The 41,117-nt window shown below is 36.1% G+C and carries 37 protein-coding genes; 31 read left to right on the top strand and 6 right to left on the bottom strand.

Annotation, left to right across the window (positions count from 1 at the left end):
• Positions 1–182: 182 nt before the first annotated feature.
• Positions 183–1,094 (bottom strand): NAD(P)-dependent oxidoreductase, encoded by a 912-nt coding sequence (locus IV36_RS08280; RefSeq protein ID WP_235810285.1) that lies wholly within the window; start codon positions 1,092–1,094, stop codon positions 183–185.
• A 1-nt stretch (position 1,095) separates the two neighbouring features.
• A complete protein-coding gene (locus tag IV36_RS08275) occupies positions 1,096–2,274 on the bottom strand; it encodes a pyridoxal phosphate-dependent aminotransferase (RefSeq protein ID WP_056991669.1) in 1,179 nt (392 codons plus the stop codon).
• Between the two features lie 225 nt (positions 2,275–2,499).
• Here IV36_RS08275 and pxpB point away from each other — a divergent pair, with 225 nt between their 5' ends.
• The 4 genes from pxpB to IV36_RS08255 all read left to right on the top strand — a co-directional run bounded on the left by pxpB (position 2,500) and on the right by IV36_RS08255 (position 5,167).
• A complete protein-coding gene (pxpB, locus tag IV36_RS08270; RefSeq protein WP_056991668.1) occupies positions 2,500–3,225 on the top strand; it encodes a 5-oxoprolinase subunit PxpB in 726 nt (241 codons plus the stop codon).
• Between the two features lie 159 nt (positions 3,226–3,384).
• Positions 3,385–3,912, top strand: coding sequence for a preQ(1) synthase (gene queF, locus IV36_RS08265; protein WP_003691497.1), 528 nt, complete (start codon positions 3,385–3,387; stop codon positions 3,910–3,912).
• Positions 3,913–3,923: 11 nt separating this feature from the next.
• Positions 3,924–4,625, top strand: a complete 702-nt coding sequence (gene queC, locus IV36_RS08260) for a 7-cyano-7-deazaguanine synthase QueC (RefSeq protein ID WP_056991667.1) — start codon at positions 3,924–3,926, stop codon at positions 4,623–4,625.
• 44 nt (positions 4,626–4,669) lie between these two features.
• Entirely contained in the window at positions 4,670–5,167 is a 498-nt protein-coding gene (locus IV36_RS08255; protein WP_056991666.1) for a QueT transporter family protein, read from the top strand.
• Positions 5,168–5,355: 188 nt separating this feature from the next.
• Here IV36_RS08255 and IV36_RS08250 read toward each other — a convergent pair whose 3' ends face one another.
• Positions 5,356–6,408 carry a tRNA dihydrouridine synthase gene (locus tag IV36_RS08250; protein WP_056991665.1) on the bottom strand — a complete coding sequence of 351 codons (1,053 nt, stop codon included), beginning with the start codon at positions 6,406–6,408 and terminating at the stop codon, positions 5,356–5,358.
• Positions 6,409–6,683: 275 nt separating this feature from the next.
• Between IV36_RS08250 and IV36_RS08245 the strand changes: the two genes are divergently transcribed.
• The 25 genes from IV36_RS08245 to hisC all read left to right on the top strand — a co-directional run bounded on the left by IV36_RS08245 (position 6,684) and on the right by hisC (position 36,414).
• A complete protein-coding gene (locus IV36_RS08245) occupies positions 6,684–8,066 on the top strand; it encodes a glycoside hydrolase family 1 protein (RefSeq protein ID WP_056991664.1) in 1,383 nt (460 codons plus the stop codon).
• Positions 8,066–9,499, top strand: a complete 1,434-nt coding sequence (locus tag IV36_RS08240) for a PTS sugar transporter subunit IIC (RefSeq protein WP_056991663.1) — start codon at positions 8,066–8,068, stop codon at positions 9,497–9,499. The genes IV36_RS08245 and IV36_RS08240 overlap by 1 nt, the downstream gene beginning before the upstream one ends.
• Before the next feature lie 20 nt (positions 9,500–9,519).
• Positions 9,520–9,840, top strand: coding sequence for a PTS sugar transporter subunit IIB (locus tag IV36_RS08235; RefSeq protein ID WP_056991662.1), 321 nt, complete (start codon positions 9,520–9,522; stop codon positions 9,838–9,840).
• A 5-nt stretch (positions 9,841–9,845) separates the two neighbouring features.
• Positions 9,846–10,169: a PTS lactose/cellobiose transporter subunit IIA gene (locus tag IV36_RS08230; protein WP_056991661.1), complete on the top strand. Its 324-nt coding sequence runs from the start codon at positions 9,846–9,848 to the stop codon at positions 10,167–10,169.
• A 78-nt stretch (positions 10,170–10,247) separates the two neighbouring features.
• Entirely contained in the window at positions 10,248–11,678 is a 1,431-nt protein-coding gene (locus IV36_RS08225; RefSeq protein WP_056991660.1) for a 6-phospho-beta-glucosidase, read from the top strand.
• Between the two features lie 117 nt (positions 11,679–11,795).
• The gene (locus tag IV36_RS08220) at positions 11,796–12,521 is read left to right on the top strand and encodes a GntR family transcriptional regulator (RefSeq protein WP_056991659.1); all 726 of its coding nucleotides are present in this window, start codon (positions 11,796–11,798) and stop codon (positions 12,519–12,521) included.
• Between the two features lie 312 nt (positions 12,522–12,833).
• A complete protein-coding gene (locus tag IV36_RS08215) occupies positions 12,834–14,585 on the top strand; it encodes an ABC transporter ATP-binding protein (protein WP_056991658.1) in 1,752 nt (583 codons plus the stop codon).
• Positions 14,585–16,375 (top strand): ABC transporter ATP-binding protein, encoded by a 1,791-nt coding sequence (locus IV36_RS08210; protein ID WP_056991657.1) that lies wholly within the window; start codon positions 14,585–14,587, stop codon positions 16,373–16,375. Before IV36_RS08215 ends, IV36_RS08210 begins: the two co-directional genes overlap by 1 nt.
• Before the next feature lie 379 nt (positions 16,376–16,754).
• The gene (locus IV36_RS08205; protein WP_056991656.1) at positions 16,755–18,503 is read left to right on the top strand and encodes a thiamine pyrophosphate-dependent enzyme; all 1,749 of its coding nucleotides are present in this window, start codon (positions 16,755–16,757) and stop codon (positions 18,501–18,503) included.
• 25 nt (positions 18,504–18,528) lie between these two features.
• Positions 18,529–18,741 carry a hypothetical protein gene (locus IV36_RS08200; RefSeq protein ID WP_420864923.1) on the top strand — a complete coding sequence of 71 codons (213 nt, stop codon included), beginning with the start codon at positions 18,529–18,531 and terminating at the stop codon, positions 18,739–18,741.
• 300 nt (positions 18,742–19,041) lie between these two features.
• Positions 19,042–19,785 (top strand): gamma-glutamyl-gamma-aminobutyrate hydrolase family protein, encoded by a 744-nt coding sequence (locus IV36_RS08195; RefSeq protein ID WP_056991654.1) that lies wholly within the window; start codon positions 19,042–19,044, stop codon positions 19,783–19,785.
• Between the two features lie 10 nt (positions 19,786–19,795).
• The gene (locus IV36_RS08190) at positions 19,796–21,151 is read left to right on the top strand and encodes a glutamine synthetase family protein (RefSeq protein WP_056991653.1); all 1,356 of its coding nucleotides are present in this window, start codon (positions 19,796–19,798) and stop codon (positions 21,149–21,151) included.
• A gap of 8 nt (positions 21,152–21,159) precedes the next feature.
• Positions 21,160–22,296 (top strand): amidohydrolase family protein, encoded by a 1,137-nt coding sequence (locus IV36_RS08185; RefSeq protein ID WP_056991652.1) that lies wholly within the window; start codon positions 21,160–21,162, stop codon positions 22,294–22,296.
• Positions 22,286–23,608 (top strand): APC family permease, encoded by a 1,323-nt coding sequence (locus tag IV36_RS08180; RefSeq protein ID WP_056991651.1) that lies wholly within the window; start codon positions 22,286–22,288, stop codon positions 23,606–23,608. The genes IV36_RS08185 and IV36_RS08180 overlap by 11 nt, the downstream gene beginning before the upstream one ends.
• A gap of 218 nt (positions 23,609–23,826) precedes the next feature.
• Entirely contained in the window at positions 23,827–24,732 is a 906-nt protein-coding gene (locus IV36_RS08175; protein ID WP_056991650.1) for a Gfo/Idh/MocA family protein, read from the top strand.
• 52 nt (positions 24,733–24,784) lie between these two features.
• Entirely contained in the window at positions 24,785–26,578 is a 1,794-nt protein-coding gene (locus IV36_RS08170; protein WP_235810283.1) for a DUF2207 domain-containing protein, read from the top strand.
• Between the two features lie 83 nt (positions 26,579–26,661).
• Entirely contained in the window at positions 26,662–27,078 is a 417-nt protein-coding gene (locus IV36_RS08165) for a GtrA family protein (RefSeq protein WP_056991649.1), read from the top strand.
• Positions 27,079–27,633: 555 nt separating this feature from the next.
• Complete coding sequence (locus IV36_RS08160; protein ID WP_056991648.1) at positions 27,634–29,277, top strand: peptidase M20; 1,644 nt, start codon at positions 27,634–27,636, stop codon at positions 29,275–29,277.
• A gap of 13 nt (positions 29,278–29,290) precedes the next feature.
• Positions 29,291–30,130 (top strand): dimethylarginine dimethylaminohydrolase family protein, encoded by an 840-nt coding sequence (locus tag IV36_RS08155; RefSeq protein WP_056991647.1) that lies wholly within the window; start codon positions 29,291–29,293, stop codon positions 30,128–30,130.
• Between the two features lie 17 nt (positions 30,131–30,147).
• Positions 30,148–30,978, top strand: coding sequence for a transporter substrate-binding domain-containing protein (locus IV36_RS08150; RefSeq protein WP_056991646.1), 831 nt, complete (start codon positions 30,148–30,150; stop codon positions 30,976–30,978).
• A gap of 26 nt (positions 30,979–31,004) precedes the next feature.
• The gene (locus IV36_RS08145; RefSeq protein ID WP_056991645.1) at positions 31,005–31,691 is read left to right on the top strand and encodes an amino acid ABC transporter permease; all 687 of its coding nucleotides are present in this window, start codon (positions 31,005–31,007) and stop codon (positions 31,689–31,691) included.
• A 12-nt stretch (positions 31,692–31,703) separates the two neighbouring features.
• The gene (locus tag IV36_RS08140; RefSeq protein WP_003691474.1) at positions 31,704–32,444 is read left to right on the top strand and encodes an amino acid ABC transporter ATP-binding protein; all 741 of its coding nucleotides are present in this window, start codon (positions 31,704–31,706) and stop codon (positions 32,442–32,444) included.
• 21 nt (positions 32,445–32,465) lie between these two features.
• On the top strand, positions 32,466–33,746 hold the full coding sequence (locus IV36_RS08135; protein WP_056991644.1) for an aspartate aminotransferase family protein: 1,281 nt from the start codon (positions 32,466–32,468) through the stop codon (positions 33,744–33,746).
• Positions 33,747–33,762: 16 nt separating this feature from the next.
• On the top strand, positions 33,763–35,130 hold the full coding sequence (locus IV36_RS08130; RefSeq protein ID WP_056991643.1) for an NAD-dependent succinate-semialdehyde dehydrogenase: 1,368 nt from the start codon (positions 33,763–33,765) through the stop codon (positions 35,128–35,130).
• 174 nt (positions 35,131–35,304) lie between these two features.
• Complete coding sequence (gene hisC / locus IV36_RS08125; RefSeq protein WP_056991642.1) at positions 35,305–36,414, top strand: histidinol-phosphate transaminase; 1,110 nt, start codon at positions 35,305–35,307, stop codon at positions 36,412–36,414.
• A 202-nt stretch (positions 36,415–36,616) separates the two neighbouring features.
• On the opposite strand, the gene IV36_RS08120 is transcribed toward hisC, so the two are convergent.
• The 3 genes from IV36_RS08120 to IV36_RS08110 form a co-directional block, all read right to left on the bottom strand.
• Positions 36,617–37,456, bottom strand: a complete 840-nt coding sequence (locus tag IV36_RS08120) for a YitT family protein (protein WP_056991641.1) — start codon at positions 37,454–37,456, stop codon at positions 36,617–36,619.
• A 94-nt stretch (positions 37,457–37,550) separates the two neighbouring features.
• Positions 37,551–38,696 carry a glycerate kinase family protein gene (locus IV36_RS08115; protein WP_056991640.1) on the bottom strand — a complete coding sequence of 382 codons (1,146 nt, stop codon included), beginning with the start codon at positions 38,694–38,696 and terminating at the stop codon, positions 37,551–37,553.
• A gap of 15 nt (positions 38,697–38,711) precedes the next feature.
• Positions 38,712–40,019 carry a GntP family permease gene (locus tag IV36_RS08110; RefSeq protein ID WP_056991639.1) on the bottom strand — a complete coding sequence of 436 codons (1,308 nt, stop codon included), beginning with the start codon at positions 40,017–40,019 and terminating at the stop codon, positions 38,712–38,714.
• Positions 40,020–40,342: 323 nt separating this feature from the next.
• Here IV36_RS08110 and IV36_RS08105 point away from each other — a divergent pair, with 323 nt between their 5' ends.
• A complete protein-coding gene (locus IV36_RS08105; protein ID WP_056991638.1) occupies positions 40,343–40,792 on the top strand; it encodes a LytTR family DNA-binding domain-containing protein in 450 nt (149 codons plus the stop codon).
• A gap of 3 nt (positions 40,793–40,795) precedes the next feature.
• Positions 40,796–41,117 (top strand): LiaF transmembrane domain-containing protein (locus IV36_RS12210; protein ID WP_420864922.1); only part of this gene is annotated, 322 nt, incomplete at its 3' end.

Genomic DNA, 41,117 nt, shown 5'->3' with positions numbered 1-41,117 from the left:
AAACCAAAGATTTTTCCAAACCGGCCTTTATTATGGAGACTTATGTCACAGCCTCTTGTTTCTTATTTCGGATAGTTCCGTAAGTTGAAAATTATTCATTTCAGATTACCATGATGCAAAAGAATGCAATTCGCAAATTAGCATTTAGCGTGCAAAATTATTGATGTTTTAGGCAGCACTATCTAAAAATAACTTTGGATAGGTGGTTCTCCATTTTCGAAAAGAAGGATCTCTTTAGCACACCTTAATGATGATTGTTGCAAGACTTCAAGTGAACTTGCACCAATATGTGGAGTAAGAATAACATTCTTAAATGCTTGAAATTCTTCAGTTGAATGAGATTCTCCAGAATCTAAAACATCTAATGCGGCGCCTGCAATTTTATGTTCAGTTAAAGCAGAATATAGAGAGTCACTATCAACTAATGCTCCGCGCGCTGTATTGATCAAAAAAGCGTTTGGTTTCATCTTGTTGAAAAAACTTTTGTCGATTATTCGACTGGTCTCAGGCGTTGCGGGAATATGCAGACTGACGATATCAGAATTTTTAGCAATTTCATCTAAATCAACTTGAGTTCCATATGTGAGTTGTTTTGGACGGTGATTGTACACTAAAAGATTGACCCCAAAAGGTCGCAAAACAAGGCTCAATTTTTGTGCAATCTTACCATAACCAATCAAACCAATTGTTTTACCTGCTAGTAGTTCACCGTCATAAAAGTTGTCCTTGCGGTTAACTGGAATTTTTTTTAATAAATCAAGCATAAGCGTTAATGCTAATTCTGCAACTGACATGGCATTAAACCCTGGTGTATAGGTTAACCTTATTTTATTTTTCTTAATATAATCAAGTGGCAAATTATCAATTCCCACTCCATGACGAGCAATTATTTTCAGATTTGGAAATAACGCTAACTCGGAAGGAGTAATTTTGGTCGCACGAATTATCATTGCTGTTACTTTGGCAGGCTCGATTGATTCTAGACTTTCTGCAAATGACTGTGATTTGGGCAAGCAAAATACATCAAAGCCTTTTTCTTTAAGTAAAATAATACCATCATCGGCGATTGGATCAACAACATAAACTAATTGCATGTCAAACATTCCTCTTTCTTAATTCAGTGACTCCCGCTGTCAAACGTTTCATTGCTTCAACAATAATCTTTTCATCGACAGCAAAGGAAAGCCGTACATAATTATCTCCATATTCTGAGAAGGAATTTCCTGGTACTACCGCCAATTTGTAATCATACAGCATCTTCTCAGCAAAGCTCCAAGAATCCATCCCAAATTCTGAGATGTCTAGGAAACAGTAAAATGCTCCTACAGGACGATTGAATTTTAAGTCGAGCCTGCTTAGATATGATACTAGTACATCACGACGATGCTCGAATAAGGCGGACATTTTTTGTGTTTCAGGAAAGTCGGTTGTTAATGCCGTAATTGCAGCCTTTTGTGCCATTGAAGCAGGGCTTGCAACTGCGTATTGATGGACTTTTAATGCCTGTTCAACGATTGCAGCCGAGGTTGCAATGTAGCCTACACGCCAGCCGGTCATTGAACTGGATTTTGAAACACCGTTAACAATAATTGTACGTTCCTTCATACCATCAATTGCAGCAATTGATGGAGCGATGTCAATTCCGTCATAGACTAGCGTTGCATACATTTCATCAGTTAAGACATACAAATCATGCTTAATAATAATTTTTGCTAGTGCTTCAAGTTCTTCAGTCGTCAAAATGGAACCAGTTGGATTATTAGGATAGTTTAGGACGACGAGTTTAGTTGCATCTGTAATAGAGTTCTCTAGTTGTTCTGGCGTTAATTTGAAACCAGAAGAACTTGTATCAACTAGGACGATCTTGCTTTGGGATAAGATGCCAGATCCAAGATAACCAGGGAAGCAAGGTGCAGGTATGATGATTTCATCTTCGGGTTCGAGAATTGTCCTAAAACTTGTGTCGATTGCTTCGGAACCACCGACTGTTACGATGATTTCGTCTTTTGCAGAATAGTTTAGATGGTAATGGGCTGCAAGATACTCAGAAATGGTGGTTCTTAATTCAAGATCACCTGCATTAGGAGTATATTTCGTAACATTTTCAGTAATTGCATTAATTCCACGAAGTTTGGTATTTGTTGGTGTAGGTAGGTCAATTTCACCAACCGTTAGTTTGATTGCTCCAGGTACTTTGGCAACAAGTTCATTGAAGCGACGAATGCCAGTTCTTTGAAGATTCTTTGTGACATTATTATTTAAGGCTTTGACCATTTGAAAGACTCCTTTGAAATTAAATTATAATTGAATTAAAACAAATTATAACATTGTTATTTATATGACTATATAATTTTTGACAAGATTATATTATATTTTGGAAAGCTTAGAATAAATGCTTATATTTAAACGATTATAAAGTAGACAATTTTAAAAGTGTGTGTTTATCATTAATTATGGAAATTCTAATTATTATATAATTTTATAAGGAGAAAAATTTATATGATTGAATACGATTGTGTTCCAGTTGGGGAGCAAACAATTCTTATCCACTTTGAAGAAAAAATTGATATCACCGAAAATTTAATAATTCATAAGCTGACAAAAATTATTAGTAATAAGATTCCTTATATCACTGCAGTAACGCCTGCTTATTGTAGTATAATGATAAATTTTGATGTTTTTAAGATTACTTTTAGAGAAATTGTTGAACAGCTTAAAACTGTGATTAATAATTTCGACTTTTCTCAGGAAGATGCAAGAGCAAAAATTATTGAGGTTCCCGTCTGTTATGATCGTGAATTTGCAATCGATATTGAAGAAATTGCATCTTTTGCACATATGAGTATTGCAAATTTAATTGAATTACATTCAAAAGTTAATTATTTTATTTATATGTTAGGCTTTATGCCCTATTATCCGTACCTTGGAACGACACCTGACAGAATCGGGATGCCAAGGCTTGAAAGTCCTCGAGCCAAGGTTCCTGCGGGCAGTGTTGCTCTAGCTGGGAAACAGGCAGGAATATATCCGGTTGAATCACCTGGTGGCTGGCGAATAATAGGCAGAACACCGATTGAATTATATAATCCACGCAATCCTCGAACGAGGTATGAAGCGGGCGACTATCTTCACTTCTATCCTATTTCAAAAACTGACTTCTATCGAATTAAGGATTTGGATATTAAGGGCGGCTTCAAAATGAACGAGCACATGGAAAGCATATGATTAAATAAAATAATTTCTTTATATTAGCATATTCAGATTCTTATATAAATATGCTACTTTTTGTTGTATATTATAATAGTTGGAATTTTTATTCACACTATAGCGGAGTATGGTACATCCTTAAAACCTCCGGAAAAAAACAAAAAGGAGATAATATAAATGAATAAAACTACAAGTCCTTCAAGAATGCCTAGTGAAATGGAGGACATAACACAACTAGGAAAGCAGCACACATCATATCCTCAAGATTACACCCCTCAAGTCCTTGAGACTTTTATAAATAAACATCCTGAAAATGATTATCTTGTTACATTTGATGGTTATGAATTCACAAGCCTTTGCCCTAAGACTGGGCAGCCTGATTTTGCCAATGTTTTTATATCATATATTCCCACTGAAAAAATGGTCGAAAGCAAGAGCCTTAAATTATACTTATTTAGTTTTAGGAATCATGGAGATTTCCATGAAGACTGCATGAATATTATTTTGGATGATTTATACAAACTAATGAACCCTAAGTATATTGAAGTTTTTGGACTATTTACTCCTCGTGGAGGAATTTCAATATATCCCTTTGTAAATCGTGTAAATCCGGATTTTTCAAATAATGAGATTGAACAATTGGCTTTTCAGAGAAAGTTACAATTTTTAGGTAACATTCAAAATTACGGTCGTTCAATCAGATAGGAGTTCAGTCTATGGGACAAGTTGTATTATTGTCAGGTGGGATGGACTCTGCTGTTTGTCTTGCGCTGGCTATTAAAAAGTATAATAAAGAAAATGTTATCGCATTAGCATTTAGTTATGGTCAAAAACATGCTAGTGAAATTCAAAATGCACGCAACGTTGCAAATTATTTTGGCGTAAAAATAGTGATCGCAAGTGTCGATACGCAAATCTTCCAGGGTTCTGATTCAACACTTTTGCAAGGTAATGGACCGATTGAGCATAAAAGTTACGGAGAAATTCTTAAAGAAAGTGGAGGAGGAACAGTTGATACATATGTTCCATTTAGAAATGGATTAATGTTGTCACAGGCTGCTGCACTTGCATACAGTCAAGAGTTAGCGGAAGTTTCCTATGGCGCCCACTCAGATGATGCTGCCGGAAGTGCATATCCAGATTGTTCACCTCTTTTTTTTGGAGCAATGGCCTCGGCTATCTCTGCTGGTACGGCTGGCAAAGTTACTTTAATCGCACCGTTAATCGAAAATAATAAGGCGGGTGTAGTTAAACTTGGGACGGATCTAAATGTTCCATTTGAGTTGACTCGGTCTTGTTATGAGACTGATAGTGTATCATGTGGCAAATGCGGAACATGCCGAGATCGTATCAGAGCATTTAAAGAAAACGGTTTGAAAGATCCAATTGAATATGCTACTCAGATTGACTGGGAATAAAGTTAGCAAATTATAGACAAAAAATAAATGGATGGGTTAAATAAATGAGTGGAAATAAAATAAGATCTATGGCTATAAATGCTGTGTTAGCAGCAATTTACGTGGTTGTTACTATAATGTTTTCAAGGTTTTCGTTTGGAGTTATTCAAGTAAGGATTGCTACAGCATTATATCAACTAGTAGCATTTAATAAAAAATATTATTGGGGAATGGTTTTAGGTGTGGTTGTCGCCAATTTACTTATGAGCCCGTTCGGTTTGATTGATATTCCAGTCGGATTAGGAGTAACTGGTTTGGGACTAGCAATTGCAATTTTTATAAATAGGAAAATCAAAAATATCAATATTCGCTTGCTGGTTGTGGGAATGTGTGTATCTTTAGGAATGATTTTTGTGGCACTTGAACTCTTTTACATTAGTAAAGCACCATTATTAATTACCTATGTTTATTTGATTTGTGGTCAACTAGTGGCGCAGGTTATTGGTGCAGTGATTTTCAAATTTATCAACAAGGCAATAAATTTGCGGGAAATAATGAATTGACAAGTAGTGAGTAGTACATCAATGATTGGATTTTGAGTAATTTGAAGTTAGATGAATATATGCTAACTTGCAAAATAGAACACTTTTGTATGTAATTAAATAAAGAGATTGGGTCAAACATAACTTTTGCGGCACACCCACAAAAGCTAAAAAGATCCAGTCTCTTTTAATGTTTATTTAAGAGGTAACTAATTATTTAATGTTTGAAAACGTGGATCTAACACATCTGTTCCTTGACGAGCCTCTAAGTCATCAAGAAGTGCACGAACCTCATCTGTACTTTTGGCACTCATTAATTGTTCACGAAGCTGATGCGCATTTCGTAAGCCACGAACATAAATTTTAAAGAAGCGGCGTAAAGCAACGAACTTACGTGACTCGAAACGTGCATAGAAGTCATCAAAGAGATCAAGTTGAGTACGCAACAAGTTGAATGTTTCCGCAAGGGTATGTTGTTGCGGTGTAATTTCAAAACAAAATGGATTTGCGAACACTCCGCGACCAATCATGATTCCATCAATACCTGGGTGCTGTTTCGCAAGTTCTAGTCCCTCAACCGCATTGCTGATATCACCATTAATCTGAATCAACGTTTGAGGTGCTATCTCATCACGCATTGCAATAATTTTATCAATAAATTCATAATGTGCTGGTACTTTACTCATCTCTTGCCGAGTTCTAAGATGAACCGTTAAGACACGGATATCTTGTTTCAATAAAAATGGAATCCATTCTTCAAATTCTTTAGTATCACTAAAACCTAATCTAGTTTTTACGCTGATTGGCAAACCGCAAGTCTTTGCAGATGCAATGATTTCTTTTGCTTTATCAAAGTGGCGAATCAAGTCACTGCCGCCATTGTTTTTAACAACCGTTCCATCTGGGCAGCCCATATTCAAATCAATTGCACGATACCCAAGTTTTGTTACTTCTTGCACGGCTTTGGCAAAATCCTCCCCTTTATCTCCCCATAATTGAGCAACAGGAATTTGTTTTTCTGATGGGTCAATATATAAACGTCCCTGTACAGAAAATTTTGCTTGTGGATGGGTTACTGATCTGGCATGAGTAAATTCTGTATAAAATACGTCCGGTGCGCAAGCCTGAGCTACAACTCGTCGAAAAACAGTATCTGTTACGGCTTCCATGGGTGCAAGGCTTATGAATGGCCGCTTATTCCCCTCATTATCAGTAGTATTAGCCACGATGTCTTTCCAAAAATCGGTGTTTTCTGTTGGCACTAAAAATACACTCCTCTATCTCTAATTTGACTAAAAAATTGCACTAACAAGCATATGATAATCGCTCACTAATTATGGAGATTATTAGACGATTTTGCAAGCATTTTGTTTAAAGTATTAAATGATGCGGTCTATAGGACGCAGTAAGTTAAGTTATGTTGCTTTTTATAAAAGACTATACTTTTATAGAAAAAGTATTGACATTTGCAAAGTAAACAACTAAACTTTAGATATTCCTAGGATGTGAAAGCGCTTGAAAAAGGAGATGATTAGAGTTGTCGAATGTACGGAAGTTACCAATGAATTTTTTCTGGGGTAATTCAGTTTCAAGTATGCAAACTGAAGGAGCATGGAATATCGGTGGTAAAGGAAAATCAGTGTATGATGTGCGAAAAGCAACCAACAATGCTAGTGACTGGAAAGTTGCGATTGATGAATACCATAGATATGAAGAAGATCTCGATTTAATGAAAGAGATGCACTTCAATATGTATCGTATTCAGATATCTTGGTCTAGATGTAATCCAACAGGTGATGGGGAATTTAGTGAAGAGGGGTTTACCTTTTATGACAAATTAATTGATGCCATGTTAGCGAGAAAAATCACACCGATGATATGCTTGTATCACTTTGATATGCCATTAAATTTGGCCAAAAAGGAAAATGGTTTTTTATCACGTAACACTCAGCATGCATTTGTGAGGTTTGCCAAGAAAGTTATTGACCGTTTTGCTGATAGAGTGAAATATTGGATAACCTTTAATGAACACAACCTCTACTTTCAGGAGGAGGTTTTTAATATTTCAGGATATTTAAAAGGTGAAAAGACTGTCCCCGAAATGTATCAAATTTTTCATCATACAATGGTGGCACATGCTGAGATTGATGAATACTTGCATAATAATTATCCCAAATTACTTTTGGGGGGCATGTTAGCATATGAAGAGGTTTATCCTGCTACATCAAAACCAAATGATGTTTTTGCTGCTAGAAAAATTCAAGAGTTTATGAACAATAATCTATGTGATGCATTCACAAATGGCCATTATTCTAATGAGGTTATGCATTTTATTGAAACACACAAAATTGACAGTGATTTTTTACCTGAGGATATGGAAGTTATTTCAAAAATGCATGCGGATTTTTTGGCATTTAGTTACTATCGTACGGATGTTATAAATGCTGATAAGATCCCTAAAGGGACACCACCCAATAATTATCTGAAGTTTGGTGGAGAACTTAATCGTTTTCTGGAAACCAACGAATGGAACTGGACTATTGATCCGCTTGGATTCAGAAATGTCATAACAAAGATATACAATCGCTATCGTTTACCAGTTTTTCCGATAGAAAATGGAATTGGTCTGCGTGAGCATTGGGATGGAATCAATCAAATAGAAGATAATGTGAGGATCAAGTATCATCAAGATCATATTAAAGCACTGAAAGATTCGATTTTCATTGATGGTGCAAAAGTTTTAGGATATCTAGGCTGGGGTTTGATAGATATTCCAAGCTCGCATGGCGATATGGAAAAACGTTACGGGGCAGTGTATGTTGATCGGACAAATTATGATTTAAAGAAACTGAAGAGAGTGCCTAAAAAGTCGTTTTATTGGTTTAAGACAATTCTTGAAAAAAATGGAGATGAATTATAATGGCAAAGAAAAAGTTTGGAGATTTTGTAAATAATAAAGTGTTACCTCCAATAATGAAGTTCGTCAATACAAAGCCAGTTACTGCATTGAAAGATGGAATGGTTTATGCATTACCATTTATTATCATAGGATCAATTTTCTTGATTTTATCAAATATTCCGATACCCTCTGTTGCAAGCGCTTTAAAAGCTTCGGGATGGTCAGAATTCTTTAATCAGGCATACACAACTTCATTTGGGTTCATATCGATTTGGGCCTCCGTTGGAATTGCATATGTGTATGTTAGGAATGAAGGATATGAAGCACTACCAGCAGGACTTACTTCATTATCATCATTTCTATTGTTGCAATTTTTACAGGTTGATAATCCGTTAACTAGTGCAATGGGTAAATCGGGGTCCGGGATTACAGATGCAGCAGGTAATGTTATCTACTCAGGGGTTAAGTTGAGTGAAAACATTGATAAATTACCACACGTTGTCCAATCTTATTTGGAATCGCCTGTTACGGGTGTTATCAATACAACATGGCTGGGTGGTCAGGGAATGATTGCAGCAATTATTATTGGAATACTTGTGGGATGGTCATATTCAGCAATGATGCGTGCGGGTTGGAAGATTACATTGCCCGAACAAGTTCCAGCGAATGTTGCTAATCAGTTTACAGCAATGATTCCTGCCGGTGTTATTCTTATTATTTCAATGTTACTGTATGCGTTCTTCAAAGGTGTAATGAACACTGATGTTTTGCAATTAATCTATAAGTTATTGCAAACACCGTTACAAGGTTTATCAGATTCACTTGGTGGGGCATTAATAATTGCTTTGCTAGTGCCATTTTTCTGGTTTTTTGGAGTCCATGGTGGGCTAATTATGGGAGCTATTACAAGCGGCCTGTTGATACCAAATACGTTTGATAATGCAAATTTGTATCAGCATAATCAGTTATCATTGGCTAACGGTGCACACATTGTTACAAATGAATTTTATAACAACTTTATTAATTTAACAGGTTCGGGTATTACGATTGGATTGGTAGTATTTACACTGTATGCTGCTAAATCAGTGCAAATGAAATCAATTGGTAAAATTGAGTTTATTCCCGCTTTGTTTAATATCAATGAACCATTCTTATTTGGACTTCCGCTTGTTATGAACCCATTTTTGGCAATTCCATTCTTCTTAACACCTGTAATTGTTGCATTGACAACATATTTGGTAATCTATTTTGGGATTGTTCCACCGCTGAATGGTGTTGCGGCACCTTGGACAACACCTCCTATCATTTCTGGATTCTTAATTGGTGGTTGGAAGATGGCAATTTGGCAAACAATTGTACTTGTAATGTCAACTGCAATCTATTTCCCATTTGCTAAAAAATATGATAATTATTTGCTAGCACAAGAACAGGAAAATGCTGCAAAAAATAAATAAAAAAAGGATGGATGATTAGAATGGCAGAAAAAATAATTATGCTCGCATGTTCAGCCGGTATGTCGACGTCTTTGCTTGTTTCAAAGATGCAGGTTGCAGCAAAAGAAAACGGCAAGGATTACGAAATTTTCGCAAAATCAACTGCAGATATTGATCAAGAATTCAAAACAAATACACCAGATGTGCTTTTACTTGGGCCTCAAGTTGCCTATATGAGAGAGACTGTTCAAAAAAAAGCAGATGAAGCAGGAATCCCAATGGATGTAATCAACATGGCTGATTACGGAATGATGAATGGCGCAAACGTTTTGAAATTTGCAGAAGAACTAATGGAGAGGTAATTAAAATGAATTCTGACAATATGGAAGTAATTATGGGACTCATTATAGAAGGAGGCAACGCTAAAGGATTTGCTGTGCAAGCTATTAGAGCGGCCAAACAAGGTGATTTTGCTGAAGCAAATGATTTTTTAACTAAGTCAAATGAATCACTCAGTAAAGCACATAATGTACAAACTGATATGCTAACAAAAGAAGCACAGGGTCACCATAATGAAGTGAATTTATATATGGTGCATGCACAAGATCATTTAATGACTGCAATTACTTTTAAGGATCTGGCTCAGGAAATTATAGAACTATATGAGAAATTAGCCAAAGAAAATAATTAGTTGCAAAAGGGGATGAAGAATCACTGTGATTGTGACTTTCATTCCTTTTTATTACAAAAAAGAAAGGGAGAGATTTTGATGAGTGTGTTAAACGATGATTTTCTATGGGGTGGGGCTGTTGCGGCACATCAATTTGAGGGTGGTTGGAAAGTAGGGGGGAAGGGAATATCAGTAGCCGATATTATGACTGCGGGTTCAGCAAGTGAAAATCGCACCATCACTGATGGTGTATTAGACAAAAAAAATTACCCTAATCATGAAGCGATAGATTTTTATCACCATTATAAGCAAGACATTAAACTTTTTGCTGAGATGGGGTTCAGATGTTTTAGAACCTCAATTGCATGGACGCGAATTTTTCCAAAAGGTGATGAAAAGCAACCAAATGAAGAGGGATTAAAATTCTATGATGATCTATTTGATGAATGCTTGAAATATAATATCCAGCCAATTGTAACATTATCACACTTTGAATTACCATATTATTTAATTGAGAAATATGGTGGTTGGCGGAATCGAAAAATGATTGATTTTTTTGTTAATTTTGCTGATGTATGTTTTAAACGTTATCAAAATAAAGTGAAATATTGGATGACTTTTAATGAGATTAATAACCAAACTGGATACAATAATGAATTTTGTTTATTTACAAATTCTGGAATAAAGGTAAAATCCGGTGAAAATGCTGAACAAGTAATGTATCAAGCCGCACATTATGAGTTAGTAGCTAGTTCAATCGCGGTTCGTCATGCACACGTAATTAATAAAGGATTACAGGTTGGGTGCATGATTGCAATGGTGCCTTTATATCCCTTGGACTCAAAACCTGCAAATATTATGATGGCTGAAAAAGCAATGCAAAAAAGATACTGGTTTGCCGATGTCCATGTTACTGGAGAATATCCAACATTTATGAAAGCATTCTTAAAGAAAAAAGGGTATACTACTGATGTTACACATGACGACTTGATTAATCTAAAAAAAGGAACGGTCGACTATCTTGGCTTTAGTTATTATATGTCTAAGACGATTAAAGCAACTGATGACAATCCAGAATATGAGTATGATGATTATAAAAATGATGTCCAAAATCCATTTTTAAAAGTATCTGAATGGGGATGGTCAGTTGATCCAGAAGGTCTTCGCTATGGAATGAACTGGTTTAACGATCGTTTCCACCTTCCTCAATTTATTGTTGAAAATGGATTTGGTTCAAGAGATGTAGTTGAAAACGGGGAAATTCATGATAATTATAGAATTAATTATTTAAGGCAACATATAATTGAAATGAAGAAGGCTGTTCTGGAAGATGGGATTGATTTGCTAGGATATACTCCATGGTCTGCGATTGATATTGTTTCTGCTGGTACCGGTCAAATGGAGAAAAGATATGGATTTATTTATGTAGATAAGGATGATGAGGGAAAAGGAACACTTGCACGTCTACGTAAGGACTCATTTTATTGGTATAAAAAAGTAATTGAATCTAATGGGCAAGAATTGGATTAATATATTTAGACCTTTGCTTTTTGACTGCTCTTAACATATTATTATTAAGTAGGAGACTAATTAATGTTTGTTTGACAATGTAGACCCAAATCAGAGTGAACAGGAATGATCTTAACTATGGCAACAAAAGCAAAATATCTAGTGATTGCAGGGGAAATAAAGAAACGAATTCTTAGGGGTACCTATCCAGCACGTGAGTTAATGCCTGATCAAAATACACTTGCTGAAGAATTTAATGTAAGTCGTATGACTATAAAAAAGGCATTAGATAGACTTGTAAGTTCTGGGCTAATATACAAGCAATCTGGCTTGGGAACTTTTGTGTTGGGAAATATTCCTATTAAAGCAGTGGGTGATTCGCCGGCTAATGCGTTTGATGGAATGACAGAACAACAAGGTGCGGAAAAAGTTGAGAGCAAAATCATAAGTTTTAATGTTAAGTTTCCATCAGAAGATATTCAAAAAAAGTTGGATATTTCAAAAAATTGTCCTGTTTATGAGATTATCAGGTTAAGAATACTTGAAGGTGATCCCTTAATATTAGAGCACACTTTTATGCCTGTTGATTTGGTTCCTGGGCTAAATGAAGAGGTATTAAAGAATTCAATTTACGGATATTTGCACAAGAATTTGAAACTCAAATTTGGTGGCGCTTATAGGAAGATTAGAGCGGGGTTGCCTAATGAATATGATAAAAAATATTTGAATGCAAAAGAGACAGATCCAATGCTAGAGTTCGAAGAGATTGTTTGGTTGAACAATGGAAAAAATATTGAATATGCGACAAGTCGTAATCGCTACGACAAAAGAAGTTATACAGTTTTAGATGTGAATGATTTTTGAGACGTAAAAGAATCAAGTAATGAAAGTACGGTGAGGACTACTATTTTCTTATAGGGTAGTCCTTTTTGTTATTATTTGAATCGTGAAGAAATTAGAGGAATCGATGTGTAGTATTTAACCACAATCTCCCTCAAAAAATTTAAGAGTAATTTGGATGAGAAAATTTGTTGATTATAATGATCAAGGGGTATTATTGATGTTATTGCAAAAAGAGACAGTTAGTTTTGCCAAATTAATTATATAATTAATTCATTTGACAATAGTCTTTATTCTTGATTTTAGTGTGATTTTTTGAAGGGAATGGATTAAGAAATGGGGATTTTTCTGAAATTATCATGGTTTTTTAAGGAGCAAAAGAAGTCTTATTTACTAGGAGTTTTATATTTATTACTAGTTGCCGTGCTCAATATTATTCCACCAAAAATAATTGGTAGCGTGGTGGACGGTATTCAGCAACATCAACTAACAATTCAAAAATTGTTTTTTTTCTTGGCTGCTCTAACGCTGGTTGGAATTGGGCAGTACCTTTTCAGGTATTTTTGGCGAAGCTACATTTGGGGGAGTGCAGCATTGCTAGAAAAAACGATTCGAACAAGATTAGTAACTCATTTTGCGGCAATGGATGAGACTTTCTATCAAAAATATAGAATTGGTGATCTAATGGCTCATGCAACAAATGATATCACTGCCGTTCAACAGGTCGCAGGTGTGGGAATTTTAACATTTGCAGATTCAATAATTACCGGTGTTTCAACAATCATTGCAATGATGTTTTTCGTTAATTGGCGCTTAACTCTAATAGCAATTATTCCGTTGCCCTTACTAGCGGTACTATCACGAATTTTGGGTAATATAATTCACAGTGCTTATGATAGAGCACAGTCAGAGTTTTCAACTATTAATAATAAAACACAGGAAAGTATTTTAGGGATAAAAGTAATAAAAGCACTTGGACAAGAACAAGAAGATATTGATGATTTTGATGCTCATGTGGATGAAGTGATCAGGGCCAATCGCCGAGCAAATTTTTTGGATTCATTATTTGATCCTGTAACAAGTTTAATAATTGGGTTGGCATATGTTGCGACGATCGTACTTGGTGGATATTTTGTAATTAATAATACAATTTCGATTGGACAGTTAATCTCATTTATTTCCTATATTGGGATCCTAATATGGCCAATGTTCGCAATTGGCCGCTTATTTAATATCATTGAGTTGGGTAGTGCAAGTTATGATAGAATTCAATTATTACTCTCTGAAAGAAGTAAAATCACTGAAGCTTTTAATCCTGTTACAAAAGCACCTCAGGGAAATGTGAATTATGAGATTGGCAAATTTAAATATCCTGATTCAGACGAGGTAGCACTCCAACAAATTAAATTTAAAATAAAAAATGGCCAGACTCTTGGAATTGTCGGGAAAACTGGAGCTGGAAAATCAACGATTTTGAAACTTCTTTTACGCCAATTTGACAGTTATGATGGAAGTATCAAGGTAGATAACGTAGATATTAGAGACTACAAGTTAGATGTTTATTTACCTTCAGTTGGATATGTACCACAAAATAGTATTCTTTTTTCCACAACTGTTTTTGAGAATATTAGATTTGCAAAACCGAATGCAAGTATTATGGAAGTCGAAAATGCGGCTTTCATTGCTGATCTGCATGATGACATCCTGAAATTGCCAGATGGATATCAAACACAAGTTGGAGAACAGGGGATTTCTCTTTCAGGAGGTCAAAAGCAGCGACTGGCAATCGCGAGAGCCTTGATACTAAATCCAGAAATATTAATTCTGGATGATTCATTATCTGCAGTCGATGCCAAGACGGAGAATCATATTCTTAGAAGAGTGAAGAGACTTCGCGCGGACAAGACGACCATCATAGTCGCCAGCCGCTTGAGCAGTGTAATGAGTGCGCAAGAGATAATAGTAATTAAGGATGGTAGAATTTCCCAGCGAGGAACGCATAAAAGTTTGATTAATGAGAAGGGTTGGTATGAGCAGGCTTATGAGATGCAGCAGTTAGAACAGCAAATGGAAGAAGGAGATAAGTAGTGGAGAAAAAATCTGCATGGGCAAAAACCATGAGTTTGAAGGAACAATTCACAGTTTTGAAAAGGTTGTTGCCGTTTGCTATTGAATTCAAATGGCAATTTATTACCGCCATAGCCTTTGCCGCAATTTTGAGTGTAGTTAATATACTGTTGCCAAAGTTATTGCAATACTACATGGATCATTTTCTTACCAATAAGAATGCGACCTTAAATATCATGCTTTTTTTTGCGGGGCTTTATTTTTTAGGCACCATTATCAAGGCATTTACACAGTTTGTCCAAAACTTCTGCTATTCTATGGGTTCAGAACGTACACTTGAATTGATCAGGACCAAGCTATTTGCAAAACTGCATCACTTGGGCATGCATTATTTTGATCAGGTACCTGCTGGTTCAATAGTGTCTAGAGTCACCAATGATACCAAAACACTATTTGATTTTTGGATGCTCTTTTTAACCTTGATTGTGACTTTCTTTTCAAGTGCTTCTGCTTTTATAGCCATGTATTTTACAAATATGAAGTTAGCACTAATAATTTTGTTATTTTTACCAATCGTTATTGTAGTAATTATATATTATCAATTATACAGCTCAAAAATTTATCGTCAGATGAGAGAGTATCTGAGTGAAATCAATGCAAAGTTGAGTGAAAATCTGTTAGGAATGAGCATTATTCAGCAATTTAGGCAAGAAAACAGAATTTTAAGAGAGTTCGAAGAAACAAATGGAGATTATCTCAAGATGAGGTTGGCAATGATCAAAGTGAATTCATTATTACTCAATCCGGTTATAACACTCTTATTCATCTTATCTGAAGTGATTGCATTAGGGGTCTTTGGAATAAGTGGAACGACGAGTTTCGTACAGGCGGGTGTAATATATGCATTCTTGTCCTACCTTCAAAGTTTTTTTAACCCAATGTCTGATGTAATGAACTCGTTGACTGTTTTTCAAGATGGGATGGTAGCAGGAAGCCGCATTTTGCGAATTATGGACGATCAAACTTTAGCACCGGTTCAGGATGAGAACTCAGACAGTCAAATTACAAAAGGAAGAATTGAGTTTAAGAATGTTACATTTGCTTATGAACAAGGCAAAGATGTCTTGAAAGATATTAGCTTTACAGTTGAACCTGGGCAAACAATTGCATTGGTTGGACATACTGGTAGTGGTAAAAGTTCCACAATTAATATTTTAATGAGATTCTATGAATTTGCTAAGGGTAAAGTTGAGATTGATGGAACAGACATCAGAGAGTTCAGTACAAAGGAGTTACGGCGAAAAATTGGTTTGGTATTACAAGATTCGTTTCTATTTTATGGGGATATTGCATCAAATATCAGGATGTTTGACCAAAATGTTTCGGATGCACAAATTAGAAAAGCAGCAGAATTTGTGCACGCTGACCAGTTTATAGAGAAATTACCAAAAAAGTATCATGCAAAAGTAATAGAACGTGGAGCAACATATTCAGCTGGTGAAAAACAATTATTATCTTTCGCGAGGACAATTGTGCGAAACCCCAAGATTTTGATATTAGACGAAGCAACCGCTAATATTGATACGCAAACAGAATTATTAATCCAAGAAGGTCTTAAAAAGATGAGGGCTGGCAGAACAACAATTGTGATAGCCCACAGATTATCAACAATACGTGATGCGGATCAGATTTTGGTTCTGGATGATGGAAGAATTATTGAAAGAGGGACACATGATGAACTTTTGGCGAAACAGGGTAAATACTATGAGATGTATCAGCTGCAGACAACGCAGAAGTTATTAAATGATTAATTTGTAACGACAAGAAACAAAAAAAGTAACATTTATTAAAAGCAACTATAGCAACTGTTTTTTGTGGGAGCTTAAGCTTAATGCAAATGGTTAGTACTTGATTGCTGGCGTAAAATTAGGAACATAACGTTTTCCTTGTCATAATAATTTAAAATTGAACGGAAACTTTGAGCTTCTTTGAGTTGTAAAGTACAATTATAAAGGTCAATGAAGGACTATATTAAAATTAAATTTTAATATGGTCTTTTTTTTATTGTAAAAATAAAAAAATAAACTTACTATTGAAAAGCATTTATAAAGGTGTTAGAGTGGAATTTGTAATAAAAAAGGTAACAACAAAATAACATAAAGTACAAATATTTATTTGGAGGGAATTATTATGGCAAAAATGACAGCCGGACAGGCACTAGCAAAGGTATTGATTGATTGGGATGTCGATCACATTTATGGCATTACTGCAGATTCAATCAATAATACAGTTGATGGTTTTTATAAAGAAAAAGCAAAAATAAATTATATTCAAGTTAGACATGAAGAAGTAGGAGCACTAGCAGCCGCAGCCGATGCTAAGTTAACTGGAAAAATAGGTGTTAGCTTTGGGTCTGCTGGGCCTGGTGCGGTTCATTTATTGAATGGCTTGTATGATGCAAAGATGGATCATGTGCCTACATTAGCAATTGTTGGTCAATCTGCAACAGGAGTTATGAATACAAACTTTTTCCAGGAAATGAACCAAGATCCAATGTTTGTGGATGTTGCGGAATTTCATAAGCAGGTTGTTAGTGCTGAACAGATTCCCTATGTTGTTGATGAGGCCGTTCGCTCTGCATACGCGACGAAATCTGTTTCTGTCGTGATTATTCCTGATGATTTGTCAGGACAAGAAATTGATTTTAATGGCTTCAAGACCAAACCATTGAGGGCAACTACAACTCAAGTAGTTCCAAAGCAAGCAGATGTCACAACCGTGTTAAATGCTCTAAAAGAAGCAAAAAATCCTATTTTGTGGGTCGGCAAAGGAGCTTATGGGGCACGCAAAGAGGTCGTTGCAGTTTCAGAAAAATTCGGTTTGCCAGTCTTATCTACTGCCCCAGCGACAGGAGTAATGCCTACAAACCACAAAAACTTCATGGGATCATGGGGGCGTTTAGGCACAAAACCAGCTTTTGAAGCTGGATTAATGAGTGATCTTGTACTTTTTGTTGGGACTAACTTCCCATTTGTAAGATATTTGCCAGAAACAATAAAGTTTATTCAAGTAAATAACAATTTAGCTGATTTGGGAAAACAAAGAGATGCAGACATCACAGTTTTGGCAGATTCTAAATTATTTTTAGCGGAATTACTAAAGTCAGATTTTTCGGTTGAAGAACGAACATTTCTCAAGGCCTCACAAATTAATAAGCAAAATTGGGATAACTGGTTAGATGAGCTTGCTTCTGATGACAAGGCAGGTCTGAGTGCAGAAGGAGTAATGCGTGCGATTAAAGAAAATTCGCATGATAATGCAGTCTTTGGACTCGATGTTGGTAATAACACTGAATGGGCAATTCGTCAGTTACCATTTGACAAGCAGCAAAGATTCTCAATGTCGGCATGGTACGGCACAATGGGTTTTGGTCTGCCGGCTGGTCTAGCAGGTAAGCTCAGCTATCCAGATCGTGAAGTTTGGACAATTTCGGGAGACGGTGGATACGCAATGGTAATGCCTGATTTACTGACAGAAGTTAAATATAACTTGCCAGTTATCAATGTAATACTTGAAAATAAAGCATTTGGATTCATTCAGCACGAAAAATTGATGGCAAATCAAGTACTTTATGGAATTGATTTGTTAGGAGCAGATTGGGCACATATGGCTGAGGATATGGGGGCAATTGGTTTTACGGTAACGAATCTTGGTGAGTTGAATAACGTTATGAAGAAGATTAGTGAGCTACAAGCAAGTGGAAACACCAAACCTATCGTAGTTGATGCCAAAATTAAGAATGTAGATCCAATTGATACAAGTTTTGTAACAGTTGATGAAGATATTTTTGGCAAGGATACAGTCGAAGAATACAGAAAACAATATAATATTAGTGAAGAATTGCAGCCAGCTCTATCAACTATTTTGAAGCAAATCTAAAATCGATTATTAAAAAGAGGCGATTGTGTTGTTAATTATTCAATATTTTAATCAAGGAGTTAAAGAAGAAATTAAGTATAGCTCAGAGGATCAGTTTGTTGCCCGTCAACAGCTGGAGGTGCCTGATTTACAAGATTATTATCGAATTTTTAAGGTAACACTAGACGGAAAGCCACTAACCGATTTTAAGGGCACAATGATTATTGATTTATTTAATCACTATAGTACACTTGGCTGATTTATTGTGGGTTAAAATAAGCGTACAAGTTTCTTTGAAATCCGAATATTAATCAGCTCAGTGAAATATATTTATCTGGAATTACCAAATGGAGTTGGATCAAAAGCTAAATTTTGATTCGGCTCCATTATTTTGATTTCCCCAAAAATTGTTGCATAAGTCAAAACTTTTTTGTTTCGCTCTTTTAGGCAAAAGCAGCTGATTTATGCAGTCATGCTAATAATTGATAGTTGTAATTAAGTTAATTTATTACTATGATATGATAAGTAACGCTCACTTATAGAAAGGATGATACCACTTATGAAACCAATTATTGGAATGCCCAGCGATCAATTAATTGAAACAAATCCACGAATGCCTGGAGATTATTTGGCATATGCTCCACATGATGTAAAAGAAGCAATTTATGCGGCAGGTGGTATCCCAATCATCTTGCCATTTCCTGAAAAGTTTGACGATGTTGAAGACTCAATTCAAGATATAGTTGCAATGATTGATGGGCTAATGCTTCCGGGCGGACCAGATGTTGATCCATTATTTTATGGTGAAGAACCTATTCCAGAAATTGGAATGACTATTGGAATGGAGGATAAATTTGAAATTGCGTTAATAAAAGAAGCAATAAGAGTTGGGAAACCGATATTGGGAATCTGTCGTGGAATTCAGGTTTTAAACGTTGCTCTGGGAGGAACGCTTTATCAGGATCTAAAGGCACAAAATCCCAATGTGAAAATCCAACATGCTCAAGCAACCTTAGGCCATTTCAAAACACATCATGTTAAAATTGAGGACAATTCGCGACTAAGTAGCTTATTAGGGGATAATTCTTTGGTTAATTCAAGACATCACCAAGCAATCAAACAAGTTGCAGAAGGCTTGACGGTAGCTGCAATATCTCCTGACGGGATAGTTGAGGCAGTTGAATCAGAGAACAGTAATCAGATTCTTGCCGTCCAGTGGCATCCAGAAAACTTGTGGCAAAATGATAAAGAACAATTCAAGTTGTTCACAGACTTTGTAGAGCGATCAGCCATCAAAAAATAGAGGCAAGAATATGCTAGAAGAAAATATTAAAAATATAATCGACCGTTTAGATGAACAGGGAATTGAGCTTCTAGAATTTATTTATGTAGATTATACTGGTATTCCTCGTGGAAAGACGATGTTTCTTTCTGAAGTGGGAAATCATTTGAGTGCTGGCATGGGAATTACAAAGGCAATGCCAGCTTCGACAATGCGCGATGAAATTGTTTCTGTTGCTGGTATGAATGCAGTTGGAGAATATCGACTAGTTCCAGATTTGAAGTCACTTCGAATATTGCCATATGCGCCAACTGTTGCGACAATGATGTGCGATTACAGGGATCAAGACAATCAAAAAATGGAATTTGATCCACGTGTTTCTTTACAAGCAATTGTTGCTGAATATAAAAAGCTTGGTTTTGAGATAAAAATGACATACGAAAGTGAATTTACCTTGTATCAAAGAAAGCCAGATAATTCGTTGGAGCCATACAACCCTAAGATTTGTTTTGCAGCTGAAGCAATGGATAATTCGTATCATTTTCTGCCAAAACTTATAAAAAACCTGCGTGAAATTGGAATAAGTCCGGTTGAGTATTATCCAGAGGCAGGTGCAGGACAGCATGAGTTGCCGATTGCTCCAACTGATCCGCTCACTGCTGGGGATAATGAGATCAGATTAAAAAGAGTTATAAAAGAATTTTTTGCAGCTACTGAATTGTATGCAACATTTGCTCCCAAGCCAAATTTGAATTCGGCTTCTAATGGTGCTCATATCCACATGTCATTATGGAAGGATGGGACGAATGTCCTTTATGATAAGGAGGATCAATTGGAATTAAGCCAAGTTGGTTACTATTTTGTTGCTGGACTATTACGACACATTAATGCGCTGCTTGCGCTCACTTGTCCAACAGTTAATTCTTATCAAAGATTGCAGCCGGGTCACTGGAGTTCTGCTTATGCAACATTTGGTAAAGACAATAGAGAAGCAGCGATTAGAATTCCGTCAACTTTTAGGGGCGACAGGGCCAGTTCAATGAACATTGAACTAAAAGCAAGTGATGCAACTGCTAATCCTTATATGGCACTTGCTGGGATTCTGAGCGCAGGCTTAGATGGAATTAAGAATAAAAGCACACCTTTGACACCAATTGATGTAGTTCCAGAAACATTGACAGAAGGTGAAAGAGAAGAAAAGAAAATCAGTCGTTTGCCGCAGTCTTTAAGTGAGGCACTCGCTGCGCTAAAAGAAGATTCCGTAATGCTCAAAACTTTCTCAAATGTTGGGATTGAAACATATGCCAAAGTCAAAGAGAGTGATATTGCTTATTTTGAAGGAAAGACTGCTGCAGAAATAGCAGCAGCACATCGTGATATATACTAGGAGGAAAAATGGATTTAGCAGAATTTATTCAATCAATGCCGCTTCTAGACCATCATTGCCATTATTTAATAAGTGTGGATGTTAAAGACAGAGAGGAAAGGTTAGCTCAAGTTTCGACTGAAGCTGATAATAACTATCCCATTGAAGATACTAAAAATAGGTTAGCTTGGTGGTCATTTAAGGAAGAAGCAAAGAGTTTTTACAAAAAAGATGATCAGAATTTCTTACAGCCCTTTACACGTCAGGAATATATAGAATATAATCACTCTATTTTTAAACACTATAACTATCAAATGCTTTTAATTGATACAGGTTTTGTTCCAGCTAATCCCATAACGAGCATCACGGAAACACAGGAGATAACAGGTGTCACAGTGCGGACGATTTATCGAATAGAAACGCATGCAGAGACATGGATGCAAAAAGAGGCGGACTTTGAAACATGGTGGCAAGCACTGGAAAACGATGTTGCAAGTGCCAAGGAAAATGGTTTCGTGGGCTTTAAGTCGATTGCAGCATATCGCTTCGGACTCAGGCTTAAAAAAGTAGCCACTGCAAAGGCAAGAGAGGCTTTTATTAACTGGAAAGAATCTGGAAACACGCGTTTGACCGATGCAGCGCTTATTTGTTTTATTTTATGGAACCTTGCACCCGTTTTAGTCGAGCAAAAAATGCCTCTACAATTCCATGTGGGGTACGGTGATGCTGATACAGATATGTTTGAAGGAAATCCATTATTGATGCGTCCTTTTCTGAATGAATGGAGCGTGAAAGGACTAATAGTTGTTTTGTTACACTGTTATCCATATCATCGTGAGGCAGGCTATCTTGCCAGTGTATTTCCAAATTTATATTTTGATACTTCTTTGATTAATCCGTTGGGCACTGCCTCAGTCGAACGTGTTTTGGATGAGGCACTTGAGTTAGCACCCTATTCGCGTTACTTATTTGCATCAGATGCAAGTACTTACCCTGAGATGTATGGTGTTGCAGCTAGAAGATTCAAAGAAGCGTTAAGTCAACATTTTGCTAAGCTGAGGAATATTCCGGTTGAACAAAAGGAACAATGGATCAGAATGATCTGCTATCAAACAAGTACTAATTTATATTTGAAAGCGAGAAACGAAAGGAAAAATGAAAAATAAAAAACTATCACTACTGGAAGTATTGGGATTATCAGTAGCTATGTTAGCACCAACTGGGGCAATGGCATTCAATACAGCCGGAGCAGTAGCAAATTCAGGAGTTGTTGCACCACTTGGATTCCTGCTGGCAGGCTTGGGAATATTATTTGTTGGTATTTCTTTTGTCACATTAGGAAGAAACATCGATGGTGAGGGATCAGCGTATGCATATAATGCTAAAGCCTTAGGAGAAAAAACTGGATTTATTTCTGGCTGGCTGCTTGTCTTAACATACGTAACATTTGCATTTAGCAGTTCAGCGGTAGTTGGTAATTTTTTGGATGTTTTTTTCAAGCATTTCAATATTAATCTTCCGGTTTACCTATACGTTATTGCTGTTTTGCTAATTGGTGGTGCCTTGAGTCATCTAGGAATTGAATTCTCTACAAAATTTGCAATTATTTTGGAATTATTTGCAGTTGGTGCACTGATTGTTTTGACAGCAGCAATATTAATTCAAGGCGGCGATGCTGGAATTACAGCAAGACCTCTGAATCCGGCAAATGGAACATTTTCTGGAATCGGGGCAGGAATGATTTTTGCTCTGATGTCATTTGCGGGTTTTGAAGGTGCAGCAACAATTGCACCAAGGGCAAAGAAACCAGCTAAGGCAATTACCGTTGCAATCTTTGGATCTGTTGCTTTTGCAATGATTTTCTATTTTATTGTCAGTTATACAGAGATTATTGGCTTTGGAACAGCTAATATTGCAAAAATGCAGAATTCATCAGCTCCATTGAATTATTTATCGATAAGATATGTAGGTACATGGATGGCTATTTTTATTGATTTTGCTTCTGTTACAAGTTATTTTGCCTGTTATTTTGGTGCTTTGAATGCTGGTGCTTTCATGATTCAAGCACTATCAAAAGAGGGCTATCTGATGTCTTGGATGAGCGAGCTAAAAGGAGCGAAGAAAACACCGGTTCATGCACTTGATTTGATAACGATACTTTCCTTGATTTTCTATGCCATAATTGGAATTGGCATGGGAGTTAGTGCGGGAGATTACTATAATTATTTGGGAACGATTGGTGTGATTGCCTTATTATTGGTGTATGTTTTAGTAAGTGTTGGTGCAATTGCATTTTTTCGGAAGAAAAGTAAAAATAATATTTTATTTTTGATTGTACCTATTATCGCAATTCTAGTGATGGTTTTCCCTATTTATAGTAACTTGTGGCCGATTCCAGCGTGGCCGATGAATACATTTCCCTATATTGTCTTTGTTTGGCTGCTAATAGGTATTTTTATACCGAAGAAGAAAGGCTAACGTTTTAAATATGTTAGTATGAGTGAAGTAAGTTGATACATCTTTGAGATGAACAACTTACTTCACTTTTTTTGTATGGAAGTAAATATGAGAGAACTTATTTATCTTGTTGGATGTAGCGAAAACTTCTTTTAAAAACTAAAATATTATATAACTGCTAAATATGATAGGCTTTAAGTATAAAAAAGAGAATGGAATTTAAGAGGAGGGTGTATTTAATGAAGATAGGAGTAATAGGATTAGGCAATATTGCACAAAAAGCTTATCTGCCAACATATTCAAAAATAAGGGATCAAGCCGATTTTATTTTTGCAACGCGAAACGAAGAAGTTCGAAATAAACTAACAAGACAGTATAATTTGAAAAAAACTGTTAAATCTATTGATGAGCTTATTGCACAAAATATCGATGCCTGCTTTATTCACAGTGCAACTGCCGCTCATTATGAACTTGCTAAAAGATGTTTGGCAAATGGAATTCATGTTTTTATAGATAAACCTGCTAGCGAAAACTTGAAACAAGTTAAAGAGTTGCAGCTGCTAGCGTTGAACCAATCAAAAATATTAATGATTGGTTTTAACAGGCGTTTTGCTCCAATGGTCAATAGGTTAAAAAATGTCAAAAATAAAAGAATTATTTCACTGCAAAAGAATCGTGTCAATGCGATTAATGATACAAGATTTGTGATTTATGACCTTTTTATTCACCTTGTTGATACAGCCGTTTATATGCTTGATGATAAGATCCTCAAGAGTGATAGTAAGCTGATTCAAACTGATGGGAAACTTGAGATGATTACAGTGACAATGGAGACTGCGAAAACACTCGTTAACCTGACAATGGATCTGAATAGCGGCTCCAATCAAGAGCTATATGAAGTGACAAGTAGCACTGGAACTTATGTATTGGAAAATCTTACGAAATTAAAGATATATCAAGAAAACAGCACTGAGACACTTTCATTTGATGACTGGGACAATCCACTATATGTTAGAGGTTTTGAGCAAATGGTATCTAATTTCATAACATCGGTCAAAATAACAACGTCAAGTGATTTAAGACAGAGAAATGTCTATCTAAGCCATAAAATTTGTGATGAAATAATAAACAAAATTCAGCAATAAAAAATATATTTTGGGGGAGATTCTACTGAATACGCGAAAAAATACAGGGAGAATGTATGAAAAAGTACTAATATCGGTCTTGACTTTTGCTATAGCAATTATAATGGGGTTCATTAATGCCAATGCTGATAGTTATGATATTAAAAACTATGATGTGAATGCAGCTGTTCAAAAGGATGGCAGCGTTTGGTTAACGCAGAAGATAAGGTATGATTTTGATGGCTCTTTTCATGGTGTCTACTATAATCAGGATATTAAGGGAATTGACGGTGTTTCTGATGTTAGTGTTGAAGCAATTGAGGACGGTAATGTAGAAAAAATTCCATTATCTGATAAGAAAATCAATAATACTTTTTCTCAGACGAAGTCGACCAGCCAATTAAAATTAAAAGTTTATCACAGTGTCGAGGACAAGGAAGTGACCTTTGTCTATCGTTATTTGTTACATGGTGTAATCAAAAATTATAAGGATACAGCTGAACTGAATTGGAAAATAATCGGAAGTAAATGGGATGTTGCACTCAATAATGTCAAGATCAATATTGAACTACCCAAAAAAAATATCACAAGACTGCAGGCGTGGACGCACGGTGATTTAAGTGGGAAGACGACAGTAAGCAAGAAACAAGGAACTGTAGAAATATCCTTGAAAAGGAATCCCGCTAATACTTTTGTCGAGAGTCATATTGTTTTTCCAGTGAGCGTGACTGCATTAAATCAAAATACTAGTGAGCAAAATGCTTTAAAGGCTATTCAAAGAAAAGAACGTGCATTAGCTTTAGAAGCAAATGAAAAAAGAAAACGTGAAGAACAGAATAAAGTATTTTTTAAAAAGATTATGTTCGTTCTTATGATTATCATGATTGCTTTATGGTTTTTGTGGAGTTACATGAATCCCGGAAATAAAGGTAAAAAGAAGCGCCCAATTGTTCATTCGTATGAAATTCCACGACTTTCACCTGAAGTTACTCAAGTCATATATAGGAATAAGAAACCGGATACTGCTGCTTTTAGTGCATTTATATTAAAGCGGGCAGCTAGCCATCAAATCGAAGTAAAAGAATTAAGTGAAAAGAAGAAGGATTTTAATATTATTTTGAGAGATATTAAGCTCATTCATAACTACGGTATCTTCAGGGAAATGTTTAATAACGTGGGAGATGGAAATCAGTTCACGTTGTCCGAATTAAAGAGGTTTGGGAAAAAAGGAACTGGGGGAAAGCAACTTTTTGATGCATATTGTTTATGGCAGAAAAATATTGTAAAAGCCGCTGATAAAACGGGATATAAGGATAATCAGAATATAAGTTTAAGGAAGAAAGCTTTGGCATGGTTGATTGCAGTAACGTTAGTGGGCGTTGGCACATTATTTTTATTTGCAAATAACTTTCTTATGTGTGGATTATTGGCGATACTGTATACTGTGTTTTTATTTTCCTGTATTCACTATTATCGCTCCCATTCTTTATATTCTGAAAAGGGGAAAGAATTAAAGTACCAAATTATGTGCTTTAGAAAAATGCTTGATGATATTGGAAATTTTGATATGAAAAAAGTTGGAGATTTGGTATTGTGGGAACAAATATTACCATATGCAGTCTCATTAGGATTAGCAAGTAAAGTAATAGCTGCACTAAGAATAAATTTTGATGCGGCTGAACTTTCCACAATGGGAGTTTATTATCCGCTTTTGATTGGTGGAAATTGGAACTTTAACGACGCATTAACAACAAGTGTAGGCTCTGCAATTACAAATTATAATAGCTCTGCTAGCGGCGGTTCTGGTGGCTTCAGTGGAGGTTCATCTGGTGGCTTTGGCGGAGGATCCGGTGGAGGAGCCTTCTAAATTATAAATAAATCTGGGGTAGTGCCAGTTTTTGTAGTACAATTACACGGGTACTATTAATTAATTTTTAGTTGAGGTTTATTATGAATAAGTTAATTGAACTTTTTGAAAAATATAAACAAGTTATTGCTTATCTTTTTTGGGGCGGAACAACGACTGTAGTCAATATTGGAATATTTGAGCTCTGGCACTTACAAGGTTTAAATTATCAAATTGGAAATGTGATCGCATGGTTTGTCTCAGTTCTTGTTGCATATATTTCCAATAAATTATGGGTATTTAAAACACCATTTGGAAGCTTTAAGGACGTATCACGTGAATCAAGTTCGTTTTTTTTCTATAGATCAATAACATTATTAATGGATATTGTGATTACTTGGGTGGGGATTTCATTATTAGGATGGAATTCACTTTTGGTCAAGATAATTGATAATATTATTGTTGTCGTTGCTAATTATTTCTTTAGCAAGTGGTATATTTTTAAAAAAACAATTCATTAATTTTTTTCCATATTATGATTCTTTTGCAGTTTGAATGCATGTGAATAGCTTAAGAATGTCTAAAAGGCCATGACGGATTTATGTCATGGCCTTTTTTTTGCAGGGAATGATATAAGAAAATGAATTAAGAAATTTTTGGATATATGATGGCTCAATAATTCAAGAACAGCAATGATAATTGGCTGGAGATTAGTTAAAAAATAATTTTAAGAGATGAAGATGTTAGAAGCAGGAGGAACACCAGGTGTCATTTTTTCTATTCATTTTCTAATGAATAATAGAAAAAAGTGGTTGATAAAGATAAGTATATAATGAAAATTTATTTTGAAAGAAAATAAATAGTCAATAATACTTTTTATTATAAATCAATAAGTAAGCGATCCCATTTTTAACGATCCCCATTTAAAGGCATTTTATGGTGGATGTAAAGAACGAAAACGCATAAAAAAGTACTTTTTTGGAATGAAAAGTATTAATAAATCTGATGTGATGTTTATTGACGTAAAGAAATATATAAATTATAATTCGATTAAATTAAGAGAATGAAGTGATAAGATGGATTCAGCATTTGATTTGGAGACAGTTACAGATGAGAAACAAAGAATAGAGTTGCTTACAAGGGAACTGGTAGCCACAAAAAGTGTTAATGGCACGAATGGCGAAGTTGACTTAGTAGAAAAACTTGAAAGGATTTTGAGAACTTTTACAGTTTTTAAAAAGCATCCTGAGTGGGTTTGGACACAGAAGATAGAGGGTGATGCACTAGGAAGAAAAAATATCTTTGCTTTTTTGGGTAAAGAGGGCACACAGAAAACAGTCTTATATCATTCTCACTTTGATACTGTTGGTTTGGAAGATTTTGGATCAATCAAGGGGAAGGCATTGGATCCCGATTATCTTGAACAATATTTTTCGAGTTATGATAGCGACCGTGAAATTCAAAATGATGCAAATACGGGAGACTGGCTTTTCGGTAGAGGTGCATTAGATATGAAGAGCGGAGACGCCGTCAACATTTCCAACTTATTATATTTCAGTGAACATCCGGAACTTCAAACGGGTAATTTGTTGTTTATGGGCAACTGTGTTGAAGAAAATGATCATAGCGGAGTAATTGCTGCTCTGGATGAATTGAAGAGATTACAAGAGGAATGGAAATTACAATATAGTGTGGCTATAAATACTGATTTTATTAGTCCTAAGTACGCTGGTGACACACAGAAATATATTTATTATGGAGCGGCTGGTAAAACATTGACCTGTTTTTATATTAAGGGAATCGAGACCCATGTGGGTAATACCTATGCTGGGATAGATTCAACATTAATTGCTAGTCGCATTAATTTATTGATTAACAACAATCCTGACTTTGTTGAAGACATTCCAGGTGAAGAAATCTTGCCATCTTCATGTCTGATGCTACGTGATCAAAAGGATTTTTATAATGTTCAAACTGCAAAAGTAACTGAGATGTATTTCAATACCTTCACTTATAAGAAACCTGTTTTTGAAATAATTGAGCAGTTAAAGACTGCCGTTAAGGCTGATTGTAAGAAGTTAGTGGAAGAAGCAGAGCGACGGGAAAATGAATTTCTTAGTAAGTTGAATTTTCCGAAAGTTGATAATGAACGTAAGCTTAATGTATACAGCTTCGAAGAATATCTTGATCACTTGGGTGATTTGGGAATAGATTACCAGTCACTTATTGAAAGCTTCATTAATAATAATTCTGAATTAGATAAGCGTTCTGCTGGATTTAAGCTGATAGACTTTCTTGATCAGCAAGTTAACGATAACGAAGCCAAAGTTGTTCTATTCTTAGCACCGCCATTTTGTCCGCATAATAGTATTTCACAAGATTCCAAAGTGTATCAGGACTTAAGTGGTGTATTAAGGGAAAGCGATGAAAAAATTAATTTTACAATGAAACAATTTTTCCCTTATTTGTCTGATAGCAGTTATCTAATGATTGATGAAACTCAACAAGAAATAGAAAAAATGAAGAGTAATTTTCCACTTGTAGAACAGCTGTATCCTCTACCTTATGATAAAATGCGGGAATTAAATATTCCAGCAGTCGATATCGGAGTTTACGGTAAAGGCGCACATACTTGGAAGGAGAGAGTTTACAAACCTTATTCATTTGGGGTATTACCCAAGTTAATCAGAAATTACACCCAAAAAATTTGGGAAGATTAAGGAGATAAAAGATATGTTTGTAAGAAATGGAACATCAACACTAAAAAAGGTTTTGACCTGTCCTCCTACTTTTCTGGATGAAGCGGCACCAATTAATGAAATTTCAAAGAAGTATCAAGATCAGCCTTTAGATAAAGCAAAACTATTGGATGAGTATCAGCAGTTATTGGATGCTTATGCTGAAGCAGGTGTCCAAGTTGAACAATTGACACCACAAGAGAGCATGACTAATTCAGTTTTTGCCAGAGATTTTGGCGGATGTGTAAAAGAAGGATATATACTTGGCAGTTTTAAGGAACCGTTACGTTATGCGGAGCACGCAGCGTATGAAGAAAAAATGGCTGAGCTAGGAATTCCTAAGATTTTAGAAGTTAAAAAGGGACTTTTTGAAGGTGGGGATTTTGCCTTTTTAAGAGAAAACATAATTGCAGTCGGAATAATAGAGAGGACCAATATGGAAGGCTTCAATGAATTGAAAGCTGGGTTAGAACCTCTAGGATATCAAGTATATCCTGTACCTGCGGATTCGCGATACTTACATTTGGATATGTGTTTCAATCTAGTTGATGATAATTTAGCAGTAGCTTACGAAGAGGGGCTGCCAACCGAATTCAAGGAACTGTTGAATAAACTGGAAATTGAGATCATTAAGGTTCCTGAAGAAGCAATATTTCAGCATGGGTGCAACTTGGAAAGCCTAGGTCAACATCGAGTTTTGTCGTTGAAACAAAACAAAGATGTGAACAATGCTTTGCGTGAACATGGAATGGAGGTAATTGAATTAGATATAACTGAAACTTTAAAAGCAGGTGGCGGACCGCATTGTATGACATTTCCACTACATCGTGTATAAAAATTGGAGGGGTTTTTATGAAAAAAGTACTCAAAAAGGGATTGGGAGTTATTGGAGCAACGATTGCTCTTGGATTGGTATTAGCTGGCTGCAGCAGTAGTTCAAGTTCTGATAATAGTGTTAAGAAGATTCAAGATAAAGGAACTCTGGTTGTCGGAACATCTGCTGATTATGCACCATTTGAATTTCCTATAGTCAAGAATGGTAAAAAGCAAATTGTTGGGTACGATATGATGATTGCACAAAAAATTGCAGATAATTTGGGAGTAAAACTGAAGATCGAAAATACAGAATTCCCATCTCTTATTTCTGAATTGAAGGGTAATAAGATAGATTTAGTTCTTGCAGGAATGGTTTCAACAAACGAACGAAGGAAAGTTGTTGCATTTTCTAAATCGTACTACACGGTCAAAAATGTTCTATTGGTACAAAAGAAAGATGCAGATAGTTTTAATACAGTAGCCTCGGTTAAAGGAAAGCAAATAGGGGCACAGCAGACGACGACTCAAGAAACAATCGCAAAAAATCAATTAAAGGGTAGTAATGTTGTTACAGAAGGTGTTTTGACGAGCCTAACAACTGAACTCTTACAAGGAAAATTAGATGGTGTTGTTGTTGAAAATGAAATTGCTGATAATTATTTGAAACAGTTCCCTGGCAAGTATGCAATTGCAAAGGTTAAGTTAAATACTCCAAAGGAACAAAGATCAGTTAACGTTGCAGCAAGAAAGGGTGACAAAGCACTCGTTAAACGTGTCAACAAGGTAATTACAAAGTTACAAAAGAGTGGCGAAATGACAAAGATGTTTAAACAAGCACAAGAATTGCAGTCAAAGTATGGTAAATAGATAAACAATAATAAAGGGTGAAGACAATGTTCGATTTTTTAAAGCAGTACTATCCGGTGTTTCTTGAAGGAACTGCACAAACAATTTTAATCTCAATAATCGGTATATTTATCGGCATCCTTTTGGGTCTGGTTTTTGTAATGTTCCGACTATCAAAGCACAAAGCTCTTTCTTACATCGCACGCGTTTATATTGCGATTGTTCGTGGAACTCCTGCAATGATTCAAGTTATGCTGATTTATTACACACTTTCAAATATATTAGCTGTTCCACAAATTCAGTTTTTAGGTTCTGGGTTGGATAGGGTTATCCCTGGTTCAATTGCGCTTGGAATAAATTCTGGTGCGTATACCGCTGAAATTTTCCGTTCAGGTATCATTTCAATCCCCAAAGGTCAAACCGAGGCTGGAATATCATTGGGGCTAAGTGAAAAAACGACAATGTTTTCAATTATATTGCCACAAGCAGTTAGAAATATTTTACCTGCATTAGGTAATGAATTTATCTCATTGGTTAAAGAGTCTTCGGTGTTATTTTACATCGGTGTTCAAGAGGTTACAGCACAGGCTCTTGGAGTTGGTGGAACCTTGTATAATTTTGTTCCTCCATTGATTGTTGCGGCAGCTATTTATTTCGTACTCACATTTGTTCTTTCACAGTTGATGCAGCTGATGGAGAAAAAAATGGGACGCAAATATGCACAGAGTAATTAGGGAGGACAACCGATGACAGAAGAAAATATTATTGAAGTAAAGAACTTGAAAAAAGCTTACGCGGATAATGTTGTTCTTGAAGATATTTCGTTTACAGTAAAAAAATCAGAGAAGGTTGTTCTGATAGGACCATCTGGTGGCGGCAAAAGTACATTGCTAAGATGCTTAAATAGACTTGAAGGTGATTATTCAGGCAAAGTTGTTTTTGAAGGTGAGGAGTTAAATAGCGCTAGTAAGGATAAATTACGGATCCTTAGACAGAGAATGGGAATGGTATTTCAGCAGTTTAATCTTTTTCCAAATAAGACGGTGCTTGAAAATATTACATTTGCGCCCGTTAAGTTAAAAGTGGATACTCCCCAAAAAGCAATTGAGCATGCGCATTCATTACTGGAGCAAGTCGGTTTGTCGGAGAAAGCAGATGCTTATCCGCAATCATTATCTGGAGGACAACAGCAACGTGTGGCGATTGCACGTGCACTTGCTATGAATCCTGAAGTCATGCTGTTTGATGAACCAACTTCAGCGCTTGATCCAGAAGTGGTTGGAGAGGTGCTAGGTGTAATGGAAAAGTTGGCAGCTGATGGAATGACAATGATTATTGTTACACATGAGATGTCTTTTGCTCAAAATGTTGCAGATAAGGTCTTATTTATGGATAAAGGAAGAATTGCTGATAGTGGCAATCCAAAGTACATTTTTGAAGAAACTAAAAATACGCGGACGCAATCATTTTTATCTAAAGTGATGTAGTCTGTGAATGGAGTGGATAATGTGGTTAAGTCTTTATATGAGCGTTCGTTAGAAGTACTGCCTCCTGTTGCGAAAAGAGCAACCAAACTTGGTGTAACAAAAGGTGAAGGAGTCTATCTTACTTCTGAAGATGGCGAACAGTATCTCGACTTTGCGGCTGGTGTTGGTGTTGTTAATTGTGGGCACAATAATCCTAAAGTTGTTGCAGCAGTTGAAAAACAATTACATGAACTTGTGCATGGTGGACACAATGTTGTTTATTACCCGTCATACATTGAACTGGCTGAAAAACTAGTAAAGAGAGTTGGAAAAGATTATAAAGTTTATTTTTCTAACAGTGGTGCTGAAGCTAATGAAGGGGCTGTAAAACTCGCACTGAGTGTTACAAAGAGAAATGGAATCATTGCTTTTACAAGTTCTTTCCATGGACGGACACTTCTAACAGCTGCTATGACAGCTTCGAATGCACAATATCGTAAAAACTATGAGGGTGTATTACCACCTGTTTATCATGTTGATTTTCCAGATGTTTACAATTCTAAGCTGAGCGTTGATGCTGAAGTTGAAAGATGTATTGCTCAGCTAGAGAGTCTCTTCCATAGTGTTTTGGCACCATCTCAAGTTGCATGTATCGTTGTTGAACCTGTACAAGGTGAAGGAGGGTATCTTCCCGCCCCAAAGATCTTCTTGGAAAAACTGCGCGCAATTTGTGATGAACATGGAATACTGTTGATTTTTGATGAAATTCAGAGCGGCTATGGACGAACTGGCCACTTGTTTGCAAAAGATTACTATGGGGTTCAACCTGATGTCTTGACTTCTGCAAAGGGGATCGCAAATGGGATTCCTTTAAGTGCAGTAATTGGAAAAGCAGAATATATGGATCAATGGGAACCTGGAGCACATGGCGGTACATTTGGTGGAAATCCACTTGCTTGTGCTGCGGGAAATGCCGTTTTAGATATTATGGATGATAATTTCCTAGGAAATGTACGTAAGAAAGGTGCATATTTCAAAGAAAAACTAGAATTATTGGCAGATAAATATGATGTGATTAGCAGTGTACGCGGATTAGGGTTAATGATTGGCATGGAATTTAGAGATCCTCAGACTAATAAACCCGATACGGAACTAGTTGCGAAGATTAGGGAAGAAGCCCTGAAAGAACATTTAATTTTGTTAAATTGTGGTGTCTTTCATAATGTAATTCGTTTTATTCCACCATTGGTAGTTTCATCTGATATTATTGATGAAGCATTAGCGATCATTGATCGAAGTATCGCAAGAAGTATCGTTGAATAACGGAAGGGGTCGTAATATGGCATATAAGGTTATTAATCCATATTCTGGAAAATTAGTTAAAGAATATGAATTGATGTCTGACGATGAAATCGCAGAAAAGCTTAACCAGGCTGAGCAGTTTTATAAAACTCAAAAAAAAGTTCCAGTTTCACAGAGAGCAAATAAATTGTTAAATTTTGCTGAGATACTTGAAAAAAATCAAGATAAATTGGCAAATGAGGCTGCAATTAATATGGGAAAGAAAATTGCCGAGGGCAGAGGCGAAGTTTTACTATGTGCGAACCTGGTTCGTTATTATGCCGAAAAGGGACCAAGCTTGCTCGAACCCAAACCTTATGAATATGCGAATGGCAAAAAAGCACTTTTGGAACATCACTCAATTGGGATTGTTGCAAGCATTGAACCTTGGAATTTCCCATATTCACAGGTTATTAGAGTTTTGGCACCTAACTACTTGTTAGGAAACCCGGTTGTACTTAAGCATGCAGGAATTGTTGCGGGGTGTGCAAAATTGCTTGAAGAGTTGGCGATAGAGGCCGGCTTGGATGATGGTGCGTTTGCAAATCTCTTTGTGTCACATGAACAAATTGCCGAGGTTATTGCAGATGAAAGAGTTCAAGGCGTTGCCTTAACAGGATCTGAAGATGCTGGTCGTATAATTGCTGGACAAGCCGGAAAGAGTTTAATTAAGTCAACGATGGAACTTGGCGGTAGCGATGTGTTTGTAGTACTTGATGATGCTGATCTTGAATTGGCAATAAATGACGCGATTGGTGCGCGTCTGCGAAATGCAGGCCAGGTATGTACTTCGGCCAAAAGATATATTGTAGAAGAAAGTGTTGCTGAAAAATTTATTTCAGGTATAAAACAGAAATTTACAGATATTAAATTAGGTGATCCTCTTGATGAGAATACTGAATTAGCCCCGTTATCTTCAAAACAGGCCGTTGAAGGACTTCAAAAACAAGTTGAAGAGGCTGTTGCAAATGGAGCAGATGTTCTAGTCCAAGGTGGACCTGTCGAGGGGAATGGCTACTTCTTCAGACCAGTTGTTTTGACTAATATAAAACCGAAGAATCCTGCTTATTACCAAGAATTCTTTGGACCAGTGGCACAAGTTCATGTTGTCCCAGACGATGAAGCTGTAATTGAACTGGCCAATGATTCTTTCTTTGGATTAGCTGGAGCTGTATATTCGCAGAATGTAGAAAGAGCACATACTGTTGCATCTGAGATTGAAACAGGGCAAGTCTTCATTAATCGACCTTCTGGTGCGCATCCAGAGCTGCCATTTGGTGGAGTAAAACATTCAGGATATGGTCGGGAAATGAGTGACCTAGGTCTCTACGAATTTGCTAATGAAAAGATAATCGTGTTTAACTGATTTATTTCATTAATTTGAATTAGATGCAGCAACGGGGAGGTGCCAATTATTACTTTGGTACAGCCCCTTTTAATTGAAAATCTAATCTCTAGTAGGCTGCTGTACTTGTAGAAGAAAAATGTTGTGAGTTAAGTTTTAAGTTTGTAGTTTTTCAAAAAAGGTTTGGAGGTAGTCATGAAAGAAAGTACAATGAGTCTGAACTTAAGAAAGCAAGTTGATGATTGTAGGCCGTATATAGCTGGTGAAACAGAGGCTTCGGTGTTAAAAAGATATGGGTTAGATAAGGTTGTTAAGTTAGGCTCAAATGAAAATCCATTTGGACCTTATGAAAATGCCAAAAGAGCTATGAAAGAAAGTTTAAAAGTAATTAATCGTTATCCTGAAGATGATTATGTAGAACTGACTGAGGTACTTGCCAAAGTTAATAACTTAGACGTCACAAATGTTGCATTAGGGAGTGGGGCAGGTAATGTAATTGAGACAGTAGCTAGACTGTTAATAGACGAAGGTGATGAGGTCCTAGTTGCCAAGCCTACATATCGTTTATATCGCGAAGTTTCGATTCTAATGGGGGCGGTTATCAAGAATGTTCCAGTGAAATCAGATTTTACCTATGACTTTGAGGCAATGAAAGAAAGTATTTCAGATAAGACGAAGTTGATTTGGCTGTGTAATCCTAATAATCCAACTGGGGTAATCAACGATAGAAGAGAGATTGAAAGATTCATTGAAAGTGTCGGTGAAGATGTATGGATTGTCTTGGATGAAGCGTATGCCGACTTTATTAATGAGGGTCAACGCCCTGAAATAGTCGAGCTCCTGAAGAATAAGAAACTAATTGTTATTAGAACTTTCTCTAAGTTCTATGGTATGGCTGGGGCACGAGTTGGTTATATTATGGCTCAAGCTCCTGTAATTAGTGCCTTTGATACAATTACCGAGCCATTTTGTGTAAATCGGACTGGGCTTTTTGCTGCAAAGGCTGCTTTGTTAGAGGATCAGAAACAAGCTTACAAGGTAAAAGAGTTTATTTCGAATGAACGTGAGCGAATGAGTATCGCCTTAAACAAACGAGGATTTACAGTTATACCGTCTAGTTCAAATTTCATTTTTGCAAAACTGCCTGATGGCTTTTATTCTGCAGAAATATGTGAACAGCTTATGGCAAAAGGAGTCATCATTCGTGAATGTGATGCTTGGGGTTATCCTGAGTATGTGAGAATAACTGTAGGAAAGAAAGAAGAAAATGATTTCTTACTCAGTAAGTTAGATGAAGTTATTTGAAATTAAAAAGGGGCTTGGCCAAAAGTTATATTTTGACCAAGCCTCCTCTATTTATTCCGGAATAAACGTGTTTCATAAGTTAAAATTTTCAGTCTAACTTTGAAAAGCCATGGTAAATGGCTCTTTTTTGTGATTTTGTGTTAATAATCAATTTTACCAACTTATGTCACGGACACTCCCTCTTTTGCTGAAAATGGATATGTTAAAGTCCTAAGCGGCCACCATGGACTTTAACAACATTAGAAGTGATAATAAATGCCTCTGGATCAATAGCATGAATTGCACGAAGCAAAGGGCCATAACTTTGATTATCAACAACAAGCATCAGGATTTCTTTTTGATTGTCACTGTAGCCACCACGGACGTCGTACACGGTCAAGCTATGATCAACGTTAAGTGCCATTTCTTGAATTTCCTTTGTCTTATGGAGACTCATGACCTGAATTTGAAATTTATGATCTAGCCCTGTTTCAATATAGCGCATAACGACAGAAGTAATAATTAACGAGAAAACGGCTAAAAAGAAGGCATTCAAGCCCATTGTAAAAATATTAAAGAAAGTTACGATAAAATCAATGACCAGAAGTGAGATCGCAGTGTTAATGTGAAAATATTTGCGTATGATTAGTGGGGGGACGGTCGTTCCACCGCTAGAAGCATCAATTCGATAAAGCATAGCGATACCAAATGCAAAAATTATTCCGCCAATAGTAACAGCAAGAAAGGAATCATCGACAAGCTTAAAACTAGGTGTTAGATACATGAAAAGAGGTAACAGGAAACTACCTAATGTAATTTTTTGAACGACTTTTCTTTCCAAAAAGAAAAAAGCCAAAATAATCATAATGACATTTATTACTAGTACTGAAGTTGCTGTATTAATACCAAAAGCAGCGTTTAACAAAATTGCGATACCAGTTGATCCACCAGCAGCGACCTCAATTGGTGAGTAGAAAAAATTAATGGAAATAACTATTATTTCAAGTGCTACGATGAGTATCAAAAAATTAATTATTGGTTTTTTTCTGAGATTTTTTGGCATGGATGGCTCCTTTCATATCACTTATTAGTAATATTTTACCAAAAATCCAGTAGTGACGCGAGAATTCTTGCACAAAAAGTCAGTATCAAAGCCACTAAGATCTTAGGGCGTTAATTAGACGTGCAATATTTTCAGAAGTTTGAGCGATGTCATCTTGACTATCTTTAAAAGCGCGTTCTAGACTTTTAGCACCAGAAACAGTAGAGAAGATTGCATCTATTACGTTATCTTGGTACAAGACATCAACGTCTTTACCTACGTATCCAGCAAGGACAATAACTGGAGTATTAGGAGAAATGCTTTTAGAAGCTTGTGCAACTCCAAATGGTGTTTTTCCATACTGGGTCTGGAAGTCAATTCCACCCTCACCTGTAATGACGAAATCTGCATCACGTACTTTATTTTTTAAGTTCGAATAATTCACTACAATGTCGATTCCATGTTTCATTTGTGCTGTAGTGAAGGCTAGCAGTCCAGCACCCAAGCCACCTGCTGCACCAGCACCAGGTAATGTTGCCACATCTTTATTCAGATATTTTTGCAATATTTCCGAGTAATGAATCAAGCTTTTATCTAGTTGTTGGATCATTTCAGGAGTCGCGCCTTTTTGTGGACCGAAAACAGCCGATGCTCCATTTTTTCCTGTCAATGGGTTAGTAACATCTGATGCAATTACTATCTTGACTTTGGTTAGGCGATCATCAAGGTTCGAAATATCAATTTTAGCAAGATGCGATAAGGCTGCACCACCAAACGGTAAATCTTTTCCTTTTGCATCCAGCAAATGTACTCCGATTGCCTGAGCCATTCCAGCACCCCCATCATTTGTGGCACTGCCGCCGATGCCAAGAATAATTTCTTCGACATTGTGATCAAGTGCATCGATGATTAGCTGTCCTGTTCCAAAAGTAGTTGTAATCAGAGGATTTGCAGTGGCCTTATCAATATAGCCAATTCCACTTGCTTCCGCCATCTCGATTACAGCAGTTTTGGAATTTCCAAGAAGACCATATTTTGCGGTTACCTTGTTTCCGAGAGGACCAGTCACTTCCCTTGAAATTATGGTACCATCTGTGGCATCAACGAGTGACTGAACAGTTCCTTCACCACCGTCAGCCATTGGAACAAGTTCGAAAATTGCTGTGGGAAAAATTTTTGAAATTCCTTTTTTTATGGCCAAAGCGACTTCTTTGGCCGTTAGACTTCCTTTGAATGAATCTGGAGCAATGACAAATTTCATGATAAAAGACCTCACTTAAAATTTTAGAAAACCAAAAATAATTGTTGCAGTTACCATAGCTGTAATACCTATGATGGATTCATAAAGTATACAGCGTGAACGTTCTTTGATGTCCATGTGCATTGCATTTGCAGTGACATGAAAATAGTTTCCGTGTGGCAATTGGTCAATTACAATTGCTCCTGTATGGACCATAGCAGCTGCAGCAAGTGGAGTAACTCCAAATCCTAGGATTGCTTTTGAAAATGACCCAGTTGCTAGGATAACACCAGTTGAGGTTGAGGCAGAAGCTGCTGCCATCAAGATACCAGACAATGGTGCCAGTAAAACACCTGAAATATGACTGATTTTAATCAAATTAATAATTTGTTCCGGTAAGTTTGAAGAGGTAATGGTTGCTCCAATAGTACCAGCGCCGATTAAAATTAGAACAACATCTGTCATGCGATTTATACCAGAGGCAGCATATTCACGAATTTTGTGACCTTGTTTCATAGCAATTGTACCAACAACGGCAGCAAAGGGCAGAATATAAAGTGCATCCAAGTTCAAATTGGTCAAAAAAGTAATGTGAAGAAGTGAGCCGATTGGATTCAATAAAAGCAAGACAACTGCTACTAAAGGTGTTACTAGTGCAGTCTTTAAAGTCGGTAATTGTTTGGGAGATTTTGAACTACTAGGTAATTCAAAATCACGTTCTGTTATCATAGAACCATTTCTTTTAAGCAAGTTTGCTAAGAAAATGGTCATTGCAAGAGCCAAAAGTGCGGGAATTAAATCGGCAATCATAACTTGGCTTAATTGTAGGTTAAACCCCTTTGCGGCGGCAATTGTATTGGGATTAGGTGAAATGATATTACCAGCTTTTCCACCACCAGAAAGTGCGACTAACAAGGATAACTTTGAAATATGCATGCGTTGTCCGACTTCCAGAGCAATTGGAGCAACTATTAGAACAGCGACAGGAATGAAAACACCAACGGCTGTGATGACCATTGTGGCTAAAGATAATGCAAAGAGTGCAAAATGATCACCCAGTTTAGTGACGATTGCACGGGCGATTGTATCGGCTGCACCTGATTCCATCATAACGCCAGCTAACATTCCTGCTGCGAGGACGCGTAAAACCGTCCCCATAACACTTTGTGAACCTTGTATTAAAATATTAATTGTTTGGACTAAGTTTGCTCCACCAAGTAAAGCACCAACTATAGCACCTAAAATCAACGAATAGACAGGATTAACCTTTTTTAGAATTAAAATAATAGCAATGGCTAAGCCAATTAATGCTGCCCACCAAGAAATTGTAAGTGAGGAACTCATTTAAAAACCTCCTAATTGTGAAAAAAATATCAAAATAAGACACAAAATATATTGTACCTTTATGTGATAATAATTACAAGCTCTTTTATATACTGTTAAATCAGTATTCTATATAATATGTATTTACTGAATTAATTCGTTATTTCTTACTTTTTTAAAGTTAATTTAATCACAATAATTTCAATGGAGTTCTTACGAATAGAGAAAAATAAATTGGTGGTGTAAAAAGTTAATCACTTTAAACAAAAAAAACGACCACTTGTGTAAAATCAGTTTACCTTTTTAAAAACATATGGTGTACTTAATTGGAAGGGAAAGATCTTATGAAGATTAGAGTAGAAATTGATAAAGAGGTCAAAGAAACTGAGGTGGTTATACGAGCATCTGAACAAACCACTGATGTTAAAAAATTGTATGAAGAAATTTCAAGAAAAATTATCAACAAAAGAATTAAATTATTTCAAGGAACGACAGAATTTTACATAAATAGTTCTAATATACTTTTTTTTGAAACTGATGAAAGAATTGTTAATGCACATACAAGAAATGACTTATTTGAAACACATTTAAGATTATATGAGCTTGAGAAGTTATTACCGCAAAACTTCATGAGGATTTCGAAATCAGCAATTATTAATCTGGATGAGGTATATACGTTAACGCGTAGTTTAACCGGTAATCTGATTGCTTTTCATGAGTCGTATAAACAGGTGTACGTTTCGCGGAGATATTTCAAAGATGTAAAAAAGAGATTAGAAAGCAGGGAAAAATAAGATATGAGAGCAAAACGTTTTTTTTTAGGAATTATAATTCTGATACTTGCAACATTACTTGTCTCGACAAAATTAGATATTATTAGCTTCCATTTTAAGTTCTGGACAATCGCACTTACAGTCTTGTTTATATTTTTATTGGTTCAAGGAATTATATACAGGAGAATTTCACAAAGTGTTTTTGCGGTAGCCTTTTTAGTGATACTTTATGCTAAGGAGTTGGGTATTGAAAGATTAGGTACGTGGACAATCTTTTTAGTCGCTTGCTTGGTGAGTGTTGGTTTATCATTGATTTTTAAATCATTTGGCAGAAATATGAAAGGGG

This window comes from Liquorilactobacillus mali (assembly GCF_001437155.1).
In the GTDB taxonomy this organism is placed as follows: Bacteria; Bacillota; Bacilli; order Lactobacillales; family Lactobacillaceae; genus Liquorilactobacillus; species Liquorilactobacillus mali_A.
The sequence above is the reverse complement of the archived record's forward strand: the minus strand, read 5'-3'. Positions and strand labels throughout refer to the sequence as shown.

What these genes read in the sequence shown, in the direction of transcription:
- IV36_RS08275 (WP_056991669.1), bottom strand. Translation starts at nt 2,274, where the DNA reads ATGGTCAAAGCCTTAAATAATAATGTCACAAAGAATCTTCAAAGAACT.
- IV36_RS08255 (WP_056991666.1), top strand. Translation starts at nt 4,670, where the DNA reads ATGAGTGGAAATAAAATAAGATCTATGGCTATAAATGCTGTGTTAGCA.
- IV36_RS08220 (WP_056991659.1), top strand. Translation starts at nt 11,796, where the DNA reads ATGGCAACAAAAGCAAAATATCTAGTGATTGCAGGGGAAATAAAGAAA.
- queC (WP_056991667.1), top strand. Translation starts at nt 3,924, where the DNA reads ATGGGACAAGTTGTATTATTGTCAGGTGGGATGGACTCTGCTGTTTGT.
- IV36_RS08230 (WP_056991661.1), top strand. Translation starts at nt 9,846, where the DNA reads ATGAATTCTGACAATATGGAAGTAATTATGGGACTCATTATAGAAGGA.
- IV36_RS08120 (WP_056991641.1), bottom strand. Translation starts at nt 37,456, where the DNA reads ATGCCAAAAAATCTCAGAAAAAAACCAATAATTAATTTTTTGATACTC.
- IV36_RS08140 (WP_003691474.1), top strand. Translation starts at nt 31,704, where the DNA reads ATGACAGAAGAAAATATTATTGAAGTAAAGAACTTGAAAAAAGCTTAC.
- IV36_RS08110 (WP_056991639.1), bottom strand. Translation starts at nt 40,019, where the DNA reads ATGAGTTCCTCACTTACAATTTCTTGGTGGGCAGCATTAATTGGCTTA.
- IV36_RS08165 (WP_056991649.1), top strand. Translation starts at nt 26,662, where the DNA reads ATGAATAAGTTAATTGAACTTTTTGAAAAATATAAACAAGTTATTGCT.
- IV36_RS08180 (WP_056991651.1), top strand. Translation starts at nt 22,286, where the DNA reads ATGAAAAATAAAAAACTATCACTACTGGAAGTATTGGGATTATCAGTA.
- IV36_RS08170 (WP_235810283.1), top strand. Translation starts at nt 24,785, where the DNA reads ATGTATGAAAAAGTACTAATATCGGTCTTGACTTTTGCTATAGCAATT.
- IV36_RS08155 (WP_056991647.1), top strand. Translation starts at nt 29,291, where the DNA reads ATGTTTGTAAGAAATGGAACATCAACACTAAAAAAGGTTTTGACCTGT.
- IV36_RS08160 (WP_056991648.1), top strand. Translation starts at nt 27,634, where the DNA reads ATGGATTCAGCATTTGATTTGGAGACAGTTACAGATGAGAAACAAAGA.
- IV36_RS08205 (WP_056991656.1), top strand. Translation starts at nt 16,755, where the DNA reads ATGGCAAAAATGACAGCCGGACAGGCACTAGCAAAGGTATTGATTGAT.
- IV36_RS08235 (WP_056991662.1), top strand. Translation starts at nt 9,520, where the DNA reads ATGGCAGAAAAAATAATTATGCTCGCATGTTCAGCCGGTATGTCGACG.
- IV36_RS08150 (WP_056991646.1), top strand. Translation starts at nt 30,148, where the DNA reads ATGAAAAAAGTACTCAAAAAGGGATTGGGAGTTATTGGAGCAACGATT.
- IV36_RS08175 (WP_056991650.1), top strand. Translation starts at nt 23,827, where the DNA reads ATGAAGATAGGAGTAATAGGATTAGGCAATATTGCACAAAAAGCTTAT.
- pxpB (WP_056991668.1), top strand. Translation starts at nt 2,500, where the DNA reads ATGATTGAATACGATTGTGTTCCAGTTGGGGAGCAAACAATTCTTATC.
- IV36_RS08215 (WP_056991658.1), top strand. Translation starts at nt 12,834, where the DNA reads ATGGGGATTTTTCTGAAATTATCATGGTTTTTTAAGGAGCAAAAGAAG.
- IV36_RS08190 (WP_056991653.1), top strand. Translation starts at nt 19,796, where the DNA reads ATGCTAGAAGAAAATATTAAAAATATAATCGACCGTTTAGATGAACAG.
- IV36_RS08185 (WP_056991652.1), top strand. Translation starts at nt 21,160, where the DNA reads ATGGATTTAGCAGAATTTATTCAATCAATGCCGCTTCTAGACCATCAT.
- IV36_RS08130 (WP_056991643.1), top strand. Translation starts at nt 33,763, where the DNA reads ATGGCATATAAGGTTATTAATCCATATTCTGGAAAATTAGTTAAAGAA.
- IV36_RS08115 (WP_056991640.1), bottom strand. Translation starts at nt 38,696, where the DNA reads ATGAAATTTGTCATTGCTCCAGATTCATTCAAAGGAAGTCTAACGGCC.
- IV36_RS08105 (WP_056991638.1), top strand. Translation starts at nt 40,343, where the DNA reads ATGAAGATTAGAGTAGAAATTGATAAAGAGGTCAAAGAAACTGAGGTG.
- IV36_RS08240 (WP_056991663.1), top strand. Translation starts at nt 8,066, where the DNA reads ATGGCAAAGAAAAAGTTTGGAGATTTTGTAAATAATAAAGTGTTACCT.
- IV36_RS08280 (WP_235810285.1), bottom strand. Translation starts at nt 1,094, where the DNA reads ATGCAATTAGTTTATGTTGTTGATCCAATCGCCGATGATGGTATTATT.
- hisC (WP_056991642.1), top strand. Translation starts at nt 35,305, where the DNA reads ATGAAAGAAAGTACAATGAGTCTGAACTTAAGAAAGCAAGTTGATGAT.
- IV36_RS08145 (WP_056991645.1), top strand. Translation starts at nt 31,005, where the DNA reads ATGTTCGATTTTTTAAAGCAGTACTATCCGGTGTTTCTTGAAGGAACT.
- IV36_RS08195 (WP_056991654.1), top strand. Translation starts at nt 19,042, where the DNA reads ATGAAACCAATTATTGGAATGCCCAGCGATCAATTAATTGAAACAAAT.
- IV36_RS08225 (WP_056991660.1), top strand. Translation starts at nt 10,248, where the DNA reads ATGAGTGTGTTAAACGATGATTTTCTATGGGGTGGGGCTGTTGCGGCA.
- queF (WP_003691497.1), top strand. Translation starts at nt 3,385, where the DNA reads ATGAATAAAACTACAAGTCCTTCAAGAATGCCTAGTGAAATGGAGGAC.